Here is a 56,754-nt window from a genome sequence, read left to right on the forward strand (position 1 = left end):
CACCCCCGGATGAATCCCTCCACTCAGCCTGCCGATGGGGCCGGCACGTCAAAAGCGGTACTCGAGCTAACGCTCATCGTGTTGAGTGGTGGTCCTAAACCTTGGCACTCACCTCACTCCGATTAACCAACCCCTCCAGCGCCGCACTCAAACTCTGCGCCCGATCCCCCACCAGCAAGTGCCACACGCCATCTTCCAATGCGCTCACGCCCAGGCAGCCCAGTTCTTTCAATCGGCTTTCCGACAGCGCTTTGCCATCGGCCAGTTGCAGGCGAATCCGGCTCATGGCGATGCAATCAAGTTGTAGCACATTGTCGCTGCCGCCCAGGGCAGTCAGCCATTGCTGTGCCAGCGGTGCAGCGACTGCAACCGGTTCACTGGTTTCGATGACGGCGACAGGTGCAACCACGACGGCACGTCCCAATGCGGGCATCGCCAGGCGAATCTCATCGGCAATGCTGTCGGCCATCGGCCCTACAACCACCTGCAAACTCCCGCCCTTGCCCGGACGCACAACGGCCATCGCGCCCAGCGCTTTCAAATCCGCATCCGAAGCTTTGTTGCGATCGACCATTTCCAGTCGCAGCCGCGTGGTGCACGCGCCAACCGTGACCAGATTCTCTGCACCACCGAGTGCCTTGATATAAGCCCCGGCGCGTTCGTTTTCGGTCAGAACCGCTTTGTCGGCGGTGGCGACGTCTTCACGCCCCGGCGTCTTCAGGTTGAAGCGACGGATACAGAAATCGAACACCGCGTAATAGATGACCGCATAAGCGAGGCCCACCGGGATCACCAGCCAGCCATTGGTGGACTTGCCCCAGCCGAGCACCATGTCGATGAAGCCACCGGAGAAGGTGAAACCCAGATGAATGTTCAGCGCATTGGTGATCGCCATCGACAGCCCGGTCAGCAGCGCATGCACCAGGTACAGCAGCGGTGCGAGGAACATGAAGGCGAATTCGATCGGTTCGGTTACCCCGGTCAAGAACGAGGTCAGGGCCATCGACAGGAAGATCCCGCCCATCACTTTGCGTCGTTCCGGCAGGGCGTTGCGGTACATCGCCAGGCACGCCGCGGGCAGGCCGAAGATCATCATCGGGAACATGCCGGTCATGAACTGGCCGCCCTTCGGATCGCCAGCGAAGTAACGCGACAGGTCGCCGGTGACCAGGGCGCCGGTGGTCGGGTCGGTGAAGTTGCCGAACACGAACCACGCCATGTTGTTGAGGATGTGGTGCAGGCCGGTGACGATCAGCAGGCGGTTGAATACACCGAAGACGAAGGCGCCGAAGCTGCCGCTTTCCATCATCAGGCTGCCGAAGCTGTTGATGCCGTGCTGGATCGGCGGCCAGATGTAGCCGAACACCACGCCCAATCCCACCGCCGCAAAACCGGTCACGATCGGTACGAAACGCCGGCCGCCGAAGAACGCCAGATACTCTGGCAACTTGATGTCCTTGAAGCGGTTGTACAGCGCGCCGGCCATCAGGCCGCTGACGATCCCGGCGAGCATGCCCATGTTGATACTGGCGTCGAGCACCTTCAGCGTGGAGATCATCACCAGGTAACCGATCACCCCGGCGAGGCCGGCGGTGCCGTTGTTGTCCTTGGCGAAACCGACCGCGATGCCGATGGCGAAGATCATCGCCAGGTTGGCGAAGATCACCTGGCCGGCGTCGTGGATGATCGCGATGTTCAGGAGGTCGGTGTCGCCCAGGCGCAGCAGCAGGCCGGCGATCGGCAGGATCGCGATCGGCAGCATCAGCGCTCGGCCGAGGCGTTGGAGGCCTTCGATGAAGAGTTGGTACATGGCGTTTGTCCTTGTTGTTTTTGTTAGCGCAGAGGCCAATGTTGATGACAGGCATGACGCACCGCGGCGGCGCTGCTCAGCTTGAGCAAGTCCCGGGCGAGGCGTTGGCATTCGGCTTCGTGCACCTGGCGCACGCGATCCTTGATTTCGCCGATCTGTACCGGGCTCACCGACAGTTCGGTCACGCCCAGGCCGATCAACACCGGCGTCGCCAGCGGATCGGAAGCCAGGGCACCGCACACGCCGACCCAGCGTTTATGCACCGCCGCGCCTTCGCAGGTCATGGCGATCAAGCGCAGCAGTGCCGGGTGCAAGGCATCGACCCGTGCGGCGAGGCCGGCGTGGTCGCGGTCCATGGCCAGGGTGTATTGCGACAGGTCGTTGGTGCCGATGGACAGGAAGTCGGCGTGTTCGGCCAGTTGTTCGGCCTGCAAGGCGGCGGCCGGGACTTCGATCATCACGCCGATTTCCGGACGTAGGCTGATGCCCAGTTCCAGGCACAGCGCATCGACCCGTTGGCGGATGTGCAGCAGTTCGTCGACTTCGGTGACCATCGGCAGCAGGATCCGGCAGCGCTGCAACGGGCTGACTTGCAGCAGGGCGCGCAGTTGCTGATCGAGGATTTCCGGGCGGGCCTGAGCCAGACGAATACCGCGCAGACCCAAAACCGGGTTGGCTTCCACTGGCAGCGGCAGGTAATCGAGTTGTTTGTCGCCGCCGACGTCGATGGTGCGGATGATCACCGACTTGTCGCCCATGGCATCGATCACCGCTTGGTAGGCGGTGCGCTGTTCTTCGACGTCCGGCGCGGTGTGGCGATCGACGAACAGGAACTCGGTGCGCAACAGGCCGACGCCATCGGCGCCATTGGCAAACGCGTCCGCTGCTTCATGGCTGGAGGCGACGTTGGCGACCACTTCGATGGCCACGCCGTTGCGGGTTTCCGCCGGCAGATGGGCTTGGGCTTGCTGGGCTTCGCGACGTTGTTGGCGGTCGATCTGGGCTTGCCGGACTTCGGCCAGTCTTTCGCCATTTGGCGTCAGTTCGAGGCGCCCGCCGTCGGCGTCGAGGACCACAGATTGACCTTGCGCTTGATCCAGTAGCGCCGAGCCCAGTGCGACCATGCACGGCAGGCCTTTGCCCCGGGCCAGAATGGCCACGTGGGATGTCGCGCCACCTTCGGCCATGCACAACCCGGCGACACCTTGCGCGCTCAGTTGCAGCAAGTCCGAAGGCGTCAGTTCGTGGGCGGCGACAATGGCGCCGGCCGGCACGTCGTAATGCCAGGCTTCGCCGAGCAGGGCACGCAGCACCCGTTGTTTCAAGTCGCGCAGATCGTTGGCACGCTCGGCCAATAGCGCGCTGCCGGTGTTCTGCAGCACCTCGCATTGCACATCGATCGACTGACTCCAGGCGTGAGTCGCCGCAGTACCGGTTTCGATCGATTGCTGCGCGGCATCTAGTAGTGCTGGGTCTTCCAGCAATGCCAGATGCGCGGCGAAGATCGCTTCTTCGTCGGCATTACGCTGTTTTTTCGCCTGGGCGAGGGTGCCGTTGATTTCGCTGCGAACCTGATTCAGTGCCGCGTCGAGGATCTGCAATTGGTGTTCGGGCTGATGATTGCCAGCGTCCGCCGGCAGGCTGATCGCGTTCAAGCGAAACAGCGGCCCGCCGACCAGACCCGGTGCGGCGCACACACCGTGCAACACGCCGGCCTCGGCCGGGCGATTGCGTGGTGCAGAAACAACCGGTGCTGTGGCGTGATGATCGTCGGGCAGAGCGGTGGCCAAGGCCGTGAGCAAGGCTTGCAGTGCAGCTTGCGCATCGGAACCCTGGCAGCTGACTTGCACTTCGTCCTGCTCGCCAATCGCCAGGCCCATCAAGCCGATAAGACTGTTGCACGGCGCCGACTTGCCGGCGAAATGCAGCTGCGACTGGCTCTTGAAACCTTGCGCGGTCTGGCGGATCAACGCGGCCGGGCGTGCATGCAGGCCACCGCGATGGGCGACCCGCACGTGACCGTGAACTTCAGGGCCGCCGGTTTCTTCTGCATTCGCCGCCGTGCTGTGACGAGCAACTATGTGCAGCAGCGGTTCGCCAACCTTCACCGTTTTCAGGGTGATGGGACGCGCCTGAAAGTCCTGGCTGTTGGTCAGGATCAGCAGGCTGACCAGGCTTTTGCACTGGCGGCCGACCTTGTCCAGGTCATAGCGCAGCAACGGCTGGCCACTGCTGACCCGAGTGCCTTCCTTGACCAGCATCGAGAAACCTTCGCCCTGCAACTCGACCGTGTCGAGTCCCAGGTGCAGGAGGATTTCCGCGCCGTTGTCGGCACGCACGGTCAGCGCGTGGCTGGTGCGGGCAACGTGGATCACCACCCCGGCGCAGGGCGAATACAAGGTGTCGTTCAGCGGATCGATGGCAATGCCGTCGCCCATCGCGCCGCTGGCGAACACCGCGTCCGGAACTTTGGCGAGCGTGAGCACCGGGCCGCTGAGCGGGGCGCTTAAAGTCAGCTCTTTATTGTTGTTGTGCATGGCTCGGTCTCATCAGGAAAACGTTCGGTTCGGACTCAGTGCGTACGAGTGACTTTGCTCAGGTGTCGCGGCTGATCCGGGTCCATGCCACGGGCCACGGCCAGACCGGCCGCCATCACGTAGAAACTCTGGATCGCCAGGATCGGGTCGAGCGCCGGATGCTCCGCGCGGCTCAACGTCAGGTCGCGTTCGCTCACGTCATCCGGTGCGGCCAGCAGCACGCGGGCGCCGCGCTGGCGCATTTCGGCCGCCAGGCTCAGCAGACCGGCCTGTTCGGCACCGCGCGGGGCGAACACCAGCAGCGGATAGTGTTCGTCGATCAGGGCCATCGGGCCGTGACGGACTTCGGCGCTGCTGAAGGCTTCGGCCTGGATCGCCGAGGTTTCCTTGAATTTCAGTGCGGCTTCCTGGGCGATGGCGAAACCGGCGCCACGGCCGATCACCATCAGGCGTTCGCAATCACGCAGGGCGTCGATGGCCAGGCTCCAGTCCTGTTGCGCGGCGTCGCGCAAGCCTTCGGGCAAGGCGTTGTGCGCTTCCAGCAATTCGCTGTCCTCTTTCCAGTGCGCGATCAGACGGGCGCTGGCACTGAGGGTGGCAATGAAGCTCTTGGTCGCGGCGACGCTGCTTTCGGTGCCGGCCAGCAGCGGCAGGCTGAATTCACACGCGGCCTCCAGCGGCGAGTCGGCGGCGTTGACCATCGACACGCTCAGTGCGCCGCGCTTGCGCAGCAGACGCAGGCTGTTGACCAGATCCGGGCTCTGTCCCGACTGGGAAAACGCGAACGCAACCTGACCGCTGACTTTCAACGGCGCCTGTTGCATGGTCACCACCGACATCGGCAGCGACGCCACCGGAATGCCCAGTTGCTGCATGGTCAGGTAGGCGAAGTAGCTCGCCGCATGATCGGAACTGCCACGGGCGACGGTCATCGCCACTTGCGGCGGCTGACGGCGCAGGCGCCCGGCGATCTCGATCATCGAGCCATCGAGCTGTTGCAGTTGGGCTTGCACGGCCTCGAACGAGGACAGCGCCTCCTCAAGCATTTTTGAAGTCAATGTCTTCTCCTTCGACCATGACGGCGGTCAGTGTGAGTGAGCGATCCAGCCGCACGCAGTCGGCCCAGGCGCCCGGTTGCAGGCGCCCGCGTTCGGTGATGCCGAGGTAGTCGGCGGGGAATTGCGAAAGACGTTGCGAGGCCTCGGCGATCGGCAGACCGATCTTCACCAGATTGCGCAAAGCCTGATCCATGGTCAGGGTGCTGCCGGCCAGCGTGCCGTCCGGCAGGCGCACGCCGCCCAGGCATTTGGTGACGGTGTGGCTGCCGAGCTTGTACTCGCCGTCGGGCATGCCGGCGGCGGCGGTCGAATCGGTGACGCAATACAGGCAAGGAATCGAGCGCAGGGCCACGCGGATCGCACCGGGGTGCACGTGCAGCAAGTCCGGGATCAACTCGGCGAATTTGGCGTGGGCGAGGGCGGCGCCGACGATGCCCGGTTCGCGGTGATGCAGCGGGCTCATGGCGTTGTACAAGTGCGTGAAACTGGTGGCGCCGGCTTCGAGGGCGGCGACACCTTCCTCGTAACTGCCGAGGGTGTGGCCGATCTGCATGCGGATGCCACGGCGGCTCAGTTCACGAATCAAGCCGTCGTGGCCGGCGATTTCCGGGGCGATGGTGATCACCCGGATCGGCGCGAGTGCCAGATACTCTTCGACTTCGGCCATCAGCGCGGTGTGGGCAAAATTCGGTTGCGCGCCGAGTTTGCCGGGATTGATATACGGACCTTCGAGGTGAACGCCGAGGACCCGGGCGGCGCCTTTCGGACGCTGCTCGCAGAATTCGCCGACATCCCTGAGCACGCTGGAGATCTCGGCACTCGGCGCGGTCATCGTGGTGGCCAGCAGCGAGGTGGTGCCGAAACGCACGTGGGTCTTGGTGATGGTCTCGAAGGCGCTGGTGCCTTCCATGATGTCCTTGCCGCCACCGCCGTGGACGTGCAGATCGATGAAGCCCGGCAGCAGATAAGGCAGGTCGTTGCCCGCCGGATCGCAAGGCACGCCTTCGATGGACACGACTCTGCCGTGTTCGTGGATCAGCCGGCCGCGAATCCAGCCGTCAGCGGTAAGGATGTTGTCTTCGGACATTTCGCTTCTCTCGTTTGGCCTGGCTGCTGATCAGCGGCGAAGCTCTGCAACAAAGTCGTAGTAGTCGTTGCGGCAATAGGTGTCGGTGACTTCGATCGGCGTGTTGTCTTCCAGATAGCCGACCCGGGTCATCAGCAGCATCGCGGTGCCGGGGGCGATGCCGACCAGCGCGGCGAACTCGTCCGAGGCGTTGATCGCCTGGATGTGCTGCAAGGCGCGCACGATCGGTTTGCCGATGCTGTCGAGGTGTTCGTAGAGCGAATCGCCCACCACTTGCGGCTTGGGCATGATCGAGGCGGGCAGGGTGCTCATCTCGATGGCCATCACCGTGTCGTCGGCTTTGCGCAGGCGTTTCATGCGCGCGACCTTGTCGTTCGGCGACAGGCCGAGGCGGATCAGTTCTTCGTGGGTTGGCAGGGTGATTTCCCGCTCGAGCCATTGCGAGCTGGGCACGAAGCCCTTGAGACGGAGCATTTCGCTGAAACCCGACAGGCGCGACAGCGGTTGTTCAAGGCGTGGGGTGATGAAGGTGCCGGAACCTTGCAGGCGGCGGATCAATCCTTGATCGAGCAAGACTTCCAGCGCCTTGCGGGCGGTAACCCGAGAAATCCCCAGCATTTCGCTGAGATTGCGCTCCGACGGCATCGCCTGTTCGGCTTTCCACTGGCCGGCATGGATCGCGGCTTCCAGGTTGCGCGCCAGTTGCAGGTACAGCGGCGTCGGCTGGGAGTCGTCAGGGCGCAGGGCGTGTAGATCATTCATACAGGCATTTCCGGAGCTGATATTGGATTGTTGTCGCTCGCTGTTTCGGCGAAAACTAATACCACTTGCATACCATGTCAACGCGGCGGAAAGGCCTGTAGTCCTTTGGAATCGGGTGTTTCAGGGTGGGTGGTTTCAAGTGGTATTAGAGGTGGGCTCTGGAATGCAAAAGATCGCAGTCTGCGGCAGTTCTGGCGGGTGAAAGTGGTATCACCGTTCAGACGTTGCCGCAGGCTGCGATCTTTTGAATTTATTTTTTGCGGGCGACCAATGGTCAGAGGGAAGGGCCGCTTCGCGGCCCGGAGAGAGCAGGCGCCCTGGTGACAGAATCAGGGGCGGATTTCGATCATCGTGCCGTCTGGCACCAGGTTCCAGACTTCGCGCATGTCGACGTTGCGCATGGCGATGCAGCCGTCGGTCCAGTCCAGGGTGTGGAACAGGTTTTCCGGGTTGTCTTCGGAATCCGGCGTGCCGTGGATCATGATCATGCCGCCAGGCTCGACGCCTTCGCGCCGGGCGCGGGCGGAGTCGCTGATGTTCGGGTAGGAGATGTGCATCGACAGGTTGAATTTGTCGCTGGTCTTGCGCCAGTCGATCCAATAGAAACCTTCAGGTGTGCGTTTGTCGCCTTCAATCAGTTTCGGGCCTTTTTTCGCGCCCTTGCCCAGGGAAATGCGATAGCTCTTGAGCGGCTTGCCATCGGCGATCAACTGCAGTTGATGAGCCGATTTGAGCACCAGTATTTTTTCGATGAGCGGGGTGTTCGAAGGCGTCACGGTGGTCACGAACGACGCTTGGGAGACGGTGACGAACGACAGGCAAAACAGGGCAAGCAACCAGCGCATTGAAACGATTCCCCAGAAGGTGATGCAGATAATTTATTTATAGATCTTATGCAGGCGCTGTCGCGGGCTGCGCACGCGGGTTATCGGCCGGCTGGCGCTGAAATCAAGTGATGGCCGGTTGAGCGAGCGGCGGGATCGATTCCGAGCGCACCGGGTAAGTCTCGGCGCGGCGGTCAGCGAAGAAGCATTCTAAGGTACGGCCCACTGTGCGGAAAGCCAGCTCGTCCCATGGAATCTGCGCTTCGTCGAACAATTGCACTTCGAGGCTCTCGGGGCCGGCGGAAAAATCCAGGTCCGCCAGCTCTGCGCGAAAGAACACATGCACCTGACTGATGTGCGGCACGTCGATCAGGGTGTAGATGCTCAGGTTACGCACCCGGGCGCAGGCTTCCTCGGCGGTTTCGCGGATGGCGGCCTGCTCGATGGTCTCGCCGTTCTCCATGAAGCCGGCGGGCAGCGTCCAGTAACCGAGGCGCGGCTCGATGGCACGGCGGCAGAGCAGGACTTTGCTGCCCCAGGTCGCCACGCATCCGGCCACGATATTGGGGTTCTGGTAGTGAATGGTCTGACAGCTGTCGCAGACAAATCGCAGCCGCGAGTCGCCTTCGGGAATGCGCTGGGTCACCGGGTTGCCGCACTGGCTGCAAAATTTCATGCTGGGGTTCCTGAATGCTGCGCCTATCTTGGCGTGCAGCGGTGTCAGTCGGCAAGTTGTCGTTTCGCGACATGACCCTTGTTCGGGGCTTGGGCGGTCGCATTGATTGGTGCATGATGCAGGGCAAGGCACAGATCGAGAACACTTATGCTGGACGAGCTACTGCACCGGGTAAGCAATCACACGCCGCGCACGCTGGAGACCGACACGCGTTTCCCCGAGGCCGCCGTCCTGGTGCCGATTACTCGCAGTGACGAACCCGAGCTTGTCCTGACCTTGCGCGCCAGCGGGCTCTCGACCCACGGTGGCGAAGTCGCTTTTCCCGGCGGTCGACGGGATCCGGAGGATCCGGACCTGATCTTTACCGCGCTGCGTGAAGCCGAAGAAGAAATCGGCCTGCCGCCCGGCCTGGTCGAAGTGATCGGCCCGCTCAGCCCATTGATCTCCCTGCATGGCATCAAGGTCACACCGTATGTCGGGGTGATTCCCGATTTCGTCGAATACCAGGCCAATGATGCCGAGATCGCTGCGGTGTTCAGTGTGCCGCTGGAATTCTTCCGCAAGGATCCGCGCGAACACACCCATCGCATCGACTATCAGGGTCGCAGTTGGTACGTGCCGAGCTATCGTTATGGCGAATACAAGATCTGGGGGCTGACGGCGATCATGATCGTCGAGTTGATCAACCTGCTCTATGACGCCAAAATCAGCCTGCATCAGCCGCCCAAAAGCTTTATCAACACCTGAAGCCATCGTTCGAATGGCCAGCCATCGTGAGCCCTGAGGAAAACAAGATGAAATACCGCCTGGGCGACGCCCGTGTCGAGACCCATCCGCAGAGCTGGGTCGCCCCCAATGCCGTGCTGGTGGGCAAGGTCAGACTGGAAGAGGGCGCCAACGTCTGGTTCAACGCCGTGTTGCGCGGCGACAACGAACTGATCCTGATCGGCAAGAACAGCAACGTGCAGGACGGCACCGTGATGCACACCGACATGGGCTACCCGCTGACCATCGGCACCGGCGTGACCATCGGCCACAACGCCATGCTCCACGGCTGCACGGTCGGCGACTACAGCCTGATCGGCATCAACGCGGTCATTCTCAACGGCGCGAAAATCGGTAAAAACTGCATCATCGGCGCCAATTCGCTGATTGGCGAAGGCAAGGAAATTCCCGACGGTTCGCTGGTGATGGGCTCGCCGGGCAAAGTGGTGCGTGAGTTGACCGAACAACAGAAGAAGATGCTCGAAGCCAGCGCCGCCCACTATGTACATAACTCGCAGCGCTATGCGCGCGATCTGGTCGAGCAGGAAGAATGAATACGGTTGAGCGGCCGGTGGCCTCGCCCTGCGTGAATATTTGCGCGTTGGATGACGATGACATTTGCACCGGTTGCCAGCGAACGGTCGAGGAAATCACCCGCTGGAGCCGGATGACCAACGACGAGCGGCGGGCGGTGCTGGGGTTGTGTCATGAGCGGGCGAAGTCTAGTGGGCTGGTCTGGATGATCGGCAAAACGCCTGGGCAATAGCCGATTTGATTGGCGTCGTCGAAGGGCTGAAGTAACCTGTGCGCCAAATTGACAGGTCACGCCCATGATTTTCCTCATCGCTTACATCAGCAGTGTCGTGCTGATCAATTTCGCCTTCTCCACCGCGCCGCACCTGGACATCATCTGGTCAGCCTGGGGCGGGCTGGTGTTCGTGTTGCGCGACATGGTGCAGATCCGGTTCGGCCACGGTGCGATTGCGGCGATGCTGGCGGCGCTGGTGCTGTCCTATGTCACCTCCGATCCATCGATTGCGCTGGCCAGCGCCACGGCGTTCGCGGTGTCCGAGTGCATCGACTGGCTGGTGTTCACCGTCACCAAGCGGCCGTTGCGTGACCGCCTGTGGATCAGTTCGGCGCTGAGCATTCCCCTCGATACCTTCATCTTTTTCGGCATGATCGACCTGCTGACGCCACCGGTGATCATCACTGCCCTGGCCTCGAAGTTCGCCGGTGTCACCGCCGTCTGGCTGATCATGGCCTGGCGCGAGCGTAAACAGGCTGTCGCCGGCTGAAGCCAAACCCTCAGGTTCATGTAAAATGCCGCGCTTTCTCCCCATGGAAAGCGCGTCTGGCGTTGCTTTCCTCGATGATCCGCTTCTTTGAGGACCTGAGATGACCCGTATCGGAACTCCATTGTCGCCGACCGCGACCCGCGTATTGCTGTGTGGCTGTGGTGAGTTGGGCAAGGAAGTGGTGATCGAGCTGCAACGCCTGGGCGTTGAAGTGATCGCCGTTGACCGTTACGCCAATGCGCCGGCCATGCAGGTTGCTCATCGCAGCCACGTGATCAACATGCTCGATGGCGCAGCCCTGCGTGCGGTGATCGAAGCCGAGAAGCCGCACTTCATCGTGCCGGAAATCGAAGCCATCGCCACCGCTACCCTGGTCGAGCTGGAAGCTGAAGGTTTCACCGTGATCCCGACTGCTCGCGCCGCTCAACTGACCATGAACCGCGAAGGCATCCGTCGTCTGGCCGCCGAAGAGCTGGATCTGCCGACTTCGCCGTACCACTTCGCCGACACCTTCGAGGACTACAGCAAAGCCGTTGAGGACCTCGGCTTCCCGTGCGTCGTCAAACCGGTGATGAGTTCGTCGGGCAAGGGCCAGAGCCTGCTGCGCAGCGTCGCTGACGTGCAGAAAGCCTGGGATTACGCGCAAGAGGGCGGTCGCGCTGGCAAAGGTCGGGTGATCATCGAAGGTTTCATCGATTTCGACTACGAAATCACCCTGCTGACCGTTCGTCATATCGGTGGCACCACGTTCTGTGCGCCGGTCGGCCACCGTCAGGAGAAAGGCGACTACCAGGAATCCTGGCAGCCACAGGCCATGAGCCCGATTGCACTGGCTGAATCCGAGCGCGTTGCCAAAGCGGTAACTGAAGCCTTGGGTGGTCGTGGCCTGTTTGGCGTCGAATTGTTCATCAAGGGCGATCAGGTGTGGTTCAGCGAAGTGTCGCCGCGCCCGCACGACACCGGTCTGGTGACCCTGATTTCCCAGGACCTGTCGCAGTTCGCCCTGCACGCCCGGGCGATCCTCGGCCTGCCTGTACCGCTGATCCGTCAGTTCGGCCCATCGGCTTCGGCGGTGATTCTGGTGGAAGGTCAGTCGACCCAGACCGCATTCGCCAACCTCGGCGCTGCACTGAGCGAGCCGGATACCGCGCTGCGTCTGTTCGGCAAGCCTGAGGTCAATGGCCAGCGTCGCATGGGCGTGGCCCTGGCGCGTGACGAGTCGATCGAGGCCGCTCGTGCCAAGGCGACCCGTGCTTCTCAGGCAGTCGTTGTAGAGCTGTAATCTCGCTATCTGATCGCGACCGCCTGTGCGGGAGCGATCATTGCGCTTACGACACCTGATTCAGGTCGTTATGGCGCGTCTCCTTCAGGCACAGCACAGCGATCAAGCTGAGCACCGCGGCCGCAGACACATACCCGCCGACATAACTCAAACCACCCATCGCCACCAGTTTCTGCGCGAAGAACGGTGCCGCCGAGGCCCCGACAATCCCGCCGAGGTTGTAGGCCGCCGATGCGCCGGTATAGCGGACGTGCGTCGGAAACAGTTCCGGCAGCAGCGCGCCCATCGGGGCGAACGTCACCCCCATCAGGAACAGCTCGATGCACAGGAACAGCGCCACGCCCCAGGTCGAGCCCTGAGTCAGCAACGGCTCCATCAGAAACCCGGAAAGAACTGCCAGCACCCCACCGACGATCAGCACCGGTTTGCGCCCGTAACGATCGCTTGCCCAGGCAGACAACGGCGTGGCGGCCGCCATGAACAGCACTGCGAAGCACAGCAGCCCGAGGAATGTCTCGCGGCTGTAGCCCAGCGTCGACACGCCGTAGCTCAGGGAAAACACCGTCGAGATGTAGAACAGCGCGTAGCACACCACCATGGCGGCAGCGCCCAGCAACGTCGGTGCCCAGTATTGGCTGAACAGCTCGACCAGCGGCACTTTCACCCGCTCCTGACGGGCAATGGCGTTGGCGAACACTGGCGTTTCGTGAAGTTTGAGGCGCACATACAGCCCGACCATCACCAGCACCGCGCTGAGCAGGAACGGAATCCGCCAGCCCCAACTGCGGAACTGTTCGTCATTGAGCGTCATGGCCAGGGTCAGGAACAGGCCGTTGGCCGCCAGAAAACCGATCGAAGGGCCCAACTGCGGGAACATGCCGAACCACGCGCGTTTGCCTTTCGGTGCGTTTTCGGTCGCCAGCAGCGCCGCCCCGCCCCATTCACCACCCAATCCCAGGCCCTGGCCGAAGCGCAGCACACACAACAGGATCGGCGCCCACGCCCCGATACTGTCGTAACCCGGCAGCACGCCGATCAGCGTGGTGCAGACACCCATCAGCAGCAGGGAAGCCACCAGTGTTGATTTGCGTCCGATACGGTCGCCGAAGTGACCAAACAATGCCGAACCCAGCGGGCGGGCGAGGAAAGCGATACCGAAAGTGAGGAATGCCGAGAGCATCTGCGCCGTGCCGGATGTCTGCGGAAAGAATACCGGCCCGATCACCAGCGCAGCAGCAGTGGCGTAGACGTAAAAATCGTAGAACTCGATGGCCGTGCCGATGAAACTTGCCGTGGCCACGCGGGTGGCGGAGTTGGTCGGTTGGGCAGGCGCGGTGTCGCTGTAAGCGGTACTGGTCGTCATGCGGTGATCCCTGACAGTCATGAGCTCCGTTGGAGCGAATTATTATGGTCGAACACCCAGGGATATGGGATTGGGCACGAGCGCTGTTTCGAGTAGGAACAGTCGTCGGTGTGATGCGGAAAGCGGCGATGAACCGGCCGGAACCAGTCGGGTGCGGGGTAAGCACGCGGTTCGGCGGGGCTTGGGTAAGCGCCCCGATTATAGGAAGGTGGCTAACGATTGAACAAGGGGCGAGCTAGCGGACGGGTGTGAGTGCCGGTGCCGAGCTGGTGTGCCAGATGAGCACTTTGCTTACGCGGTTCTCCTCGGTTTCGAGGATCTCCAGGCGATAGCGCCCGATCTTCAGGCAGACCGCGCTTTCCGGGATGGTTTCCAGAGCTTCTGTCACCAGACCGTTGAGAGTCCGGGGGCCGTCGCTGGGCAGGTGCCAGCCCAGGCATTTGTTCAGCTCGCGGATCGAGGCGGCGCCGTCGATCACCATGCGACCATCGGCCTGCGGATGAATATGCGGGTTGTCGAGGCTGTGCTCGCTTTCGAATTCGCCAACGATTTCTTCGAGAATGTCTTCCAGGGTGACGATCCCCAACACTTCGCCGTACTCGTCCACCACCATGCCCAGGCGCCGCTGCTGCTTGTGGAAGTTCAGCAGCTGCAGTTGCAGTGGCGTGCTTTCCGGGACGAAATACGGCTCGTAGCTGGCGGCGAGGAGCGCTTCGCGGGTCAGGGCGTGATTGTCCAGCAAGTGGCGGATCTGCCGGGTGTTGAGGACGGCCTCGACCTGGTTGATGTCGCTGTGGAAAACCGGCAGGCGCGTGCGCTTGTTGTGGCGCAATTGCTCGATGATCTCTTCGATCGGGTCATCAAGATTGATGCCGTCGACGTCACTGCGAGGCACCAGGATGTCGTTGACCGTGATGTTGTCCAGCGCATGGATGCCGGAAACCGGGTGCGGGCGAGACGAGTGCTCCGGGTCGTCATGGCGATCAGCGGGGACGTCGTCTTCGCTCTGCTGCACGACCTGAGGCTTGCGCACCAGCGGACGCAACAGCAAACCACTGATGCTGCTCAGCAGCCATGCGAGCGGATAGATCACTTTCAGCGGAACAGCCAGCAACGAATTGCCGAATGACAGCACGGCGTCCGGATAACGTTGGGCGAGGGTGCGCGGGAAATAGTCGGCAAATACCAGCAATACGGCGCTGGCGCCCAGGCAGGCTGCCCAGGGACCGTTCTCTTCACAGAGGAAAATCGCCAGTAGCGTGGCAAGCACCACGGCGAGAGCGCGGCACAGGGTGTTGCACAGGATCAGGCTGTCGAGCGGGAAGCTGAGTTTTGCCAGTGGTTTGTCACTGGCGCGCGACGCGGTGCGTTGCGCCAGCAGATGCTGTTGCGCCACTTCGATGGCGGTAAACAATCCCGACCAGAGAATCAGCAGGACAAATACCGCGAGCATCGGCCCTATGGGCAAACCGTCCATTTATGCCGCCCGTCAGATGTGCAGGATGTATTCACGGACCAGTTTGCTGCCGAAATACGCCAACATCAGCAGGCAGAAACCGGCGAGGGTCCAGCGGATCGCTTTGTGGCCGCGCCAGCCCAGGCGGTTGCGGCCCCACAACAGCACGCTGAACACGACCCAGGCCAGGCAGGCCAGCAGGGTCTTGTGCACCAGGTGCTGGGCAAACAGGTTCTCGACGAACAGCCAGCCGGAAATCAGCGACAGCGACAGCAGCGTCCAGCCGGCCCAGAGGAAGCCGAACAGCAGGCTTTCCATGGTTTGCAGCGGCGGGAAGTTCTTGATCAGCCCGGACGGGTGCTTGTTCTTGAGCTGGTGATCCTGCACCAGCAGCAACAACGCCTGGAACACGGCGATGGTGAACATGCCGTAGGCGAGGATCGACAGCAGGATATGCGCGAGGATGCCCGGCTCTTCGTCGATGATCTGCACGGTGCCGGTGGGTGCGAACTGCGCCAGCAACACGGTGATCGCACCCAGCGGGAACAACAGGACCAGCAGGTTTTCCACCGGGATCCGCGAACAGGCCAGCAGGGTCAGGGCAATGACTGCCGCGGCAATCAGGCTCGAAGCGCTGAAGAAGTCCAGGCCCAGACCGATCGGCGTCAGCAGGTGAGTCAGCAGGCTGGCACTGTGGGCCAGCACGGCGAGCACGCCGAGCGTGACCAGCAGGCGCTTGTTGGCCTTGGCGCCAGTGGCCAGGCGGGTGCCCTGATAGAGGGTCGCAGCGGCATATAGAAGGGCGGCGGCGAGGGTGGTCAGCAAACTCGGTGACAAGGGGAGCATAAATCCTGTTAGGCAAGCCCGAAAGGCGCTGAGTTTGGCATAGAACCGCCATGGCACGAAAGACTCAGCAAGCTGACAGCGAGGTGTCCGCCAGACGCAGTCTTCGCTATAATCCGCGACCTGCCCACGCCGCAGGCTCGCCGAGCACATGTTGATTCCGGTCTGGGCCGCCATTATCCCGGTCTACACAGGGCCTGAAAGGATCGCGCAATGTTTGAAAACTTAACCGACCGTCTCTCGCAGACGCTGCGCCATGTCACTGGCAAGGCGAAGCTGACCGAAGACAACATCAAAGACACCCTGCGCGAAGTGCGCATGGCGTTGCTCGAAGCCGACGTCGCCCTGCCGGTGGTCAAGGACTTCGTCAATTCGGTCAAGGAGCGCGCTGTCGGCACCGAGGTGTCGCGCAGCCTGACGCCGGGCCAGGCGTTCGTGAAAATCGTCCAGGCCGAGCTCGAAAGCCTGATGGGCGCGGCCAACGAAGATTTGAACCTGAGTGCCGTGCCGCCAGCCGTCGTATTGATGGCCGGTCTGCAGGGTGCCGGTAAAACCACTACCGCCGGCAAGCTGGCGCGCTTCCTTAAAGAGCGCAAGAAGAAGTCGGTCATGGTCGTGTCGGCGGACGTCTATCGTCCTGCGGCGATCAAACAGCTGGAAACCCTGGCCAACGACATCGGCGTGACGTTCTTCCCGTCCGACCTGAGCCAGAAGCCGGTCGACATCGCCAACGCGGCTATTAAAGAAGCAAAACTGAAATTCATCGACGTGGTCATCGTCGATACCGCCGGTCGTCTGCACATCGACGAAGAGATGATGGGCGAGATCAAGGCGCTGCACGCCGCGATCAACCCGGTCGAAACCCTGTTCGTGGTCGACGCCATGACCGGTCAGGACGCCGCCAATACGGCCAAGGCCTTCGGCGATGCACTGCCGCTGACCGGTGTGATTCTGACCAAGGTCGACGGTGACGCCCGTGGCGGTGCCGCGCTGTCCGTTCGTGCCATCACCGGCAAGCCGATCAAGTTCATCGGTATGGGCGAGAAGACCGAAGCCCTCGAGCCGTTCCACCCGGAGCGTATCGCTTCGCGGATCCTCGGCATGGGCGACGTGCTCAGCCTGATCGAACAGGCTGAAGCGACCCTCGACAAGGACAAGGCCGACAAACTGGCCAAGAAACTGAAGAAGGGCAAGGGCTTCGACCTCGAAGACTTCCGCGATCAGCTGCAACAGATGAAGAACATGGGCGGTCTCGGCGGCCTCATGGACAAACTGCCGAGCATCGGTGGTGTGAACCTGTCGCAGATGGGCAATGCCCAGAACGCCGCAGAGAAGCAATTCAAACAGATGGAAGCCATCATCAATTCCATGACCCCGGCCGAGCGCCGCGACCCTGAGCTGATCAGCGGTTCGCGCAAGCGCCGGATCGCCATGGGTTCCGGCACTCAGGTGCAGGACATCGGTCGCTTGATCAAGCAGCACAAGCAGATGCAGAAGATGATGAAGAAATTCTCCGCCAAGGGCGGAATGGCGAAAATGATGCGCGGCATGGGCGGAATGTTGCCCGGCGGCGGCATGCCAAAGATGTAAAGACTTCGCCGGTCGTCGCACCGGCGCAGACCCTGCAAGGACGCAGGATCAACAGCAAACCCGCACTCGGCGGGAGCTGACCGGCCGTTTTAAAAGACGGCCCTATATGCAAATCTGCACGGCCTGCCATAGGCGCCGGAAAAAGTCATTTGCAAAAGTCCGGATATTCCTTAGAATATGCGGCCTTTCGGGCACCCATGCCCGCTGTGCATTTAGATTTGCAGCACCGACTACAGGAACGATGTTCACATGCTAACAATCCGTCTTGCCCTTGGCGGCTCCAAAAAGCGCCCGTTTTACCACCTGACCGTAACCGACTCCCGCAACCCGCGTGACGGTTCCCACAAAGAACAGGTTGGTTTCTTCAACCCTGTTGCCCGTGGTCAGGAAATCCGTCTGTCCGTGAACCAAGAGCGCGTTGCCTACTGGCTGAGCGTTGGTGCACAACCTTCTGAGCGCGTTGCTCAGTTGTTGAAGGAATCGGCTAAGGCTGCGGCCTGAGCAATATGAACGCGACGCCTGCTATTGCTGATGATTTGATCGTTATTGGCAAAATTTATTCTGTTCACGGCGTTCGCGGCGAAGTGAAGGTTTATTCCTTTACTGATCCGACTGAAAACCTGTTGCAGTACAAAACCTGGACGCTCAAGCGCGAAGGCAATGTCAAACAGGTCGAGCTGGTCAGTGGACGCGGGAGCGACAAGTTCCTGGTCGCAAAGCTCAAGGGTCTTGATGATCGTGAAGAAGCTCGTCTTCTGGCCGGTTATGAGATCTGCGTGCCGCGCAACCTGTTCGCTGAATTGACCGAAGGCGAGTACTACTGGTACCAGCTGGAAGGTCTGAAGGTCATCGATCAACTGGGGCAATTGCTCGGGAAAATCGATCATCTTCTGGAAACCGGCGCCAATGATGTAATGGTAGTCAAGCCTTGCGCTGGCAGCCTGGATGATCGCGAACGCCTGTTGCCCTATACGGAGCAATGCGTGTTGGCCGTCGACCTCGCAGCGGGCGAGATGAAGGTGGATTGGGACGCGGACTTCTAAGCGTGGCTAACTTGCGCGTAGAAGTGATCAGTTTGTTTCCCGAGATGTTTTCCGCCATTGGCGACTACGGCATCACCAGTCGTGCGGTCAAACAGGGGCTCTTGCAGCTGACCTGTTGGAATCCGCGGGATTACACGACGGATCGGCATCACACTGTGGACGATCGCCCGTTTGGCGGTGGTCCGGGCATGGTGATGAAGATCAAGCCCCTGGAAGATGCTCTGGTTCAGGCCAAGGCAGCAGCCGGGGAGGCGGCGAAGGTGATTTACCTGTCCCCCCAAGGCCGTCAACTGACTCAGTCGGCGGTACGCGAACTGGCGAAATCGGATGCACTGATCCTGATTGCCGGTCGCTATGAAGGCATTGACGAGCGTTTTATTGAAGCTCATGTCGATGAAGAGTGGTCGATTGGCGACTATGTACTGTCTGGCGGCGAGCTGCCGGCCATGGTCCTGATCGATGCGGTTACACGACTGCTGCCTGGAGCTTTAGGGCATGCGGACTCCGCCGAGGAAGATTCCTTTACGGATGGTCTGCTGGATTGCCCGCACTACACCCGACCTGAGGTGTATGCGGATCAGCGTGTACCCGACGTGTTGCTGAGTGGCAACCACGCGCACATCCGGCGTTGGCGTTTACAGCAGTCCCTTGGTCGGACCTATGAACGACGCGCCGATCTTCTGGAAAGCCGCTCGCTTTCTGGAGAAGAGAAGAAGCTGCTCGAGGAATACATCCGCGAGCGGGACGATAGTTAACAACGTATCGATGGTAAATCCGACGATTTACCTTAGGAGCACAGCATGACCAACAAAATCATCCTTGCACTCGAAGCAGAGCAGATGACCAAAGAAATCCCTACCTTTGCCCCGGGCGACACCATTGTCGTTCAGGTGAAAGTGAAGGAAGGCGATCGTTCCCGTCTGCAAGCGTTCGAAGGCGTTGTAATCGCCAAGCGTAACCGCGGCGTGAACAGTGCGTTCACCGTTCGTAAAATCTCCAACGGTGTTGGCGTAGAACGTACTTTCCAGACCTACTCCCCGCAGATCGACAGCATGGCTGTTAAACGTCGCGGTGACGTACGTAAAGCCAAGCTGTACTACCTGCGCGACCTGTCGGGTAAAGCAGCTCGCATCAAGGAAAAACTGGCTTAAGTCCAGCTTCCGATGCAGAAAAAAGCAGCCTACGGGCTGCTTTTTTGTTGTCCGCAATTTATCCACAGCACTATTGCTTCAGGCCGTATCCATGACATCTCGTGACCAAGAAATCGAACGCCGCACCGAACTCTCGGTGACCCGCGTGACCAAGGCGGTTTTCCCGCCGACCACCAACCATCACAACACCCTGTTCGGCGGCACGGCGCTGGCCTGGATGGACGAAGTGTCCTTCATCACCGCTACGCGTTTCTGCCGCTTGCCACTGGTGACCGTGTCGACCGACCGTATCGATTTCAACCACGCGATCCCGGCAGGTTCCATCGTCGAACTGGTCGGGCGGGTGATCAAGGTCGGCAACACCAGCCTCAAGGTCGAGGTGGAAGTGTTCGTTGAAAGCATGAGCTGCGACGGGCGCGAAAAGGCGATTCACGGGCAGTTCAGCTTCGTCGCGATTGACGACGACAAGCGTCCGGTACCGGTTCTGCCTGGTTTTGCCGCCTGAAGGTTCCGTGTACGGGCGGGCTATGAAAGACTGTCCGCCATCTCTGCCTTGCCTGAGCTTTTATGCCCGCCATCGACCACCCGCTGATTGATCAGTTTCTCGACGCCCTATGGTTGGAAAAAGGTCTTTCCGACAACACCCGCGACGCCTATCGCAGTGATCTCGCACTGTTCAACGGCTGGTTACAGGAGAAAAATCTCGAGCTGATCAACGCCGGTCGTGAATTGATCCTTGATCACTTGGCCTGGCGCCTGGAACAGAACTACAAACCCCGTTCTACCGCGCGATTCCTCTCGGGTGTACGTGGCTTTTATCGCTACCTGTTGCGGGAAAAACTGATCTCGGTCGATCCGACCTTGCGCGTCGACATGCCGCAACTCGGTCGGCCGTTGCCCAAATCCCTGTCAGAAGCCGACGTTGAAGCGTTGCTGAGGGCGCCAGACTTGAGCGAAGCCATCGGCCAGCGTGACCGCGCCATGCTTGAAGTCCTTTACGCCTGCGGCTTGCGGGTAACCGAGCTGATCAGTCTGACCCTGGAGCAGGTCAACCTGCGTCAGGGCGTATTGAGGGTAATGGGCAAGGGCAGTAAAGAGCGCCTTGTACCGATGGGCGAGGAAGCGATTGTCTGGGTCGAGCGTTACCTGCGCGATGGTCGCGGCGAGTTGCTGGGCGGACGCCCCAGCGATGTGCTGTTTCCCAGCCAGCGCGGCGAGCAGATGACTCGCCAGACCTTCTGGCACCGCATCAAGCATCAGGCCAAGGTCGCCGGCATCGGCAAATCGCTGTCGCCCCACACGCTGCGTCACGCTTTCGCCACGCACTTGCTCAACCATGGCGCCGACTTGCGGGTGGTGCAGATGTTGTTGGGCCACAGCGACCTGTCGACCACGCAGATCTACACTCACGTCGCCCGGGCGCGGTTGCAGGATCTGCATGCCAAGCATCACCCTCGAGGCTGAGCGCTGGCTGTCTTGCGACAGGCGCATTCGGTCACGCGAACCTTATGTGGTAGGCTTTGCCGGTTTGCACGATGGACGGTTATGACCCGGTGTTCCGGCACGGGCGTTCTGAACGTTCCATTTGTCCGCCTTCAGGAGTTCTCATGCGTCTGACCCAGATTTTCGCCGCCGCAGCCATTGCGTTGGTCAGCACCTTTGCCGTCGCCGATGATGCGGCCGACAAAGCCATCCGCCAGAGCCTGGAAAACCTCCAGCTCGACGTGCCGGTGGACACCATCACCGCCAGCCCGCTGCCGGGCCTGTACGAAGTCAAGCTCAAGGGCAGCCGCGTGCTCTACGCCAGCGCCGACGGCCAGTACATCGTTCAGGGCTACATGTTCCAGCTCAAGGACGGCAAACCGGTCAACCTGACCGAGAAGACCGAGCGCCTGGGCATTTCCAAACTGATCAATGCGATCCCGGTGGCCGAGACCGTGGTTTACCCGGCCGTGGGCGAAACCAAGTCGCACATCACCGTTTTCACCGACACCACTTGCCCGTACTGCCACAAGCTGCACGCCGAAGTGCCGGAGCTGAACAAGCGCGGCATCGAAGTGCGTTACGTGGCATTCCCGCGCCAGGGCCTGGGTTCGCCGGGTGACGAGCAACTGCAAGCCGTGTGGTGCTCGAAAGACAAGAAAGCGGCCATGGACAAGATGGTCGATGGCAAGGAAATCAAGGCTGCCAAGTGCGAGAACCCGGTTTCCAAGCAGTTCGCCCTCGGTCAGTCGATCGGCGTGAACGGCACACCGGCCATCGTATTGGCTGACGGACAAGTCATTCCGGGCTACCAGCCTGCGCCACAAGTCGCCAAACTGGCGCTGGGCGCGAAGTAATTCGCATCGTCACGCTCAGGCGCTGACGAGCGTGGTCCGGCGGCAACATGGCCGGGCCATCAATAGAGAGCCGCGATTGCGCGGTTGTTTTCACGGCCGGCCTCGCGTCGGCCGTTTTATGGGGAGTTCACAGTGAAACCGGTCAAAGTAGGCATCTGTGGGTTAGGGACCGTCGGTGGCGGTACCTTCAACGTACTTCAGCGCAACGCCGAGGAAATTGCTCGTCGTGCCGGGCGTGGAATCGAAGTGGCACAAATTGCCATGCGCACGCCAAAGCCTCAGTTCCAGACGACCGGTATTGCGATTACCAACGATGTCTTCGAAGTGGCCACGAACCCTGAGATCGACATCGTCATAGAGCTGATGGGCGGCTACACCGTTGCCCGCGAGCTGGTACTCAAGGCCATCGAGAATGGCAAGCATGTGGTCACCGCGAACAAGGCTCTGATTGCTGTTCACGGTAATGAAATTTTCGCCAAGGCACGCGAGAAAGGCGTGATCGTGGCATTTGAAGCGGCGGTAGCCGGTGGCATTCCGGTGATCAAGGCGATCCGTGAAGGCCTGTCCGCCAACCGTATCAACTGGGTCGCCGGGATCATCAACGGCACCGGCAACTTCATCCTCACCGAAATGCGCGAGAAGGGTCGCACCTTCGAAGACGTGCTGGCCGAGGCGCAAGCGCTGGGCTACGCCGAAGCCGATCCGACGTTCGACGTCGAAGGCATCGACGCGGCGCACAAGCTGACGATCTTGGCTTCGATCGCGTTCGGTATTCCGTTGCAGTTCGACAAGGCTTACACCGAAGGCATCACCAAGCTGACCACCGCCGACGTGAACTACGCCGAAGCGCTGGGCTACCGCATCAAGCACCTGGGCGTGGCACGCAGCACCGCCGCGGGTATCGAGTTGCGCGTACACCCGACGCTGATCCCGGCCGATCGCCTGATCGCCAACGTCAACGGCGTGATGAACGCGGTGATGGTCAACGGTGACGCTGCCGGTTCGACCCTGTTCTACGGCGCTGGCGCCGGCATGGAGCCGACCGCTTCGTCGGTGATCGCGGATCTGGTGGACGTGGTTCGCGCCATGACCTCCGACCCGGAAAACCGCGTGCCGCACCTGGCCTTCCAGCCGGACTCGCTGTCGGCCCACCCGATCCTGCCGATCGAAGCCTGCGAAAGCGCCTACTACCTGCGCATTCAGGCCAAGGACCATCCGGGCGTACTCGCTCAGGTGGCGAGCATCCTGTCGGAGCGCGGCATCAACATCGAGTCGATCATGCAGAAGGAAGTCGAGGAACACGACGGCCTGGTGCCGATGATCCTGCTGACCCACCGCGTGCTGGAACAGCACATCAACGATGCGATCGCCGCCCTCGAAGCCCTGGCGGGCGTGGTCGGTCCGGTTGTGCGGATCCGCGTCGAGCACTTGAACTAAGTTGATCTCCTTCACAGGGCCCGCCTGCGGGCCCTGTGTTGCGAACACTGTCCATTGGAGTCAGTCATGCGTTACATCAGTACCCGCGGCCAGGCACCGGCCCTGAATTTCGAAGACGTCCTGCTGGCCGGTCTCGCCACCGACGGCGGTCTGTACGTCCCGGAAAACCTGCCACGTTTCACCCAGGAAGAAATCGCTTCCTGGGCCGGCCTGCCGTATCACGAGCTGGCCTTCCGGGTGATGCGCCCGTTCGTGACCGGCAGCATTCCGGACGCCGATTTCAAAAAGATCCTCGAAGAAACCTACGGTGTGTTCTCGCACAACGCCGTGGCGCCGCTGCGTCAGTTGAACGGCAACGAATGGGTGTTGGAGCTGTTCCACGGCCCGACCCTGGCGTTCAAGGACTTCGCCCTGCAACTGCTCGGTCGTTTGCTCGACTACGTGCTGGAAAAGCGCGGCGAGCGCGTTGTGATCGTCGGCGCCACCTCCGGTGACACCGGTTCGGCCGCCATCGAAGGCTGCAAGCACTGTGAAAACGTCGACATCTTCATCCTGCACCCGCACAACCGTGTGTCCGAAGTGCAGCGTCGGCAGATGACCACCATCCTCGGTGAGAACATCCACAACATCGCCATCGAAGGCAACTTCGACGACTGCCAGGAAATGGTCAAGGCCAGCTTCGCTGACCAGAGCTTCCTCAAGGGCACACGTCTGGTGGCGGTGAACTCGATCAACTGGGCGCGGATCATGGCCCAGATCGTTTACTACTTCCACGCAGCGCTGCAATTGGGCGGCCCGGCACGTTCGGTGTCGTTCTCGGTGCCGACCGGCAACTTCGGCGACATCTTCGCCGGTTACCTGGCGCGCAACATGGGTCTGCCGATCAACCAGTTGATCGTCGCCACCAACCGCAACGACATCCTGCACCGCTTCATGAGCGGCAACCAGTACGTCAAGGAAACCCTGCACGCCACCCTGTCGCCGTCGATGGACATCATGGTCTCGTCGAACTTCGAACGCCTGCTGTTCGACCTGCACGGTCGCAACGGCGCGGCGATTGCCGGACTGATGGATTCGTTCAAGCAGGGCGGTGGTTTCAGCGTTGAACAGGAACGCTGGACCGAGGCGCGCAAACTGTTCGACTCGCTGGCCGTGGACGATGCGCAAACCTGCGAAACCATTGCCGAAGTCTTCGAACAGACCGGTGAGGTGCTCGATCCGCACACGGCCATCGGTGTGAAAGCCGCACGCGAATGCCGTCGCAGCCTGGATATCCCGATGGTGATCCTGGGCACGGCGCATCCGGTCAAGTTCCCGGATGCCGTGGAAAAAGCCGGTGTAGGAAAAGCTCTCGAGCTACCTGCACATCTTTCTGATTTGTTTGAGAGAGAAGAGCGCTGCACAGTTTTGGCAAACGAGCTGAAAGCCGTGCAGTCCTTTGTCAGCCAGCATGGCAATCGCGGCAAGCCGCTTTAAGCCCTGAAAGCTGTCACATTTTGAAGCCCGTCTCCTGACGGGCTTTCTTGTTTTTGCATGCCACACTGCTCGGGTTTCGCCCACGAAGGACGGGCGAGTCGATGACGAAGGATGTGGCAATGCGGTTTTATTCAGGATTGAGGCCAGCGCTGAGCTGGTTGTTTTTGTTGGGGCTGTCGGGGTTTCTGCAATTGACCGAGGCAGCTCATCTGACGATGCATTCAGAAGGGATGGAGTTGAATATCCAGCCCATCGAGCTGGACGCGCAAGAGCGACAGTGGATTCGTGAAAACCCCAGGGTGACAGTCGCCTCGGTGCAATATCCGTTGTATCTGTTTCAGGACGAACACGGTCAGTGGAGTGGCTTGAACAACGATGTGCTCAAGCACATCAGCGCCATGACCGGTTTGCAGTTCGTGCATCAGGAATCGTTCTCCACCAACCACATGCTGGAACGCCTGGAAAGCGGCGTCGCCGACATGAGTACGACACTGGCCATGAACGAGGAGCGCAGGCAGTTCCTCGATTTCAGCCATGCCTTCGGAGGAGCGGGGTGGGTGTTCGTCGGGCGGGCAGGTTTGCCGGCGGTGCAGTCGCTTGAAGAGCTGGAGAAACGGGTCCTGGTGTTGCCGGCCAGGCATGCGCTGGAGGACAGTATCCGACGCGACCACCCGTTGATCGAGATTCGCTCGGTCAAGACCTACGCCGAGGCCCGGGCGCTGGTGGAGAGTGGCGAGGCTTATGCCACGATTGAAAACGAGATCGGTGCACAGCTGTTTCCATCAGGCTTGCTCAAGGTCGGTGGTCTGGTCGAGGGCAAGTGGGAGGCGGATCATCTGGCGGTGCGCAAAGGCCTGCCTGAGTTGCTGAGCATTCTCAACAAGGCCCTCGGTGCTTTCTCGGCCGCCGAGTTGCGGGCGATGCGCCTGAAGTGGCTGGACGGTATTTCACCTGCACCGGCACCGTCCTTCGGAGCGCGGCTGATCAAGTGGGGATGCTGGGCGATGGGGGCGCTCGGGGTATTGGGCCTGCTTTCGCTGTTTTGGAATCGTCGGCTTGCTACCGAGATAAAACAGCGCCGGGAAGCCGAAAAGGGCTTGGGCGATCAACTGGCCTTTCAGCATGCACTGATCGATGCGATGCCCGACCCCGTGTTCGTGCGTGATCTGCAGGGACGGTTGATCATGTGCAACCGCAGCTATGAAGAAGCACTCGGCGTCCGTTTCGAGCAAGTGCAAGGACGAATGCTGTATGAATTCGATGCGCTTCCGCCCGCCACCTCACTGATGCTGCATGACGAGTTCATGGTGCAATTGCGCACACGCAAGACGCGCTTCAGCAAACGACAGTTATTGTTCAGGAATGGCTCCCGGCACATCTATCAATGGACGGTGCCCTTTTACGGTGTCGATGGGAAGTTGCGTGGCCTGCTGGGTGGCTGGACGGATATCACCCAGTGCCGGACCGAGAGCGGGTGTCGTTGTCCGCAGTGAAGTTGGGAAATGTCCTATAAAGCGTGGCTACTTTTCTGATGGGAGGCTTAGGACGACTGCCCTAGAGTGACAAACCACTGCGGCGAGAAACCGCGATTGTCGTTCCAGAGGTCGTCCAATGCGCTTGCTCAAAATCCTGCTTCTCGAACCCAACCCGTTCCAGTTGATGGCGTTGCACCAGATGCTCAACGCCATCGGTATCTATGACGTGTTGACCGCGCCTTCGCTGAGCGCGGCAAAGCGTTCGCTGGTACGCCGTGGGACTGTCGATATCGCCATCTGCAATCCGCAACTCAAGGGCGGCGAGGGGGTGGCGCTGATCAGGCATCTGGTGGCCCGGCAAGAGGCGCGGGCGCTGATTCTGTTGGGGGTGGTGGCGCCCAGCGTACAGGCCGACCTGGAACCTTTGCTCGGCGATGAAGGGATGAAGCTCCTGGGACGCCTGCACACACCGGTTTCGGCCGTGCTGATGCGCAATCTGCTCGACAGCTATCTGTCGTCGCCCCGACGTCCGGTCATTGTCTGAAGTCATTGGTTATTTTTCTGTCATCTTCACCCTGCATGCTCCGTCAGGCAGGTGACGCTCCGGGAGAGGCCGCCGACATGCAGAACTTTCTTCTCGGGCCGGTGGTCATTTACTGTGGACACGCCCCAGGCACTGTGTTTTCGGACTATTGAGTGGAGATCGAGATGGAAAGTATCAGTCTATTGCTCGGTGAGGCTCTGAGCCCGTATCAGGTGACGCTGACCCCTCGCGGTCTGCAGGGTGAATGCCTGGTGACACTGAAGAACGGCAGTGGTGCCATCATGGTGGAACGCGAATTCAATCGGGCGCAGCTGAGCGACAAGCGCCAACTGACGGATGTGGTCGATGGCTTGCATCGCGACATCCTGATCGCCGAAGGTCGGCTGGAGCCCTGTGTGATTGCAGCGTTGCGCAACGCTGCCCGCGACAAGCACCCGGGTCTCTGAAACTGATTTGTCTTTTGTGGGAACCTTCCTGCACCCGGGTCAGTCAGACCCCATAGCAGCAGGATCAAGCATTGTGCTCCGGTGCTTGTCGCTTGCTGCTACGGGTCTTTGATAAAGACCACGTTTAACCCCGAGTCGTCTCCCCACTTCTCGGGGTTTCTTTTGTCCGGGATTTACTGCGTGGCCTGCTGCTGGAAGAAGATCCGCGCCTGCTCCAGATAGTCCTGACGCCTTTCAGGGTCCAGCCAGTCGGCGTAGAGCTGGTCGAGATGTTCGTGGGGCAGGGTACGCAACAGTTGATCGATTTCACTGATCGCCTGCCGGCCCTGAGTGGTGTCGGTGCAGCCGACGTGCCCCGAAATGTACTTGCCCGACCCGCGAATGGGGAAAAACTCCAGCTCATCTTCAGCGATCTGTGCCTGACGGGCCTGATAACGGATTTCCGGCCAGTAACCCAGCACCACCTGCAATCGCCCGAGCCGTTGCATCGACAGCAGACTGCTTAACGCGTCATTCCCGTAATGCGGTGTCAGCGCGCCGCCCGGGGCCTGTCGGAGCAGGCCGTCGATGTATTCGCCATAACTGCGCTCGGCCACCACGCCGACTTTCTTGTCGCTGTTGGCCAGGAATGCGGACAGATCGACTTCACCGTCGGAAATGAACGGCGCCAGCACTTCGCGATCTTTCTGACGCACCACCAGGCCATTGCTGACCGCTCGAAATGCCGGGATGGAGAACGCGATCCATTGCGCGCGCTCCTTGTTCCAGATCAGCGAAGGATCACAGGCGAACGGGTGTTCATGGAGCATCTGGATGCCGCGGGCGCGGTTGACCCGCATCAAGGTGTGTTCGTATTGCGGCATGCCGGCAATCAGCATCGGCATCAGTTGATCGATGACGCCCTGGCCCCTTTTCGGGCCTTCGAAAATGGTCAGCGGCGGCAGGTCGCGCAGCAGCCAGATCAGCGTCGGCTTCGCCTGCGCCCAGGCCGGAAGCATCAGCAGAAAAAGCAGGCCGAACAGCCGCCACGTCCACCAGTGGTGGGCGCGGTTGGAGGCTGAGGCCGGTCGGCGCTTCAGCTCAGATGGCTCCGTCTTCGCGCAGCCGGGCGATCTGCTTCTCGTCGTAGCCAAGATCGTGGAGTACCTGCGCATTGTGTTCACCGAGCTGCGGTCCGACCCATTCGGACGTGCCGGGTGTATCAGAGAGTTTCGGCACGATGCCCGGCATCTTGAAGGGTTTGCCGTCCGGCAGTTTGGCCTGCAGGAACATTTCCCGGGCCAGGTACTGCGGATCGTTGAACATGTCTTCGGCGCTGAAGATCCGGCTGGCCGGGACTTCGGCCTGGTTCAGCAGGTCCAGCACGGTTTGCAGCGGCAGCGAATTGACCCAGCGATCGATCACCCCGTACAACTCGTCACGGCGAGTGTCGCGCCCGTCATTGCTGGCCAGCGCCGGGTCATTGGCCAGATCTTCACGGCCGATGATCAGCATGAAGCGCTTGAAGATCGCATCGCCATTGGCGCCGATCTGCACATGTTTGCCGTCGGCGCTGGTGTGGATCGACGACGGCGTGATGCCCGGCATGATGTTACCGGTGCGTTCACGAATGAACCCGAACACATCGAACTCCGGCACCATGCTTTCCATCATGGCGAAGATCGCTTCGTAGAGCGCCACATCAACGACCTGGCCAAGCCCGCCGTTGACCTCGCGATGACGCAGGGCCATCAACGCGCCGATCACACCCCACAGGGCGGCAATCGAATCGCCGATGGAAATTCCGGTACGCACCGGCGGGCGGTCTTCGAAACCGGTGATGTAGCGCAGGCCGCCCATGGATTCGCCGACTGCGCCGAAACCAGGCTGATCCTTCATCGGCCCTGTCTGGCCGAAGCCTGAAAGACGCACCATCACCAGTTTCGGGTTCAGCGCGTGCAGGGTTTCCCAGCTCAGGCCGAGTTTTTCCAGGACGCCGGGGCGGAAGTTCTCGATCAGGATATCGGCTTCACCCAGCAGTTTTTTCAGGATCGCCAGACCGTCGGGGTGTTTCAGGTTCAGCGTCAGAGACTTTTTGTTGCGTGCCTGGACGAACCACCACAACGAAGTACCTTCATACAGCTTGCGCCACTTGCGCAGCGGATCACCGCCGTCCGGCGATTCGATCTTGATCACTTCAGCACCGAACTCGCCGCAAATACGCGAGGCAAACGGCCCGGCAATCAATGTACCCAATTCGATGACTTTCAGACCGCTGAGCGGCTTGTTGGCGAACGGCATGCGAGATCCTGTAGGACAAGGCTGAACGGATACAGCGTTTTAACATAGCCGGCTGTCAGTCGCGCAAGGTTGATCGCCATCAATTCGTGGATTGCCTACAGCATCGGTTAGACTTGCCGACTTTCCTCGTATCAAGAAGCCCGTTCATGGCCCAGCCGTCCACCACCTATAAATTCGAACTGAACCTTACCGATCTCGACCGCAGCGTCTACGAGAACGTGAAGCAGACCATCGCCCGCCACCCTTCGGAAACCGAAGAACGCATGACCGTGCGCCTGCTGGCCTACGCGCTCTGGTACAACGAGCACCTGTCGTTCGGTCGTGGTCTGTCGGACGTGGACGAACCTGCGCTGTGGGAAAAGAGCCTGGATGACCGTGTCCTGCACTGGATTGAAGTCGGCCAGCCGGATGCGGATCGCCTGACCTGGTGCTCCCGTCGCACCGAGCGCACCAGCCTGCTGGCCTACGGCAGCCTGCGCGTCTGGGAAGGCAAGGTGATCCCGGCGATCAAGAACCTGAAGAACGTCAACATCGCTGCTGTCCCGCAGGAAGTGCTGGAAACCCTGGCCAAGGACATGCCCCGCGTCATCAAGTGGGACGTGATGATCAGCGAAGGCACGATCTTCGTCACCGACGACCGTGGTCAGCACGAAGTTCAGCTCAGCTGGCTGCAAGGCGAGCGCGGCTAAGTCCGCAGCGCTCCCGAAAAATCCCACGTACCCAAGAGAAGCTCCTGTCACCCCATGCGTATCGATCCTCGCCCGTTGCCCGCCACTCTGCCGTTTCTCGGTGATCTGCCACCGTTGCTGACCCGCCTGTACGCGGCGCGGGGCGTGCAGTCCGAGGCGGAGCTGGACAAAAGCCTGGCGCGGCTGATTCCGTTCCAGCAACTCAAAGGGATCGATGCGGCGGTGGATCTGCTGGTGACGGCGCTGGAGCAGCGTCAGCGGATCCTGATCGTCGGCGACTTCGACGCCGACGGCGCGACGGCCAGCACCGTGGGCGTGCTTGGCCTGCGCCTGCTGGGCGCGGCACATGTCGATTATCTGGTGCCGAACCGCTTCGAATACGGCTACGGCCTGACCCCGGAAATCGTCGAAGTCGCGATGACCCGCGAGCCGCAACTGTTGATCACCGTCGACAACGGTATTTCCAGCGTCGAAGGTGTGGCGGCCGCGAAGCGTCACGGTTTGAAGGTCTTGATCACCGACCACCACTTGCCCGGCGATGAACTGCCGCAAGCCGATGCGCTGGTCAATCCGAACCAGCCTGGTTGCGAGTTTCCGAGCAAGGCGCTGGCCGGGGTCGGGGTGATTTTCTACGTGTTGATGGCCTTGCGTGCACGCCTGCGCAGCCTCGGCTGGTACGAGAGCAAGCCACAACCGAACATCGGCGAACTGCTGGATCTGGTGGCGCTGGGCAGCGTCGCCGACGTGGTGCCGCTGGATGCCAACAACCGGATTCTGGTGCACCAGGGCCTGGAACGAATTCGCGCCGGACGTGCGCGGCCGGGGATCAAGGCGATCCTTGAAGTAGCCAAGCGTGAAGCCTCGCGCATCACGTCGACCGACCTCGGGTTCATTGTCGGCCCGCGCCTGAACGCGGCGGGGCGTCTGGATGACATGAGCCTCGGGATTGAGTGCCTGCTGACCCAGAATGCAGAACTGGCTCGGGAAATGGCCGCACAACTGGACGGTATGAACCAGGATCGCAAATCCATCGAGCAAGGCATGCAGCGTGAAGCGCTGGCACAGCTCAAGGACTTGCCGGTCGAGTCGATGCCGTTCGGCCTTTGCCTGTTCGACCCGGAATGGCACCAGGGTGTCATCGGTATCCTCGCCTCGCGGATGAAAGAGCGTTATTTCCGCCCGACCATCGCCTTCGCCGATGCCGGCGACGGCCTGCTCAAAGGCTCGGGGCGTTCGGTTCAGGGTTTCCATATTCGCGATGCGTTGAGCGTGGTGGCGGCGCAGCATCCAGACCTGATCAGCAAGTACGGCGGTCATGCGATGGCGGCTGGCCTGACCTTGCCGCAGGAGAATTTTCCGTTGTTCGCCGAGGCATTCGACGCCGAAGTGCGCAGGCAGCTTCGCGAAGAAGATCTGACCGGGCGCCTGCTGTCGGACGGCACCCTGGCTGTTGAAGAGTTTCATCTGGAACTGGCTCGTGCCCTGCGTCATGCCGGGCCTTGGGGCCAGCATTTCCCGGAGCCGCTGTTTCATGGCGTGTTTCAGTTGGTCGAGCAGCGGGTGGTCGGCGAGCGGCACCTGAAAGTGGTGCTGAAGAGCGAATGCGGTTCGGTGAAACTCGATGGCATCGCGTTTGGCATTGACCGCGATATCTGGCCGAACCCGACAATCAAATGGGTCGAGCTGGCCTACAAGCTCGATCTCAACGAGTTTCGCGGCAATGAAACCGTGCAACTGATGATTGCTCACATCGAACCGCGCTAAGGGCTTTGCGCCCCTTTCTGAAGGGGCGCAGGTGTTTTCAATTGTGCTGTTTCATTTCTGAACCCTCCCTCATCCCCGGATGTCGACTAGGCTCTAAGCACTGCTTGATTGGCCTTGTGACGTCTTGTCGAATTTTTTGCCCGCGGGGGCGGGTGCTGCACCTTTTTCCTGTCACTCGTCGACTTTTCAAACAGAACCCTGGAGCCTGCCCACTGATTTGAGAGGTGCCCCATGAGTCTGCTGCTTGAACCCTTTACCCTTCGCCAACTGACCCTGCCCAACCGCATCGCCGTATCGCCAATGTGCCAGTACTCAAGTGTCGATGGCCTGGCCAACGACTGGCATTTGGTGCATCTCGGTAGCCGTGCAGTGGGGGGCGCGGGCCTGGTATTTACCGAAGCCACGGCGATCACGGCCGACGGGCGGATCACCGCCGAAGACCTGGGCCTGTGGAAAGACGAACAGATCGCACCGCTGCAACGCATCACCCGTTTCATCAACGCGCAGGGGGCAGTGGCCGGCATTCAACTGGCCCACGCCGGACGCAAGGCCAGCACCCATAGGCCGTGGATCGGCAAGCACGGCAGCGTCAAACCGGATGACGGCGGCTGGACGCCGGTCGGGCCTTCACCGATTGCCTTTGACCCGCAACATACCCAACCCAAACAGCTTGATGAAGGGCAGATCGCCCAGGTCATCCAGGATTTCGTGGCCGCGGCCAAGCGTGCGCTGGCAGCCGGTTTCAGCGTGGTCGAGGTGCATGCGGCGCATGGTTATCTGTTGCACCAGTTTCTCTCTCCGCTGAGCAATCAGCGCCGCGACCAGTACGGCGGTTCATTCGAAAACCGCATCCGTCTGGTGTTGCAAGTAACCGAGGCGGTACGTGCCGTCTGGCCGGAAGAACTGCCGGTGTTCGTTCGTCTGTCGGCCACCGATTGGGTGGAAGATGGCTGGAACCCCGATGAAACCGTGGAGCTGGCGCGACGCCTGAAAACTCTCGGCGCGGATCTTATCGACGTATCGTCGGGTGGTACTGCAGCGAACGCGGAGATTCCGGTGGGACCGGGTTATCAGACCCGCTTCGCGGAAAGGGTGCGCAAGGAATCAGGCATCGCTACCGGCACCGTGGGCATGATTACCGAGCCTGCGCAAGCCGAGCACATTCTGCGGACCTGTCAGGCCGACATCATCTTCCTTGCCCGTGAGCTGCTGCGTGATCCGTACTGGCCGCTGCATGCCGACGATGACCTGGGCGGACGCAAAGCGGTGTGGCCGGCGCAGTATCAACGTGCGACTCATCGGGATCAGCCGATTCACGAGTCTGATCTGCGGGATTGATTCCGACCTGTCGCAAAGCCTATAAAACCCGCCATTGAACCGGCGGGTTTTTTCTTGCCTGTCGCTTGGAATTGCAAAGGAATGGACCGCAATGTTGATCGAACGAGCGTTGACCGAACTCGACTTGCCGCTGCTGGCGCAGATCGACCGCAGTGAACGGGTCGAAGCATGTTATCGCGTGGAAAACGGTGGGCTGATTCTGTATCCGGCGCATTTCGATATGCGCGGATGGCCCGAAGGCGAAGCGGAGGAGAATGCGCGGGTATTGGAGAAGTGCTGGCGCAGCGGCGGGTGGCTACACGGGATTTTTGATGGCGAGACACTGGTGGCGGCAGTGGTTGTGGATAACCGGGTTATTCACAATCAGGGCCTGAAGATGCGGCAGTTGAAGTTCCTGCACATCAGCCGCGCCTGGCGTGGGCAGGGGCTGGGCGGGCGATTGTTTGCCCTGGCCTGCGCCCATGGCCGGGAGATCGGCGCCGAGGCGTTGTACGTCTCGGCGACCGAGTCGCGTAATACCGTGGAGTTCTACCAGCGCCAGGGTTGCCGGTTGCTGGAACAACCGGATCCCGAACTGTTTGATCTGGAACCCCACGATATCCACTTGTACTGCCTGTTGGCCTGACGGCTCAAGCCATCAAGGGTACTTGCGCTTGTCCGGCGCCGGCGGGAAGTACTGGTACAACCAGGTCTCGCTCAGCGTGCGGTCGTTGGTGCGGATGAACAGACGCAGTTCCACCGGCTCAACGCTGTCATTGGTCGGGTACCAGTCGAACAGGATCCGGTAACCCTTGATGTCATCCAGCACCAGCACGCTGAAGTCCTGCACCTTGCCGTTGGAGCAGGTGACCACCGGTTCGATCCCGGTGCCCTGCGGCAGGCGATCCAGACCGCCACCGGTGAAGTCCACGGCGAAACGACGGGCCCAGACTGGCGGGTAATGCTCGCCTGGTGCCCAGCCTTCGACGAATCCACCCATGCCCGAACGGGTCGCATGCACCCGCGCCAGCGGTGTGCCGACTGGAGGCAAGGCGCTCCAGTAGAGCTTGTAGCCGTAGTTCAGCGAATCGCCGGCGGCTACCGGTTTCTTCGGTGTCCAGAACGCAACGATGTTGTCGAGGGTTTCACCGGTCGTAGGGATTTCCAGCAGATCGATAGAGCCTTCGCCCCATGCAGTTGTAGGCTCTACCCACAGGCTCGGGCGCTTGCTGTACCAGTCGACGGTGTCCTGGTAGTTGGCGAATTCGTGGTCGGTCTGTACCAGGCCGAAACCTTTCGGATCGGTGTCGGCGAAGGCGTTGAATTGCAGGGTCGCCGGGTTGTTCAACGGACGGCAGATCCACTCGCCGTTGCCACGCCACATGGCCAGACGATCCGAGTCATGGATTTGCGGGTGGATGGTGTCGCACATCCGGCGCTCGTGGGTGCCGCAGCTGAACATGCTGGTCATCGGCGCGATGCCCAGTTGTTCGATGGCGGTGCGGGCGTTGACGTGGGCGTCGACTTCCATCACTACGCGTTCGGCCTGGCAGTCGATGTCGAAGCGATAGGCACCGGTCGCGCTCGGCGAGTCGAGCAAGGCGTAGACCACGAAGCGGGTCGCGTTCTGATCCGGGGTCTCGAACCAGAACTTGGTGAAGTCAGGGAATTCTTCGCGCTTCTTGGCGTAGGTGTCGATGGCCAGGCCACGGGCGGAGAGGCCATATTGGCCAGTGGCATCCACCGCGCGGAAGTAGCTGGCGCCGAGAAACGACACCACGTCATGCCGATCCAGCTCCGGCGCCTTGAACAGCTTGAAGCCGGCAAAACCCAGATCGCCCTTGAGCTGCTGGGTGTCGACCGAGGTGTTTTCATAGTTGAACAGCTGAGGGCGGAAATGCACCTCGCGGGCCGTGCGGGTCTTGGGATCGACGCTGTACATGCGCACCGGCTGGCGGAAACCCATGCCGACGTGGAAAAACTGCACATCGAGCTGACCCTTGTTCTCCTTCCACAGCGAATGCTCGCCGTCGTAGCGGATCGCGTTGAAGTTCTGCGGGGTCATGGTCGCCAGGGTCGGCGGCAACACTTGTTTAGTGTCCTGATAGGCGTTGCCGGCCAGTTGCTTGGCCTGGCGCTTCAGCGTTTCAAAGTCGAAGGCCTGGGCTTCACCGTCGGCGGCACCGCCAGAGGCGGCCCAGGCGCGTGCGGCAAGGAGGCCGGAGGCGGAAAGGCCGGTGTAAGCCGCAATGGCCATGGACGCTTTGAGCAAATTCCTGCGGTGCATAGATACAACCTGTCGTGGACAATCCCGCGCCGTTCCTGGCACGTACTGGATCAGAAATTACGGTTCGGACAAGCCTTCGGCCAAACGCTACGGACTAGTAACAGATGCCCGCTAGCTTAATCCGTTCGCTGATTTTGCAAAATTCATTGATAGCACGGCGACAGCCTCTCAATGAAACAAGACGTTACGGTTACTTATCCCACAGCCTTTTCTGATTTACAGGGCATAACTGCTTATTTCGACTAATTACTCTAAAAACAGCTTTTCAGCGCCGATTTAATTTCTATTCTATGGGTATGGCCGGTCTCGACCCATCCGACCGGCAGGGCTCAAATCGCTGCTTGCAGGAGCAGGGCGAGGCGGTTTCAAAAAAATGCTGAAGTAATGGAAAAGGACATCGTCCATGGCAAAGGTGCAATGCATTACCGAAATGTTGGGAATCTTTCCGTGCCTGGGAGGCAGACGCAGGAAGCGGCTCAACTCTGAAGAGCGCAAATTGGTCGAGCGCTACCGAGAACTGTCGGAAAGTGACCGGATTGCGATGCGCTATCTGGTGGATGCGATGCACAGCGTTTCACGGTTTTGAGGGTGTAATGCATAAGGGGCAGGCGTTGAGTCTGCCCCTTTTTTGTGTGTTTTTCGGTCAGGTGAGCATTGCCCCGGCGGGTAAGCCCGGTAATTTTCACATGCGGAAATGTATTGCTGGTGGACGCTCCGTTTGGCTCGCCAGCAGAATATCAAGAGTGAACTCCCGAATTGATTCAACCCCCCATGTAAAAACTCGAAAACAAATCTACTTCCCAAGGCCTTCGCGCGCCGACTTTGCGGCCCGATGACCCAAATCTGCCATCAGTTGATATTCATCCAGTTACTATTGCGCGGGCGCATCAATCAGCGAGTATCAAATGATCTGGTTTCTAGAAGGGCAATCGAGTCAGCGTGACGTCATCATCGGCGCGCGCGAGGCACTTCCGGCGGATGTAAAAATCTTCGCCTCTCATCGTCAGGATCGCCCTGAAATCACGTCGCTTGCCGACGTCAGTTTTACGGAGCCAAGTGACAATGAAGAGCGTATCGACTGGGTCATCGCCACTGCAGTAGCGCACAACATCAAACTGATTCTGGCTGGACGCGTCGGTAATGTTTTCGAGATCGAACGGGCGCGCTTTGAACAGGCGGGTCTTGAATTGGTGACTGGCGGTACGTCGATGGCGACCTTCGACATGGTCGACGACAAGAGCAGATTCACCGCCGAAGCAGAGCGTGTCGGCCTGGCTTGTGTCCCGGCGATCACAGCATTGAATGCCGAAGAAATGTTCGCTGCTTACAAAACCCTCTCCGCCAGTGGCGAAGTGTGCGTCAAACCTGCGGTCGGTATTTATGGCCAGGGTTTCTGGCGATTCAAGGCGGATACCGATCCGTTCCGCTGTTTTGCCAACCCGGATGCGCGTGAAGCCAATTTTGAAACTTATATGCGTGCTTACTGTGAAGCCGAAGCTCCGGCACCGATGCTGATGATGCCGTACATGGCCGGCAGCGAATGTTCGGTGGACATGGTCTGCGAAGCTGGCCGTCCGGTTGCGTTCGTCAGTCGTCGAAAGGCTGGTGTACATCAGACCTTCGAGCGTGAGGGCCCGGCTGTCGAGTTGGCACTCAAGGCTGCCGAGCATTTCGGTTGTGACGGAATCGTCAATGTGCAGACCCGCGACGACGCTGATGGCCAGCCGCATTTGCTGGAAATCAACCCGCGATACTCGGGCGGCATCGGTTACACCCGGGCGACCGGGACCAACCTGCCGGGCATTTTCGCGGCTCGACGGTTGGGCTTGCCGGAGCCTGCGACCGTCTGGAGGGCGAACGTCCGGGTCAAGGGCGTGACCGTGGCGGCTGTGGCATCCTGATATTAAAGCGACATCTATTTTTGCTACAATTTGCCGCGCTGCATGTGAAGCAGCTGGTCGTTAGCAGTCAAGGAGAGATCAGGGAATGATGGTGCTGGCGCCTGGCGCAAATGCCGTAATATCGAGCGCACAGAGTGAATGGACTCTTGAATGCGGTAAGTCCTCGGCTTTCGGGGACTATGCAGCAGTCGCTATATTGCCGGTTGACGAGAAACGCCGCCCGACAGGTGATCCCGCCCTGTTCCAGACCTCCCATGGCTGGATGGAGTGGAAAGGTGATCAGGAAAAGGTCGGCTGTGCGATGAACCTGGCAGAACTGCCGTCAGGCAGCGATCGTGTGCTGATCATCGTCTATACCTTCTCTGCTGCTGGTCCGGTCAGTGATCTGAAGACCCTGCGTTTTCAGGTTGATGGCCAGCTCGATTACAGTCTCGATCTGCGTGATAACGGCGAATCGGCGATCATCATCGGCGAGTTTTACACGCGCAATCAGCAATGGAGGTTCCGGGCTCTGGCTGAAGGTTCAGCTTATGGCCTGGCGGCTTTTGGCCGGCGAATCGGCCTCGATATCAACGATGCCCATCCCAAGGGACGCTCAAGTCCTTCCGAATCCGGACGCGGCAGTGCGACCGGCACCGGTTTTGCCGTTTCGAGAAATCACGTCCTGACCTGTGCTCATGTCATCGAGGACATGCAGGAAATTCATATCTCCTCCTTCGAAGGACGTTACCGTGTCGAACCCGTTGTGGTCGATCGGCGCAACGACATCGTTTTGTTGCGAGTGCTGGATTGCCCACCGCTGAAACCGGTGGCGTTCAAGGAAGGTTTTGGCTGCGACCTCGGCGACAACGTTGTGGCGTTGGGATTCCCGCTTGCGGGGTTCGCTGGCGGCGGCGTGCAAGTGACGCAGGGTGGTGTGTCGGGTCTGTTTGGCCTGCACAATGATTCGAGCCTACTGCAGTTCACTGCCCCGATTCAGCCCGGTTCCAGTGGCAGCCCTCTCTTTGACTCCTCGGGTGCGGTGGTCGGTCTGGTGACCTCAACTCTGCCGGATGCGCAAAACATGAATTTTGCGGTCAAGGCGCCATTGCTCCTCTCATTCCTTGACGCTTGTCGCGTCGAGGCCAGCAAGATCCCTGTCGGTAAATCTTTCACAACAGCGGAACTGGCGCGTGAAGCCCAGGCTTCAATGTGGCGTGTCGAAGCGCGAAATTTCTGACTTCTCTTGATTTGAAACATTTGGTACCGGCGCGCGGTTAATCCCCCAGCGCCATTTAGGAATTTTTGCTCATGGAAAGTAACGCAGCTACACAAACGCTCAGTGCGCAACTGATGCGCGGGCGACTCGATGTCAAAGTAGATGATTCACTCATCGCTCCGAACGCTTTGTTCGGCTTTGCCGAGCGCCGTAACCCCAAGCGTGCGTTCCTGTTCGTGTCCAAAGTGCTTGGCCGCCATATCCCGGTACGCCCCTCGGCAATGAATACCAGTTTCGCAAGCCTCGCAGCGCAGATCCCTGCGGATCTGCCCGGCCCGGTGCTGGTGATCGGCATGGCCGAGACCGCCGTTGGCCTCGGTGCTGGCGTGCATCGCGCGTTCAGCGCGACCCGGCCTGACACGGTGTACATGGTCAGCACACGGCACCCGACCGGCACCGAACTGTTCACTCGTTTCGAAGAAGAACACAGCCACGCCAGCGCCCATTTGATCCACTTGCCGGTCGATCCCGACGTCCGCGAAATGATGTTGAATGCGCGCTCGCTGGTGCTGGTAGACGATGAAGCCTCCACCGGCAAGACCTTCATCAATTTGCACCGCGCCTTGGTCGACTCGGGTCTGACCCAGGTCGAACGTGTCGTGACCTGCGTGCTGACCGACTGGTCGAGCAACGCGGTGCGCAACACCATTGGCGAGTCCGCGCATCAAGTCTCGTTACTGCAAGGCTCCTACGATTTCCATCAAGACCTCGAAGCGCCGCTGCCGGAGATGCCGGCCGTCGGCACCGTTGCCGCCGGTGAGTGGCCGTTGTCGGCACACAACGACTGGGGCCGGCTCGGTGTGCGCAAGGTCGAAGACACCTTGGCCCCCGATCTGCAAATCAAGGCTGGCGAGCGAGTGCTGGTGGTCGGCACCAGCGAGTTTGTCTGGCGTCCGTTCCTGCTCGCCGAACGTCTTGAGCGTGCCGGTGCCGACGTGCACTTCAGCTCGACCAGCCGTTCGCCGATCGCGCTGGGCCATGCCATCGGTCACGCGTTGTCGTTCTCGGACAACTACGGTCTGGGCATTCCGAACTTTCTCTACAACGTGCGCCCGGGGGAGTTTGATCGCGTGCTGATCTGCTCGGAAACGCCGACGCAGGCGGTATCTGCCGAACTGGTTGCCGCCCTGAACGCCGAGGTGATTGTCGATGCTCAGTAATCGTCCGCTGGCCTTGGTTGACCTTGATGACACGCTGTTCCAGACCGCGCGCAAAATGCCTGAAGGCACGCCACGCCATCCTGCGACCTTTGACATTGAAGGCCAACCGAACGGGTACATGAACCCGGTGCAGAAAACTCTGGTGGAATGGCTGTTGTCCTCGACCGACGTCGTGCCTGTGACTGCGCGTAGTGTCGAAGCTTTCAGTCGAGTCAAACTGCCTTTCGACAAGGGCGCCGTGTGCTCGCACGGCGGGGTGATTCTCGGCGCCGACGGCAGGCTCGATGAGCAATGGCAGGCGCACATGACTGTCGTCCTGGCAGACTTTCAACACCGGCTCCCCGATCTGAGCGCCGCGACCCTGGCCATTGGCAAGGCGCTGGGCATTTCGCTGCGCGGCTGGGTAGTTGAAGAAGAAAACCTGCGCCACTACGTGGTGACCAAGCACAACGAATCCAACGATGAAGTCCTGCAAACCGTGCTGGCTGAAGTCCAGGCGCGCGGCTTGCTGGAGGGAATGCACGTCCACGGCAACAGCAACAATCTGGCCTTTTTGCCCGCCGGTCTGTCGAAGCGCGTGGCCGTTGAGGAACTGTTGCGCCGTGACCGTGAAGTCAACGGTGAACGACCCGTGCTGGGCTTCGGCGACAGCATTACCGACCTCGGTTTCATGGATGCCTGCCACCTGTGGGCAACCCCGTCCGGCAGCCAGCTGGCGAGGTTTGTGGGGCATGCGCTCAATGACTGAGTCCATCGCTGACCTCAAGACTGTTGGTAGCGGCAGCTATTTGCAGGACGACGTGCACTTCCTGCTCCAGCCGGTGCAGATGGAGGTGACCGACGTCGTAGAGAAAGAGCGGCTGATTCAGACGCAGCAGAAGCACTACTCGGAGATGATCAGCTTCGAGAGCGCGCCGACACCTGTGCACAAAGCGCTGTACGAGAGAGCGCTCGCGCAGAATGGCGTGCGCATGGCCAGCGACGTTCAGGCACTGGCGCTGGCGTTGAATGGCGCTTGCACAGGCCCATCGATTGTTCTGGTGTCGTTTGTCCGCGCCGGGTTGCCGCTGGGTGTGCTGCTGCGTCGGGCGCTGATCGACATGGGCCGCGAGACACATCATTACGGCATCAGCATCGTGCGGGATCGCGGCATAGACCTCATCGGTCTTGAGGCGATCATTCAGGCCCACGGCGCGCAAAACATCGTGTTCGTCGACGGCTGGACTGGCAAAGGTGCGATCTCCGGTGAAATTCAGCGCAGCCTCAAAGGCGATGCTCGATTCCCTGAGGAGCCGCGTCTGGTGGTGCTGGCCGACCCTTGCGGGCGAGCCTGGCTGGCGGCCTCGGCGGAAGACTGGGTGATTCCGTCGGGCATCCTTGGCGCGACCGTCTCGGGTCTGGTATCGCGTTCGATCTGGCCGGCTGATGGCGGGCTGCATGGCTGCGTGGTCTACGACCACCTGACTGAACACGATGTGACGCGCGAGTTCATCGAGCACATCGAGCAGCAGCGCAAAACCCTGGGCCCGGTGCCTGCTGCGGTGCCGTGGACGGCCAACAAGCGTGCCAAGCTGCAAGCCGCCGCCACGCAAGTCGTGGAGTCGCTGGCTGCACGTTTCGATATCAGCAATCTAAACCGGGTCAAACCGGGCATCGCCGAGGCCACTCGCGCGGTGCTACGCCGGGTGCCGGATCATGTGCTGGTGCGAGATCGCAACGACAGTGACGTGCAATTACTGATGCACCTCACCGAAGGCGCTGGCGTTTGCGTCGAAGAAGTCGGCGCCGCACTCGGCCCGTACCGAGCCGTGACCATCATTCGGAGCGTGAGCTGATGAAGAAGCTTTCTCCTTACGCCTTGGGTGCCACGCTGTACATGCCGGCCACGCGCGCCGATCTGCTGGATGTGGTGTTCGCCACCAAGCTGCCGGAACTGCGTTCGCTGGTGGTATGCCTCGAAGACGCAGTTGCCGAGATCGATGTCAGCACCGCGTTGAGCAACTTGCATTGCCTGTTGTCGGCAATAGATGAGCGCGGCGGGCGGCCTGCCGAGGGGCCGGTGCTGTTCGTGCGTCCGCGTGATTCGGCGATGGCGGCGGTACTCAATGACTGGCCGTTGATGAAGCACGTCGACGGCTTCGTTGTGCCGAAACTGACGCTGCGCAACCTCGACGCCTGGGAGCGGGCGGTGACCAGTCCTGAGCTGTTCCTGATGCCGACTCTGGAAACTGCCGAGGTGTTCAGTCCGGTGGCGATGCTCGAGTTGGGTCAGGCGCTCAAGGCCAATCTGAATCACCGGATCATCGCCCTGCGTATTGGCGGTAATGATCTGATGGGCAGCCTCGGCTTGCGGCGTAACCCGGCGACCACGCTGTACAACACGCCGATGGGTTACGTGATTCCGATGTTGGCCGGGGTGATGGGGTCGCAAGGTTTTGCACTGACCGCGCCTGTGTTCGAACAACTCGCCACGCCGAATCTGCTGTGTGAAGAGCTGGAACTGGACATCGCCCACGGTCTGGTGGGCAAGACCGCGATTCACCCGAGCCAGATCAGCATCATTCAGGATGCGCTGCGAGTCAGCCTCGAAGACCTGAACAGTGCGAAGTTGATCGTCAGCGACGTGGCCCCGGCCGTGTTCAAGCACAACGATGTGATGTGTGAACCGGCGACCCATTACCAATGGGCGATGAAGATTCTTGAGCGCGCCGAATGGCATGGCGTGCGCCAAACCGATGCCGCCCACGGTGAAGCACCCATTCGACTAGCCGAGGCCATTCGATGATTCAGGCAAATACCGGCCCTGACCAGCCGGGGAAAAAGGTGCTCTGCGTCTTTGACTTCGACGGCACACTGACCCGCCATGACAGTTTTGTACCGTTCTTGAAGTTTGCTTTCGGCAAACGTGAGTTCGTCCGGCGTGTGCTGACACTCGCGCTGCCGAGCATTCGATTCCTCGCCCGACGCATGAGCCGTGACGAACTCAAGGCGCAGTTGATCAGCCGCTTTCTCAGCGGCGTGGACGCGGAGTGGGTGAGCCAGCAGGCAGCGAAGTACTGCGCAGCTTTCTGGACCAGGCTGATGCGCCCGACAGGCTTGATGGCGATTGCCAGCGAGATCTCCGCCGGTTCGCAGGTGACCCTGTGCTCGGCGTCGCCTGCGCTGGTGCTGCAACCCTTCGCGGATCGCTTGGGTATCAAGCTGATCGGCACCGAACTTGAAGTGATCGACGGCAAATTGACCGGACGTATATCCGGCAACAACTGCCGCTGCGAGAACAAGGTGCTGCGGCTGGAGGCGGTCTATGGGCCGCTGACTGAATACCGCCTCAAAGCCTGGGGCGATACCCGTGGCGATCACGAATTGCTCGCTGCGGCGCAAGACGCGCACTGGCGACACTTTCATCCGGCATGGCGTCGTGGACGTCTGCGGACAGCAAAAAGCGCGATCAGACCTGATCGCGACGTGAACACTGACGATCAACAAGGAGCGTAACGATGGCACTTACCCTGAGCAAACAGCAAAGCATTTCTCTGGAAAAAACGGCCGGCAGCGCGTTGACCCGCATCAGCCTTGGCCTGGGTTGGGACCCGGTGAAAGCAGGTTTTCTCGGCAAGCTGATGGGCAGCGGCGGAGAGATCGATCTGGACGCTTCGTGCATCCTGCTCGACGAAAGTCTGCAAGTGATCGACCTGGTCTGGTTCCGTCAGTTGAAGTCGCAGGACGGTTCGATTCAGCACTCTGGCGACAACCGTACCGGTGAAGGCGATGGTGATGACGAAACTATCCACGTTGATCTGTCGCGTCTGCCGGCCGCCGTCAAGCATCTGATCTTCACCGTGAACAGCTTCACCGGGCAGAACTTCGACAAAGTCGAAAAAGCCTACTGCCGCATCGTCAATGCCAGCAACAAATCGGAACTGGCGCGTTTCAACCTGTCCGAGAAGGGCGGTCATACCGGCATCGTGATGGCGAGCCTGTCGCGCAAAGGTTCCGATTGGGAATTCAAGGCCATCGGCGAAACCACTCGTGGGCGAACCGCTGACGACCTGGTCAATCTGGCCGTGCAGGCGCTGAGCTGATGGCCGCTCTCGTACCTGGTGGTAATGCGCCGGTTGCCTGCGGCCAGCTTCGCGTGGATATCAACTACACGCCAATTCCGGGCGTCGACATTGATGTGTCGGCTTTCGTCCTGAACGCTTCGGGTAAAGTCCGTGGCGATGGCGACATGTGCTTCTATGGCCAGAGCAGTGTGCTCGGCGGCGTGTTGCAGATGACCGAGGCGACAGCCGGGCGTGCGGTATTCACTGTCGATCTGAGTCGTCTTGAAACGGCGGTCGAGAAAGTCGCGCTGTCGGCGACGATCCATGAGAACAAGGCCAGTTTCGAGCGCGTCTCGCACTTGTCCGTGGCAGTCTCGGGCGGCATCGAGGCTCAGTTGCCAACTGCCGGGATGAAGGAAACTGCGTTGATCCTTGGCGAGTTTTATCGTCGCCAGGGTGAGTGGAAATTCCGCTGTGTCGCGCAAGGTTTCAACGGCGGTCTGGAGCCCCTGGCCAAGCATTTTGGTGTTGAAATCGCGGCTCCGTCCGCTGCACCGACGCCTGCGCCCGTTCCGCCTGCACCAGCCCCGGCACCGGTGCCTGCGCCCGCGAAATCGACGATCAGTCTGAGCAAGATCACGCTCGACAAGACTCGCTCGTCGATCAGCCTGGAGAAAACCGCCAGCGGTTTCGGCGAAATCAAGGTCAACCTGAACTGGAACAAGGGCAGCGGCGGTGGCTTCTTCAGCCGCAACAAATCCGTCGACCTTGATGTTGGCTGCCTGTACGAACTGCAGGACGGCGAAAAGGGCGTGGTGCAGGCCTTGGGCAACTGCTTCGGCAGCCTGAGTGGCGCGCCGTACATCCAGCTCAAGGGCGATGACCGCACCGGCTCGGTTGCCGGTGGCGAGTGGATGCACATCAACGGCGCGAAGTGGGGCGAGGTCAAACGCATTCTGATCTTCGCCTTCATCTACGAAGGCGCGCCGAACTGGAAAGAGACTGACGGCATCGTGACCATCTACATCCCCGGCCAGCCGGACATCGAGGTTCGCCTCAATGAAGAAGGTGGCCGCGAAGGCATGTGTGCGATTGCCATGCTCGAGAACGTTGACGGGGCGGTGAAGGTTTCGCGCCGCGTCGACTTCCATCGTGGTCATTCGGCAGTCGACAAGGCTTATGGCTGGGGCATGAGCTGGCGCGCCGGCTCGAAATAATACGGATGGCGGGGCCTCCCGGTCCCGCCCCTTAAGGAGATTTGACATGCTCGCATGGCTTAAAGAAAACGCGACGGCGGCTCGCGACAAACTGACAACTGAAGTCGGTAAATTCAAGAACCAGAAGTTCATGGAAGCGATGACGGCCAGCTGCGCCATCGTCTCCGCAGCGGATGGCGATATCTCTTCGGCGGAAAAGCAGAAGATGATCGGCTTCATCAATATCTCGCCTGAATTGAAAGTGTTCAACACGGCAGACGTGATCAAGTCCTTCTCGGCGCATTGCGAGAAGTTCGAGTTCGACTTCCAGATCGGTCAGGCGGAAGCACTGAAAGTCATCGGCAAGATCAAGAGCGACCCGGGTGCTGCTCGCCTGTTGGTGCGTGTTGCCTGTTCCATCGGCGCATCGGACGGCACGTTCGATGAAAAGGAAAAAGCGGCGTGCCGTTTGATCTGCGCCGAGCTGGGTCTGAACCCGGCTGATTTTGATCTTTAAGGAGCGGTACCTGTGGAAACGCAAATCGGATTTCCCCCGCTGACCATGGCGGTGTTTGTAGGGCTGGCGCTTGGCGCCCTGCTGCTGGACATGGTCACGCACCGTGGAGGCAAGCCTATTTCGCTGATGAAGGCCTCGATCTGGTCGATATTCTGGATCGCGATTTCGCTGGCGTTCGCAGGTTTCCTGTACGTGCAGCACGGCCCTGAAGTGGCCAGCCTGTTCGTCACCGGTTATGCGCTGGAAAAAGTCCTGAGTGTCGACAACCTGTTTGTCTTCATGGCGATCTTCGCCTGGTTCAAGGTGCCGGATGGCCTGCGTCACCGCGTTCTGTACTGGGGCATCATCGGTGCCATCGTGTTCCGTGGCGTGTTCGTCGCGATCGGCACTGGCCTGCTGGCTTTCGGGCCGTGGGTGGAAATTGTCTTCGCGGTGATCGTTGCGTGGACGGCCGTGATGATGTTGCGTGCCGGCGGGGACGATGACGAGGAAGAAGACTACTCCAAGCACATGGCGTATCGCTTCGCACAGAAGCTGTTCCCGGTGTGGCCAAAACTGTACGGCCACAATTTCTTCGTGACCCGCAAGGTGCTCGAAGGTGAGCTGCAGAAACCGGAAAACCAGGGCATGACCCTGGCCGCCAAAGGCACGCTGTTCGCCACGCCGCTATTCCTGTGCCTGGTGGTCGCGGAAGTGTCCGATATCCTCTTCGCGTTCGACTCGGTACCGGCAGTGATCGCTGTCAGCCGTGAACCGCTGATCGTCTACTCGGCGATGCTGTTCGCGATTCTTGGCCTGCGAACCATGTACTTCGTGCTCGAAGCGCTGAAACGCTACCTGGTCCATCTGGAAAAATCGGTGATTGCACTGTTGTTCTTCATCGCAGTGAAACTTGGCCTGAACGCCACCGACCACATGTTCCACCACGGCTACACCATTGACGCGAATACCAGCTTGTTGATTGTCATGGTGGTCCTGGCAATCGGCGTAGTGGCGAGCCTGATCTTGCCGGGTCAGGAAGAAACCCAAACCGAAAACAATTGAGTAGCAGCATCAACCACAAGGAGATGTACCGATGGCTTTGACACTTCAAAAAGGTGGCAACCTGTCCCTTACCAAAACCGACCCGAGCCTGACCAGGATTCTGGTTGGCCTGGGCTGGGACCCGCGCGCTACCGACGGCGCGGAATTTGACCTGGACGCCAGCGCGTTTCTGGTAGGCGCCAGCGGCAAGGTTCGCAGCGACGCAGACTTCATTTTCTACAACCAGTTGAAGAGTGCGGACGGTTCGGTTGAGCACACGGGTGACAACCGTACCGGCGCTGGCGACGGCGACGACGAAGTGCTGAAAGTTGACCTGAGCCGTGTTCCGGCCGACGTCGAAAAAGTCGTGTTTGTCGTAACCATCCATGACGCCGAAGCCCGCAAACAAAGCTTTGGCCAGGTCGGTGGATCGTTCATTCGTGTGGTCAACGAAGTATCCAGCGCCGAAGTCGTTCGCTATGACCTGGCTGAAGACGCTTCCACCGAAACCGCGATGATTTTCGCTGAGCTGTATCGCAACGGTGGCGAGTGGAAATTCCGCGCTGTTGGCCAGGGTTACGCTGGCGGCCTGAAGGCTGTTGCCAACTCTTTCGGTCTGAACTTCTAAGGTTCGGCATCTTGCCAATCGATTTGCAAGGCCCTGAATTCAGGGCCTGACTCACCACAACCAAGAGGAATTTGAACATGGCGGTATCACTGAGCAAGGGTGGCAATGTCAGCCTGTCCAAAGAAGCTCCAGGCCTGTCTGAAGTTATCGTTGGCCTGGGCTGGGACCCACGCGTCACCGACGGCACCGAATTCGACCTCGACGCTTCGATATTCATCGTTGGCGAATCCGGCAAAGTGCTCGACGACAACAGCTTCATTTTCTACAACAACAAAAAGTCTGCTGATGGCTCGGTCGAGCACATGGGCGACAACAAGTCGGGTGCAGGCGATGGCGATGACGAACAAGTCACCGTCAAACTGACCGGCCTGGCGCAAACAGTGAAGAAGCTGGTATTCGCTGTAACCATCCACGATTCGGACGCGCGCAAGCAGAGCTTCGGCCAAGTGCAAAACGCCTACATCCGCGTCGTCAACAAGGCTGACGGTAAAGAGCTGGCACGCTTCGACCTGAGCGAAGACGCTTCGACCGAAACCGCGATGATCTTCGGCGAGCTGTATCGCAACGGCGAAGAGTTCAAGTTCAAGGCCATCGGCCAGGGCTTCGCTGGCGGCCTGGCGCCGTTGGCTAAAGAGCACGGCGTGAACATCGGCTAACCCGAAAGGGTTGCGAGAGCCCCCGGCGTTTGCCGGGGGCTTTTTCTTGTCTGCAGAATTTCCACGAACCGGCAATTCGCTGGTTATTCAACTTATGTACAACCATTTCGCCAAGCGCGACTGCCTCGGATCAAACGGGCAGTTCAGCAGGATGAGGCACTGATAAGGATTTTTTCAATGGGACTGCTTCGCGGGGTCATGGCAGTTGGTGTATTGGCAGCCTTGTCAGGCTGTGGCGCTTACGACGACTTCAAAGCCAATAATGCTGTTCAGGAATACCGGCAGAATTGCTTCGGCAACTACACCAACGAATGCGAAAGCAAGTTGGTCGACACCAACATCATCATGCTCGAACTGGCTCGCAGAAACGTGGCGCGCGAGAAGGATACGTTGATCAAAGCCGTTGGCCAGAATGGCTATGAACGCTTTGCCAAAGCGGCCAACGAAGTGATCGACGATCTGGTCGATCGCCAGGAAAAGAAACGTCCGGGAATCTTCGCTCGCTGGGTACTGGGCGATGCACAGCCGTTCGGCGATACGCGAAACCAGCTCTTTCTCGAATCGGACATGCTGGCACTCAAGGCTGCCGTACTGAAGAAGATCAGCGATTCCAATCCGGTCGCGCAACGCCAGGCAATCACCGAACAACCTGTCGCTGCAGCTCCTGTAGAAACTCCGCCGGCAGCGCCTGATGTTGCCGCTGTCACCGCGTTGCTCGAAGCTGCGATTGACCGTGAAATCGCCAGCGAAATCGCACAGGACGGCGGTGAAGAGTACAAGGACGCCCGACAAATCATTTTGACCGATCTGAACGGTGACGGAACCAACGACGCGGTGGTGCTTTACACCCTTGAAGGGCAGGGGGGTGGCAATGGCTACTTCCAGTCGCTGGCGACGTTTTACGCGACTCCTCAGGGCTGGATTCACCGCGCAAAACTGGTCGTGGGATCAGGTGTGCAAAGCGTTGAAGTCATCGCGCCGCAAACCCTCGTAGTGAAAATGCTCAGCGTCGGTCCGGACGATGCCAACTGCTGCCCAAGTGTCGAAAGCACGCAAAAATTCACATGGAACGGCACCACCTTCCTGCAATCACCTGGTACTTGAGGCGAGCGCATTCTCCCCCCGACTCAGGCGTCGTTCAGAGACCCTTGGTCGGGCAGTACAAACAACAAGAAAGGACTCGATCATGTCTCGCTCAAGCATAAGCACCGGTATTGCTCTGGTGCTCGCATTTATTTCATTGCACTCCCATGCCACCAGTTTCGACTGCGCCAAAGCGGTGAGCTTCGCGGAAAAATCCATTTGTGCCGATACTGCACTGAGTCTTCTCGATGAACAGCTGAACTCGCAATACGTGCGTGCGCTGGATTCTGCGGCTAACCGTAATCAGGTTCGTATCGAGCAACGTGAATGGCTGCGCTTGCGCGATAACTGCGTAACCGAAAGTTGCCTGAGCACATCAATGTCGCAGCGACTCAATCAACTCTCCGGCGCGATACCGCAGTCCGCCAGAACGGCACCCACCAGCGATATCAAACGTGCTGAACCGCGTGTACCTGCTGCGACTGCTCAAGTACCAGCGGTGGCAAGTCCTGTCCCGGCAAACAGTAACGCGCAGGATAATCATCAGGCCGTTCTGTATCTGAAGATCGCCCTGTTCTGCATGGCGGTGTTGTTGCTGATCTGCATCTGGCTACACCGACGTGGCTCGATGACGATCTATCAGGACTACACCGATGCGCTTTTCACCAGCATCACGCCGATTCTGGGTATCGGGTCTTATTTTGTATTTAGCGTCTGGCTGGAGATTCCGAAGAATTACGCGCTGATCGCCGCTTGCGTGCTGGCAGGCCTGATGTCGCTGCAAGTGATCATTCAAACCTACCGCAGCAATGGCGTGTCACTGTTTTTCCTGCTCTCGCTGTTTGCCAAAATCGCCTTGCTGACCTTTTATTTCCTGATGATGGCGTTGCTGCTGTGTGGCGGCGCACGTACCCGGCAAGACGCACGTCGCCGCCGGGGATGGGCGGTATTTGCAACGACGGCGTTCGTTTTCCTTTCTGGCTGGATGTGTCGTAACCGGCAGTTCTCTTCGATCGACGACTACATCGCCGGCCGAACCTGAACTGCAGAGCGCTGGCCGGGATAGATGTCCCGGCCTTTCAGGATCAAGGAGCTGTTCATGGGGTTTCGTTTCTCCAAACGCATCACGATCATTCCCGGCGTTCGCCTCAACATCAGCGGTTCGGGCGTCAGCACCTCGATTGGCCCGCGCGGCTTGAGTCTCACCATGGCGCGCAACGGCACTTTCTTGAATGCCGGTTTACCCGGTACCGGCTTGTCCTGTCGCGAGCGCATTGATCGGCCGTCGCGTGCCGCTGATCCCCAGGCTACTGGCAACGCCGGCGATTACGCTGGCCAGTTGAAGGTCAAGGTCAGCGACCAGGGTTTGCTGCTGATTACCGACATGGATGACAACGAGTTGTCCCCCGCAATCATCAAGCGTGTGAAGTCGGAGCGTGCGGACTCAATTCAGGCGTTACTGGAGAAAGCCGCGGAAAAAATCAATCGCGATCTTGAAGACTGCCTCGGTGTGCACCTGGGTACGCCGCGCCCTGGGTCGATGCCGCTGATCCCCGCGCCGTTTGCCATCGAGGCGCCGCAGCAACCAGCGCAGAAAGCCCCAGGCCTGATGGACCGAATGTTGCTGCGCAGTGGCAAGATGGCGCGTGATGCGGACGCAGCGCAGCGGCAATATGTTGAGGATCTGAATCGTTGGCAGGCGACTCGGGATGCCCACGAATTTGAGCGCGGCGAGATTGAAAAAACCTTTCGGCTCGCCGCGCGCGGCTTTAGTGCCCAGATGGAGAAGGCATTGAATTACGTGTTGAGCGGAATTGCCTGGCCGAAGGAAACTCAGGTCACTTACGCGTTCTCGCAGGACGTCACCGGCGTCGCACTTGATGTGGATCTACCGGATGAGGGGGACGTGCCACGGCGCGTTGCGGAGGCGCGGGGCAATGGCAAGCTGACATTCAAGAACCGCACAGATGCACAGGTGCGGCGTGACTTTGTTGCGCTGTGCCATGGCTCGCTGTTTCGGGTAATTGGCGAAGTGTTTGCTTTGCTACCGGGGATCGACAAGGTATTGGCGTCTGGCTACATCCAGCGTAATAACGCCGCGAACGGTGTAAGCGAAGAACATTATGTGATCTCCGCATTGGTAACACGATCGCAGTGGGACTCACTGGACTTCGATCAGTTGGAAGCAATTGACCCGGCGGCGACGCTCAACGCGTACGGCGCGCGGGTCAAGCTTGATCGTTCAGCTCGTTTTACGCCGGTGTTGCCAATGGAGCTCTCGGTGCTGGACTGAGTGTGATGCCCGCGGAGCAAAGTTGCAGCGCGGGCAGTCAGAGTGGCTGGCTCAAACGTAGCGTTTCGAACCGCTGTTTTGCAGTGGCTCGCCCTTGAACACTTCGGGGCCATCCATTGTGAGCTTGAGTTTTTCGCCGTTGCGGGTCAGCCACGGCGTGGCTTCGCTGCAAGACTCGGAGGTGGCGCCGGACGGGCTGAGCACGATGTGCTCTTGGTCGATTTCGATCAGACCGATCACATAGGTGTAGATCATGTCGCTGTAGTCCTCATCCTCATCATCATGATCTTCGGGGAATTCGAAAGCGCACTCGACGACCTGGTTGCCGTATTCCATGCGCATTTTCGGTTTCAGCGAGGCCACCGACACCGCACCATTGTCGACCGCTGAGTACACGCTGCACACCAGCGCCACTTTACCGCCCATGAGCTGCGAGATCGCCGGGTTGATGTCGACGGTCTCCACCGCCGGTTCGCCGGCGCTCGCGCTCATTACATCGCCGGTGTGGAACACGTAAGGATCGAGATCGAACTCGCCACGTTTGTCCGGTGCCTGGATGATCGACATCCGCCCATCAGGGCGCAGGATGCCGATGCGCAGATCGAGGTCGTCGTTGTCGCAGTCGTCACCGTTATCCACCCAAGTGGCACTGACGCGAATGAATTTTGGTGCGGACGGGCCTTTTTCCAGCGAAACCTTGTGGCTGCTGCCGACCTTGTCGAGGGTAATCAGCGACTTTTGCATGCTGACGGCTTTGGCTGGTGGCGGAGGTGGTGCTTCTTCTTCGACTTCAACACCATACAAACCACACAGCCCCGCCAACCCCGAAGCGAAACCCTGCCATACCGAACGCGCCTTGAACTGGCCATTGCGCACGTACAAATCGAGGACGATGATCCCGGTTTCTTTGGCGAAAGGCTCGGGAGCCAATTCCAGCACTTGAGCACCGGCAATCACCGTGGCTCGCAGGTCCTTGACCGCTTCAAACCCACCGGCACTGCCGTCTTGCGTCAGGGTGATGGCAACTTTCGTGATGTTGGCCGGCAGGCGCGCCAGATCGAAACTGATGCTGTGACTGATCACACTTCCCTGAACCATCGGCGCTGCAAACGTAGCTGCGCCGGACGGATGTTCAGGAACGTTGAAGAACACCATGCCGCTGTCATCCAGCACCTTGCCGGTGTCGCCAAGCAGAAACGCGGTCAGATTGACGTCCAGATTGGCGCCTGCCGCGTGCGTAACCACGACCCGCCCTTGGGCGAGGCTGAGATTGGTGTTTTCACCGGGCTTGAGTGACTGATTCAATTGAGATCCCTATTCCTTGGATAACGTGCAGTACACCGCGCTTGCGATGTGCCTGAGGTGTTGAGCGTTTCGTCGGTCAACGAATGATGTTTTTGGCTTTGGCTTCCTTGAGCCAAGAGGGGAATTCAGCCATCAACTTGTCGTACAGCTGTTCTTCGCTGATGTCGTGCAAGTCATCCAGTGCGAAGAAGCCGCAGTTGTCGACCACACGTCCACTCAGGGTGTCGAGCTTTTCCAGGACACCGTAGTTGGAGCCGCCGATGCCGACGAACTGCCAGAAAATCCCCTGCTTGGCAGCGTCTACCATCAGTTTGGTAATTTCGCGGTTTTTCGACACGCCGCCGTCACTGATGAAAATCACGAACATTGGCGTCTGCTCATCGGACTGCTGAAACGATGCCAATACTTTTTCGATGACTCGCGGTTCATCGTTGAAGCGACCGCCGACATTCCATTTCTTCCAGCCTTGGCTGTCGGTGTCGATGAAACGCTCATAGTTGCTGAGCGTGACGGGGGAGAGTTGCAGTGGTTTCTCGGCGAATGCCCAGCATTCCAGTTCGCCGTCTTCATCGAACGATACGGCCAGCGGGATGACCCGGTTGAGCACTTCCTGCACCCGGCCACGGGAATACTGGCCGTTCATCGAGCCGGTTGCGTCGAGCACCAACACCACGCGGGCTTTGGTTTCAGTGAGGTTGGCTTTCTCCAGGCTGACTTGCGCTTTCTTGGCCAGGCTGACCAATTGCGGGGCAGCATCGCCGACGCGTTTCTCCAGAGAGACCTTCGCTGATATCGGCGCCGGTGGTGCTTCTTCAGCAATTTCACCACCAAAATGTCGAACCAGCGCATCCAGACCTTCGGCATAACCTTGCAGGTTGGCCGCGATGCGCCACTCACCGTCCTTACGATACAGATCGGCGACCATGATCGCCTTCTCGCCAGTGAAATCGGCCCCCGAGAACGGGCAAGTTGCAAGCGTCTCGCCGACCGGGCTGAGCACTTCGAAGCTACTGGCGAGAATGTCCTTCATCGCGCCAGCGCCGTCGATTGAGGCTGTGAACACCAGACGCTCGATCGATGCTGGGAGCGAATCGAGGTTGATGGCGAAGCGGCCGCCATCGGTGATCCTGATGCTGGCGCAGGGCGTACTCGGCTGATTGAAAAAGACCATGTAGCGGTCATCCGAAAGCTTGCCTTGCGCATCGACGCCGAAGCAGACGAAGTCGATCACTTGCGCGGCGTCGATCCTGATCGAGAGCGTCAGTGCGCGTCCCTGAAGAATCTTTGATAACGGCAACCGTTGCCCTTGGCTGATCTGCATGTGTGACTTCCTTGAAATTTTGAATTCGGTGCCTTTCGACGCGACGGGTAATCTCGCCGAAAAGCACTGCGAAATCAAATTGACCAGGCGTCTCCCGCCGGCGCTTTGCCGTGGTCATACGGCTTGCCAATCCACATGTAAACCAGCCCCAGACCAATCACGATCGCCGTGCTCAGCACCATCGCGTAATTGATGTACCACACCGCATCCGGCGTGCGTGGCCAGGCCATGTTGATGATTGCGCCGACGCCGTACACCAGCGCGCCGATGTTCACCGGCCAGCCCCAGGCGCCGAGGGTGAATTTGCCGCTCGGTTTCCAGCCTTTGCTGCGGGCGTACAGGGCGGCGAGGACGATCATCTGGAACGCGAGGTAGATGCCGATGGCGGCGAAGCTGACGATGGTGGCCACGGCGTCTTGCAGGAAGAATCCGAGGGCGATGATCAGGCCGGGCAGGACGCCGGACACGAACAGCGCAGCAACCGGCACCTGGGTCGTAGGAGAAATCTTTTTCAGCAGTCGGCTACCGATGACCATTTCATCGCGAGCGTAGGAGTACAGCAGACGACTCGCCGCCGCTTGCAGGCTGATGACGCAGGAGATGAAGGAAATCATCACCACGCCCATCACCACTTTCGAACCGATCGGGCCGAAGGCGTTGTTGAGGATGGTGGTGACCGGGTCCTTGTCGGTGCCGTTGATCACCGCTTGCATGTCCGGCACGGCGAGGATCAGCGCCAGGCAAGCGAACATCGCCGCGATGCCGCCGATGTAGATGGTCATGCGCATGGCCACCGGGATTTTCTTGCTCGGGTTCGGGGTTTCTTCGGCCACGTCGCCGCAGGCCTCGAAGCCGTAGTAGAGGAACATCCCCGCCAGCGACGCGGTGAGAAACGCCGGAAGATAGGAGCCATCGACACTGATGTCGAAAGTGTTGAACAGCACGCTGATCGGTTGGTGGCGCTCGAAAATCAGCAGGTACACGCCGACGATCACCGCACCCACCAGTTCACAGAGGAAGCCGAACATGGCGATCCGCGCCAGCACCTTGGTGCCGCTGAGGTTCACCAGCGTGGCGAACAGCGTCAGCACCAGGGCGATGACGATGTTGGTGTTGTTGCTCGGCTCAAACCCCAGCATGGCCGCGAGGTACGGGCCGGCGCCGACCGCAACGGCGGCGATGGTCACGCACAGGGCGATGGAGTAGATCCAGCCGACCATCCATGCCCATTTCTTGCCCACCAGGCGACGTGCCCAAGGATAAACGCCGCCGGAAATCGGGAACTGCGACACCACTTCGCCGAAGATCAGGCACACCAGCAGTTGCCCGCAGCCGACCAGCAAGTAAGCCCAGAACATCGGCGGCCCGCCAGCGGCCAGGCACAGGCCGAACAGGGTATAAACCCCTACGACCGGTGACAGATAAGTGAAGCCCAGCGCGAAGTTTTCCCACAGGCTCATGCTGCGGTTGAAGTTGGAGGTGTAGCCCAGTTGGCGCAGTTGTTCGGCATCGCTGTCGGCAACGGCGGCTGAGAGATCGGGTGATGCACTCATGTGTGTTTGCTCCGTGAAATCGGCAGATTTCGGATGGCCGAAACCGTGGCGGGGCCTGTTGAGCGCCGCCCGGATCGGTAGTTATTGTTTTGAATGCCTGGTGATGCAGATGACCGGTTTCTGCCTTGAAGCCGGGGGAATGCTTTTAGTGTTTGAACATCACATGCCGAACCGTGGTGTAGTCCTCCAGCCCGTACATGGACATGTCCTTGCCGTAGCCGGACAGTTTCTGACCGCCATGAGGCATTTCGCTGACAAGCATGAAGTGCGTATTCACCCAGGTGCAGCCGTACTGCAAACGGGCGGACAGGCGATGGGCGCGCCCTACATCCGCCGTCCACACAGAGGAAGCGAGGCCGTAGTCCGAATCGTTGGCCCACTCCAGCGCCTGGGCTTCATCGGTGAACTTGGTCACCGACACCACCGGGCCGAACACTTCGCGGCGGACGATTTCGTCGTCCTGCTGCGCATCGGCCAGCACGGTCGGCTCGAAGAAGAAACCGTTGCCGTCCACAGCCTTGCCACCGGTGATCAAGCGAATGTGCGGTTGCGCCACGGCGCGTTCGACAAACCCGGCCACGCGGTCGCGATGCTGGGCGGTGATCAGCGGCCCGAGTTCGGTCGACGGATCATCCTGCAAGCCGTACTTGATGCTGCTGACCGCTGCGCCGAGCTTCTCGACGAATTTGTCGTAGATGCCTTGCTGGGCGTAGATCCGGCACGCAGCGGTGCAGTCCTGACCGGCGTTGTAGAAGCCGAACGTGCGAATGCCTTCGACTGCGGCGTCGATGTCGGCGTCGTCGAAGATGATTACCGGGGCCTTGCCGCCCAGTTCCATGTGCATGCGTTTGACGCTGTCGGCGGTGCTGGAAATGATGTTCGAACCGGTGGCTATCGAGCCGGTCAGCGACACCATGCGCACTTTCGGATGGGTCACCAGCGGACTGCCCACGCTCGGCCCACGACCGAACACCAGATTGAGCACACCGGCCGGGAAAATATCCGACGCCAGTTCGGCCAGACGCAACGCGGTCAGCGGGGTTTGTTCCGACGGCTTGAGCACCACGGTATTACCGGCGGCGAGGGCCGGGGCGATTTTCCAGGCGACCATCATCAGCGGGTAGTTCCACGGCGCGATGGAGGCGATCACGCCCACCGGGTCGCGGCGGATCATCGAGGTGTGGCCGGGCAGGTATTCGCCGCCGGCCGAACCGCTCA

General features: G+C 60.1%; 56 protein-coding genes (1 of these 56 only partly in view). 39 read left to right on the forward strand and 17 right to left on the reverse strand.

The genetic code is table 11. The features are described 5' to 3' along the window. Positions 1–94 precede the first annotated feature (94 nt). From nagE to AC1RME_RS28935, 7 genes are all read right to left on the reverse strand, one after another. Entirely contained in the window at positions 95–1,810 is a 1,716-nt protein-coding gene (nagE, locus tag AC1RME_RS28905) for an N-acetylglucosamine-specific PTS transporter subunit IIBC (protein ID WP_493092081.1), read from the reverse strand. A 23-nt stretch (positions 1,811–1,833) separates the two neighbouring features. After that, the gene (ptsP, locus tag AC1RME_RS28910) at positions 1,834–4,347 is read right to left on the reverse strand and encodes a phosphoenolpyruvate--protein phosphotransferase (protein ID WP_493092083.1); all 2,514 of its coding nucleotides are present in this window, start codon (positions 4,345–4,347) and stop codon (positions 1,834–1,836) included. A gap of 35 nt (positions 4,348–4,382) precedes the next feature. Next, positions 4,383–5,405 (reverse strand): SIS domain-containing protein, encoded by a 1,023-nt coding sequence (locus AC1RME_RS28915; RefSeq protein WP_096819227.1) that lies wholly within the window; start codon positions 5,403–5,405, stop codon positions 4,383–4,385. Further along, positions 5,386–6,492: an N-acetylglucosamine-6-phosphate deacetylase gene (gene nagA / locus AC1RME_RS28920; protein ID WP_096819229.1), complete on the reverse strand. Its 1,107-nt coding sequence runs from the start codon at positions 6,490–6,492 to the stop codon at positions 5,386–5,388. The genes AC1RME_RS28915 and nagA overlap by 20 nt, the downstream gene beginning before the upstream one ends. 30 nt (positions 6,493–6,522) lie before the next feature. Next, positions 6,523–7,254, reverse strand: a complete 732-nt coding sequence (locus tag AC1RME_RS28925; RefSeq protein ID WP_007954613.1) for a GntR family transcriptional regulator — start codon at positions 7,252–7,254, stop codon at positions 6,523–6,525. Positions 7,255–7,583: 329 nt separating this feature from the next. Further along, on the reverse strand, positions 7,584–8,099 hold the full coding sequence (locus AC1RME_RS28930; protein WP_096819231.1) for a L,D-transpeptidase family protein: 516 nt from the start codon (positions 8,097–8,099) through the stop codon (positions 7,584–7,586). A gap of 103 nt (positions 8,100–8,202) precedes the next feature. Further along, the gene (locus AC1RME_RS28935) at positions 8,203–8,754 is read right to left on the reverse strand and encodes an NUDIX hydrolase (protein ID WP_096819233.1); all 552 of its coding nucleotides are present in this window, start codon (positions 8,752–8,754) and stop codon (positions 8,203–8,205) included. Between the two features lie 147 nt (positions 8,755–8,901). Here AC1RME_RS28935 and AC1RME_RS28940 point away from each other — a divergent pair, with 147 nt between their 5' ends. The 5 genes from AC1RME_RS28940 (at position 8,902) to purT (ending at position 12,099) form a co-directional block, all read left to right on the forward strand. Then, positions 8,902–9,501 carry a CoA pyrophosphatase gene (locus AC1RME_RS28940; RefSeq protein ID WP_085608172.1) on the forward strand — a complete coding sequence of 200 codons (600 nt, stop codon included), beginning with the start codon at positions 8,902–8,904 and terminating at the stop codon, positions 9,499–9,501. 47 nt (positions 9,502–9,548) lie between these two features. Continuing rightward, on the forward strand, positions 9,549–10,073 hold the full coding sequence (locus AC1RME_RS28945) for a gamma carbonic anhydrase family protein (RefSeq protein WP_011332606.1): 525 nt from the start codon (positions 9,549–9,551) through the stop codon (positions 10,071–10,073). Beyond that, on the forward strand, positions 10,070–10,285 hold the full coding sequence (locus tag AC1RME_RS28950; RefSeq protein ID WP_096819234.1) for a DUF1289 domain-containing protein: 216 nt from the start codon (positions 10,070–10,072) through the stop codon (positions 10,283–10,285). Before AC1RME_RS28945 ends, AC1RME_RS28950 begins: the two co-directional genes overlap by 4 nt. A gap of 64 nt (positions 10,286–10,349) precedes the next feature. Continuing rightward, on the forward strand, positions 10,350–10,817 hold the full coding sequence (locus AC1RME_RS28955) for a preQ0 transporter (RefSeq protein ID WP_096819236.1): 468 nt from the start codon (positions 10,350–10,352) through the stop codon (positions 10,815–10,817). Positions 10,818–10,917: 100 nt separating this feature from the next. After that, the gene (purT, locus tag AC1RME_RS28960; protein ID WP_096819237.1) at positions 10,918–12,099 is read left to right on the forward strand and encodes a formate-dependent phosphoribosylglycinamide formyltransferase; all 1,182 of its coding nucleotides are present in this window, start codon (positions 10,918–10,920) and stop codon (positions 12,097–12,099) included. Positions 12,100–12,145: 46 nt separating this feature from the next. Here the strand turns inward: purT and AC1RME_RS28965 are convergent, their stop codons facing one another. The 3 genes from AC1RME_RS28965 to AC1RME_RS28975 all read right to left on the reverse strand — a co-directional run bounded on the left by AC1RME_RS28965 (position 12,146) and on the right by AC1RME_RS28975 (position 15,764). After that, on the reverse strand, positions 12,146–13,462 hold the full coding sequence (locus AC1RME_RS28965) for an MFS transporter (RefSeq protein WP_096819238.1): 1,317 nt from the start codon (positions 13,460–13,462) through the stop codon (positions 12,146–12,148). 235 nt (positions 13,463–13,697) lie between these two features. After that, positions 13,698–14,939 (reverse strand): transporter associated domain-containing protein, encoded by a 1,242-nt coding sequence (locus AC1RME_RS28970; RefSeq protein ID WP_096819242.1) that lies wholly within the window; start codon positions 14,937–14,939, stop codon positions 13,698–13,700. A 12-nt stretch (positions 14,940–14,951) separates the two neighbouring features. After that, positions 14,952–15,764 carry a cytochrome C assembly family protein gene (locus AC1RME_RS28975; RefSeq protein ID WP_096819244.1) on the reverse strand — a complete coding sequence of 271 codons (813 nt, stop codon included), beginning with the start codon at positions 15,762–15,764 and terminating at the stop codon, positions 14,952–14,954. 210 nt (positions 15,765–15,974) lie between these two features. Between AC1RME_RS28975 and ffh the strand changes: the two genes are divergently transcribed. The 13 genes from ffh (at position 15,975) to AC1RME_RS29040 (ending at position 27,262) form a co-directional block, all read left to right on the forward strand. Next, a complete protein-coding gene (ffh, locus tag AC1RME_RS28980) occupies positions 15,975–17,351 on the forward strand; it encodes a signal recognition particle protein (RefSeq protein WP_096819246.1) in 1,377 nt (458 codons plus the stop codon). 249 nt (positions 17,352–17,600) lie between these two features. Further along, positions 17,601–17,852, forward strand: coding sequence for a 30S ribosomal protein S16 (gene rpsP, locus AC1RME_RS28985; protein ID WP_003185073.1), 252 nt, complete (start codon positions 17,601–17,603; stop codon positions 17,850–17,852). Positions 17,853–17,857: 5 nt separating this feature from the next. Next, on the forward strand, positions 17,858–18,394 hold the full coding sequence (rimM, locus tag AC1RME_RS28990; protein WP_096819247.1) for a ribosome maturation factor RimM: 537 nt from the start codon (positions 17,858–17,860) through the stop codon (positions 18,392–18,394). 2 nt (positions 18,395–18,396) lie between these two features. Then, positions 18,397–19,149 carry a tRNA (guanosine(37)-N1)-methyltransferase TrmD gene (gene trmD, locus AC1RME_RS28995; protein WP_096819250.1) on the forward strand — a complete coding sequence of 251 codons (753 nt, stop codon included), beginning with the start codon at positions 18,397–18,399 and terminating at the stop codon, positions 19,147–19,149. Between the two features lie 45 nt (positions 19,150–19,194). After that, entirely contained in the window at positions 19,195–19,545 is a 351-nt protein-coding gene (rplS, locus tag AC1RME_RS29000) for a 50S ribosomal protein L19 (RefSeq protein ID WP_003175895.1), read from the forward strand. 91 nt (positions 19,546–19,636) lie between these two features. Continuing rightward, positions 19,637–20,050, forward strand: a complete 414-nt coding sequence (locus tag AC1RME_RS29005; protein WP_096819252.1) for an acyl-CoA thioesterase — start codon at positions 19,637–19,639, stop codon at positions 20,048–20,050. A 62-nt stretch (positions 20,051–20,112) separates the two neighbouring features. Beyond that, the gene (gene xerD / locus AC1RME_RS29010) at positions 20,113–21,009 is read left to right on the forward strand and encodes a site-specific tyrosine recombinase XerD (protein WP_096819254.1); all 897 of its coding nucleotides are present in this window, start codon (positions 20,113–20,115) and stop codon (positions 21,007–21,009) included. A 143-nt stretch (positions 21,010–21,152) separates the two neighbouring features. Next, positions 21,153–21,884: a bifunctional protein-disulfide isomerase/oxidoreductase DsbC gene (dsbC, locus tag AC1RME_RS29015; protein WP_007954633.1), complete on the forward strand. Its 732-nt coding sequence runs from the start codon at positions 21,153–21,155 to the stop codon at positions 21,882–21,884. A gap of 132 nt (positions 21,885–22,016) precedes the next feature. Beyond that, positions 22,017–23,321: a homoserine dehydrogenase gene (locus AC1RME_RS29020; protein ID WP_018926703.1), complete on the forward strand. Its 1,305-nt coding sequence runs from the start codon at positions 22,017–22,019 to the stop codon at positions 23,319–23,321. Positions 23,322–23,387: 66 nt separating this feature from the next. Then, positions 23,388–24,797: a threonine synthase gene (gene thrC, locus AC1RME_RS29025; RefSeq protein WP_493092086.1), complete on the forward strand. Its 1,410-nt coding sequence runs from the start codon at positions 23,388–23,390 to the stop codon at positions 24,795–24,797. Positions 24,798–24,916: 119 nt separating this feature from the next. Further along, positions 24,917–26,290 (forward strand): transporter substrate-binding domain-containing protein, encoded by a 1,374-nt coding sequence (locus AC1RME_RS29030; protein ID WP_096819258.1) that lies wholly within the window; start codon positions 24,917–24,919, stop codon positions 26,288–26,290. Positions 26,291–26,408: 118 nt separating this feature from the next. After that, positions 26,409–26,816, forward strand: a complete 408-nt coding sequence (locus AC1RME_RS29035; RefSeq protein WP_096819260.1) for a response regulator — start codon at positions 26,409–26,411, stop codon at positions 26,814–26,816. A gap of 164 nt (positions 26,817–26,980) precedes the next feature. Further along, positions 26,981–27,262, forward strand: coding sequence for a DUF3509 domain-containing protein (locus AC1RME_RS29040; RefSeq protein WP_085729753.1), 282 nt, complete (start codon positions 26,981–26,983; stop codon positions 27,260–27,262). A 173-nt stretch (positions 27,263–27,435) separates the two neighbouring features. Here AC1RME_RS29040 and AC1RME_RS29045 read toward each other — a convergent pair whose 3' ends face one another. Next, the gene (locus tag AC1RME_RS29045) at positions 27,436–28,416 is read right to left on the reverse strand and encodes a TIGR02285 family protein (protein WP_176504819.1); all 981 of its coding nucleotides are present in this window, start codon (positions 28,414–28,416) and stop codon (positions 27,436–27,438) included. Then, positions 28,343–29,542 (reverse strand): CaiB/BaiF CoA transferase family protein, encoded by a 1,200-nt coding sequence (locus tag AC1RME_RS29050; protein ID WP_096819264.1) that lies wholly within the window; start codon positions 29,540–29,542, stop codon positions 28,343–28,345. The genes AC1RME_RS29045 and AC1RME_RS29050 overlap by 74 nt, the downstream gene beginning before the upstream one ends. A gap of 146 nt (positions 29,543–29,688) precedes the next feature. Here AC1RME_RS29050 and AC1RME_RS29055 point away from each other — a divergent pair, with 146 nt between their 5' ends. The 4 genes from AC1RME_RS29055 (at position 29,689) to AC1RME_RS29070 (ending at position 33,958) form a co-directional block, all read left to right on the forward strand. Beyond that, positions 29,689–30,231 (forward strand): YaeQ family protein, encoded by a 543-nt coding sequence (locus tag AC1RME_RS29055; RefSeq protein ID WP_096819266.1) that lies wholly within the window; start codon positions 29,689–29,691, stop codon positions 30,229–30,231. A 54-nt stretch (positions 30,232–30,285) separates the two neighbouring features. Next, positions 30,286–31,995 carry a single-stranded-DNA-specific exonuclease RecJ gene (recJ, locus tag AC1RME_RS29060; RefSeq protein ID WP_273540214.1) on the forward strand — a complete coding sequence of 570 codons (1,710 nt, stop codon included), beginning with the start codon at positions 30,286–30,288 and terminating at the stop codon, positions 31,993–31,995. Between the two features lie 231 nt (positions 31,996–32,226). Continuing rightward, positions 32,227–33,333 (forward strand): NADH:flavin oxidoreductase/NADH oxidase, encoded by a 1,107-nt coding sequence (locus AC1RME_RS29065; RefSeq protein ID WP_096819269.1) that lies wholly within the window; start codon positions 32,227–32,229, stop codon positions 33,331–33,333. Between the two features lie 91 nt (positions 33,334–33,424). After that, a complete protein-coding gene (locus AC1RME_RS29070) occupies positions 33,425–33,958 on the forward strand; it encodes a GNAT family N-acetyltransferase (protein WP_096819272.1) in 534 nt (177 codons plus the stop codon). A 12-nt stretch (positions 33,959–33,970) separates the two neighbouring features. Here AC1RME_RS29070 and AC1RME_RS29075 read toward each other — a convergent pair whose 3' ends face one another. Further along, positions 33,971–35,599 carry a glucan biosynthesis protein D gene (locus AC1RME_RS29075; protein WP_096819273.1) on the reverse strand — a complete coding sequence of 543 codons (1,629 nt, stop codon included), beginning with the start codon at positions 35,597–35,599 and terminating at the stop codon, positions 33,971–33,973. 403 nt (positions 35,600–36,002) lie between these two features. On the opposite strand from AC1RME_RS29075, the gene AC1RME_RS29080 reads away from it, so the two are divergent. From AC1RME_RS29080 to AC1RME_RS29160, 17 genes are all read left to right on the forward strand, one after another. Continuing rightward, on the forward strand, positions 36,003–36,185 hold the full coding sequence (locus AC1RME_RS29080; RefSeq protein WP_096819275.1) for a hypothetical protein: 183 nt from the start codon (positions 36,003–36,005) through the stop codon (positions 36,183–36,185). Between the two features lie 319 nt (positions 36,186–36,504). Further along, positions 36,505–37,500 carry an ATP-grasp domain-containing protein gene (locus AC1RME_RS29085; RefSeq protein ID WP_096819276.1) on the forward strand — a complete coding sequence of 332 codons (996 nt, stop codon included), beginning with the start codon at positions 36,505–36,507 and terminating at the stop codon, positions 37,498–37,500. An 85-nt stretch (positions 37,501–37,585) separates the two neighbouring features. Then, complete coding sequence (locus AC1RME_RS29090; RefSeq protein ID WP_493092089.1) at positions 37,586–38,719, forward strand: trypsin-like peptidase domain-containing protein; 1,134 nt, start codon at positions 37,586–37,588, stop codon at positions 38,717–38,719. 71 nt (positions 38,720–38,790) lie between these two features. Further along, positions 38,791–39,918, forward strand: coding sequence for a phosphoribosyltransferase domain-containing protein (locus AC1RME_RS29095; RefSeq protein WP_096819280.1), 1,128 nt, complete (start codon positions 38,791–38,793; stop codon positions 39,916–39,918). Beyond that, the gene (locus AC1RME_RS29100) at positions 39,908–40,666 is read left to right on the forward strand and encodes an HAD family hydrolase (RefSeq protein WP_096819281.1); all 759 of its coding nucleotides are present in this window, start codon (positions 39,908–39,910) and stop codon (positions 40,664–40,666) included. Before AC1RME_RS29095 ends, AC1RME_RS29100 begins: the two co-directional genes overlap by 11 nt. Then, entirely contained in the window at positions 40,659–41,753 is a 1,095-nt protein-coding gene (locus AC1RME_RS29105) for a cysteine protease StiP family protein (RefSeq protein WP_096819283.1), read from the forward strand. Before AC1RME_RS29100 ends, AC1RME_RS29105 begins: the two co-directional genes overlap by 8 nt. Then, entirely contained in the window at positions 41,753–42,703 is a 951-nt protein-coding gene (locus AC1RME_RS29110; RefSeq protein WP_096819285.1) for an HpcH/HpaI aldolase/citrate lyase family protein, read from the forward strand. The genes AC1RME_RS29105 and AC1RME_RS29110 overlap by 1 nt, the downstream gene beginning before the upstream one ends. Then, entirely contained in the window at positions 42,700–43,413 is a 714-nt protein-coding gene (locus AC1RME_RS29115; protein ID WP_096819286.1) for an HAD family hydrolase, read from the forward strand. The genes AC1RME_RS29110 and AC1RME_RS29115 overlap by 4 nt, the downstream gene beginning before the upstream one ends. Before the next feature lie 2 nt (positions 43,414–43,415). Next, a complete protein-coding gene (locus tag AC1RME_RS29120) occupies positions 43,416–44,000 on the forward strand; it encodes a TerD family protein (protein ID WP_096819288.1) in 585 nt (194 codons plus the stop codon). Then, positions 44,000–45,178 (forward strand): TerD family protein, encoded by a 1,179-nt coding sequence (locus tag AC1RME_RS29125; protein ID WP_096819290.1) that lies wholly within the window; start codon positions 44,000–44,002, stop codon positions 45,176–45,178. The genes AC1RME_RS29120 and AC1RME_RS29125 overlap by 1 nt, the downstream gene beginning before the upstream one ends. A gap of 46 nt (positions 45,179–45,224) precedes the next feature. Then, positions 45,225–45,674 (forward strand): tellurite resistance TerB family protein, encoded by a 450-nt coding sequence (locus AC1RME_RS29130; RefSeq protein ID WP_096819292.1) that lies wholly within the window; start codon positions 45,225–45,227, stop codon positions 45,672–45,674. A gap of 45 nt (positions 45,675–45,719) precedes the next feature. Then, a complete protein-coding gene (locus AC1RME_RS29135) occupies positions 45,720–46,718 on the forward strand; it encodes a TerC/Alx family metal homeostasis membrane protein (RefSeq protein ID WP_096819328.1) in 999 nt (332 codons plus the stop codon). 31 nt (positions 46,719–46,749) lie between these two features. Next, the gene (locus AC1RME_RS29140; RefSeq protein ID WP_096819294.1) at positions 46,750–47,325 is read left to right on the forward strand and encodes a TerD family protein; all 576 of its coding nucleotides are present in this window, start codon (positions 46,750–46,752) and stop codon (positions 47,323–47,325) included. 77 nt (positions 47,326–47,402) lie between these two features. Further along, positions 47,403–47,981: a TerD family protein gene (locus AC1RME_RS29145; RefSeq protein ID WP_096819296.1), complete on the forward strand. Its 579-nt coding sequence runs from the start codon at positions 47,403–47,405 to the stop codon at positions 47,979–47,981. Between the two features lie 177 nt (positions 47,982–48,158). Beyond that, positions 48,159–49,085: a hypothetical protein gene (locus AC1RME_RS29150; protein WP_493092092.1), complete on the forward strand. Its 927-nt coding sequence runs from the start codon at positions 48,159–48,161 to the stop codon at positions 49,083–49,085. A gap of 82 nt (positions 49,086–49,167) precedes the next feature. Next, positions 49,168–50,106 (forward strand): lysozyme inhibitor LprI family protein, encoded by a 939-nt coding sequence (locus AC1RME_RS29155; RefSeq protein WP_493092094.1) that lies wholly within the window; start codon positions 49,168–49,170, stop codon positions 50,104–50,106. A gap of 57 nt (positions 50,107–50,163) precedes the next feature. Beyond that, a complete protein-coding gene (locus tag AC1RME_RS29160) occupies positions 50,164–51,357 on the forward strand; it encodes a DUF4236 domain-containing protein (protein ID WP_493092096.1) in 1,194 nt (397 codons plus the stop codon). 51 nt (positions 51,358–51,408) lie between these two features. Here AC1RME_RS29160 and AC1RME_RS29165 read toward each other — a convergent pair whose 3' ends face one another. The 4 genes from AC1RME_RS29165 to AC1RME_RS29180 form a co-directional block, all read right to left on the reverse strand. Further along, the gene (locus AC1RME_RS29165; RefSeq protein WP_493092097.1) at positions 51,409–52,662 is read right to left on the reverse strand and encodes a TerD family protein; all 1,254 of its coding nucleotides are present in this window, start codon (positions 52,660–52,662) and stop codon (positions 51,409–51,411) included. 76 nt (positions 52,663–52,738) lie between these two features. Continuing rightward, the gene (locus tag AC1RME_RS29170; RefSeq protein WP_096819305.1) at positions 52,739–53,983 is read right to left on the reverse strand and encodes a VWA domain-containing protein; all 1,245 of its coding nucleotides are present in this window, start codon (positions 53,981–53,983) and stop codon (positions 52,739–52,741) included. A 74-nt stretch (positions 53,984–54,057) separates the two neighbouring features. Next, entirely contained in the window at positions 54,058–55,536 is a 1,479-nt protein-coding gene (locus tag AC1RME_RS29175) for an APC family permease (protein ID WP_096819308.1), read from the reverse strand. 145 nt (positions 55,537–55,681) lie between these two features. Next, positions 55,682–56,754, reverse strand: partial view of a gamma-aminobutyraldehyde dehydrogenase gene (locus AC1RME_RS29180; protein ID WP_096819310.1) — the 3' portion only. Its footprint extends 352 nt past the window's final position; only the last 1,073 of its 1,425 coding nucleotides appear in the window; its start codon lies off the right edge, out of view — the gene reads right to left on this strand; its stop codon occupies positions 55,682–55,684.

This window comes from Pseudomonas sp. GW822-FHT03F08, assembly GCF_058801265.1.

Bases quoted from the DNA above. Each gene is read 5' to 3' on its own strand.
- nagE (WP_493092081.1), bottom strand. From the start codon at position 1,810: ATGTACCAACTCTTCATCGAAGGCCTCCAACGCCTCGGCCGAGCGCTG.
- ptsP (WP_493092083.1), bottom strand. From the start codon at position 4,347: ATGCACAACAACAATAAAGAGCTGACTTTAAGCGCCCCGCTCAGCGGC.
- nagA (WP_096819229.1), bottom strand. From the start codon at position 6,492: ATGTCCGAAGACAACATCCTTACCGCTGACGGCTGGATTCGCGGCCGG.
- AC1RME_RS28925 (WP_007954613.1), bottom strand. From the start codon at position 7,254: ATGAATGATCTACACGCCCTGCGCCCTGACGACTCCCAGCCGACGCCG.
- AC1RME_RS28930 (WP_096819231.1), bottom strand. From the start codon at position 8,099: ATGCGCTGGTTGCTTGCCCTGTTTTGCCTGTCGTTCGTCACCGTCTCC.
- AC1RME_RS28935 (WP_096819233.1), bottom strand. From the start codon at position 8,754: ATGAAATTTTGCAGCCAGTGCGGCAACCCGGTGACCCAGCGCATTCCC.
- AC1RME_RS28940 (WP_085608172.1), top strand. From the start codon at position 8,902: ATGCTGGACGAGCTACTGCACCGGGTAAGCAATCACACGCCGCGCACG.
- AC1RME_RS28945 (WP_011332606.1), top strand. From the start codon at position 9,549: ATGAAATACCGCCTGGGCGACGCCCGTGTCGAGACCCATCCGCAGAGC.
- AC1RME_RS28950 (WP_096819234.1), top strand. From the start codon at position 10,070: ATGAATACGGTTGAGCGGCCGGTGGCCTCGCCCTGCGTGAATATTTGC.
- AC1RME_RS28955 (WP_096819236.1), top strand. From the start codon at position 10,350: ATGATTTTCCTCATCGCTTACATCAGCAGTGTCGTGCTGATCAATTTC.
- purT (WP_096819237.1), top strand. From the start codon at position 10,918: ATGACCCGTATCGGAACTCCATTGTCGCCGACCGCGACCCGCGTATTG.
- AC1RME_RS28965 (WP_096819238.1), bottom strand. From the start codon at position 13,462: ATGACGACCAGTACCGCTTACAGCGACACCGCGCCTGCCCAACCGACC.
- AC1RME_RS28970 (WP_096819242.1), bottom strand. From the start codon at position 14,939: ATGGACGGTTTGCCCATAGGGCCGATGCTCGCGGTATTTGTCCTGCTG.
- AC1RME_RS28975 (WP_096819244.1), bottom strand. From the start codon at position 15,764: ATGCTCCCCTTGTCACCGAGTTTGCTGACCACCCTCGCCGCCGCCCTT.
- ffh (WP_096819246.1), top strand. From the start codon at position 15,975: ATGTTTGAAAACTTAACCGACCGTCTCTCGCAGACGCTGCGCCATGTC.
- rpsP (WP_003185073.1), top strand. From the start codon at position 17,601: ATGCTAACAATCCGTCTTGCCCTTGGCGGCTCCAAAAAGCGCCCGTTT.
- rimM (WP_096819247.1), top strand. From the start codon at position 17,858: ATGAACGCGACGCCTGCTATTGCTGATGATTTGATCGTTATTGGCAAA.
- rplS (WP_003175895.1), top strand. From the start codon at position 19,195: ATGACCAACAAAATCATCCTTGCACTCGAAGCAGAGCAGATGACCAAA.
- AC1RME_RS29005 (WP_096819252.1), top strand. From the start codon at position 19,637: ATGACATCTCGTGACCAAGAAATCGAACGCCGCACCGAACTCTCGGTG.
- xerD (WP_096819254.1), top strand. From the start codon at position 20,113: ATGCCCGCCATCGACCACCCGCTGATTGATCAGTTTCTCGACGCCCTA.
- dsbC (WP_007954633.1), top strand. From the start codon at position 21,153: ATGCGTCTGACCCAGATTTTCGCCGCCGCAGCCATTGCGTTGGTCAGC.
- thrC (WP_493092086.1), top strand. From the start codon at position 23,388: ATGCGTTACATCAGTACCCGCGGCCAGGCACCGGCCCTGAATTTCGAA.
- AC1RME_RS29030 (WP_096819258.1), top strand. From the start codon at position 24,917: ATGCGGTTTTATTCAGGATTGAGGCCAGCGCTGAGCTGGTTGTTTTTG.
- AC1RME_RS29035 (WP_096819260.1), top strand. From the start codon at position 26,409: ATGCGCTTGCTCAAAATCCTGCTTCTCGAACCCAACCCGTTCCAGTTG.
- AC1RME_RS29040 (WP_085729753.1), top strand. From the start codon at position 26,981: ATGGAAAGTATCAGTCTATTGCTCGGTGAGGCTCTGAGCCCGTATCAG.
- AC1RME_RS29045 (WP_176504819.1), bottom strand. From the start codon at position 28,416: ATGCGCAGGTACTCCACGATCTTGGCTACGACGAGAAGCAGATCGCCC.
- AC1RME_RS29050 (WP_096819264.1), bottom strand. From the start codon at position 29,542: ATGCCGTTCGCCAACAAGCCGCTCAGCGGTCTGAAAGTCATCGAATTG.
- AC1RME_RS29055 (WP_096819266.1), top strand. From the start codon at position 29,689: ATGGCCCAGCCGTCCACCACCTATAAATTCGAACTGAACCTTACCGAT.
- recJ (WP_273540214.1), top strand. From the start codon at position 30,286: ATGCGTATCGATCCTCGCCCGTTGCCCGCCACTCTGCCGTTTCTCGGT.
- AC1RME_RS29065 (WP_096819269.1), top strand. From the start codon at position 32,227: ATGAGTCTGCTGCTTGAACCCTTTACCCTTCGCCAACTGACCCTGCCC.
- AC1RME_RS29070 (WP_096819272.1), top strand. From the start codon at position 33,425: ATGTTGATCGAACGAGCGTTGACCGAACTCGACTTGCCGCTGCTGGCG.
- AC1RME_RS29075 (WP_096819273.1), bottom strand. From the start codon at position 35,599: ATGCACCGCAGGAATTTGCTCAAAGCGTCCATGGCCATTGCGGCTTAC.
- AC1RME_RS29080 (WP_096819275.1), top strand. From the start codon at position 36,003: ATGGCAAAGGTGCAATGCATTACCGAAATGTTGGGAATCTTTCCGTGC.
- AC1RME_RS29085 (WP_096819276.1), top strand. From the start codon at position 36,505: ATGATCTGGTTTCTAGAAGGGCAATCGAGTCAGCGTGACGTCATCATC.
- AC1RME_RS29090 (WP_493092089.1), top strand. From the start codon at position 37,586: ATGATGGTGCTGGCGCCTGGCGCAAATGCCGTAATATCGAGCGCACAG.
- AC1RME_RS29095 (WP_096819280.1), top strand. From the start codon at position 38,791: ATGGAAAGTAACGCAGCTACACAAACGCTCAGTGCGCAACTGATGCGC.
- AC1RME_RS29100 (WP_096819281.1), top strand. From the start codon at position 39,908: ATGCTCAGTAATCGTCCGCTGGCCTTGGTTGACCTTGATGACACGCTG.
- AC1RME_RS29105 (WP_096819283.1), top strand. From the start codon at position 40,659: ATGACTGAGTCCATCGCTGACCTCAAGACTGTTGGTAGCGGCAGCTAT.
- AC1RME_RS29110 (WP_096819285.1), top strand. From the start codon at position 41,753: ATGAAGAAGCTTTCTCCTTACGCCTTGGGTGCCACGCTGTACATGCCG.
- AC1RME_RS29115 (WP_096819286.1), top strand. From the start codon at position 42,700: ATGATTCAGGCAAATACCGGCCCTGACCAGCCGGGGAAAAAGGTGCTC.
- AC1RME_RS29120 (WP_096819288.1), top strand. From the start codon at position 43,416: ATGGCACTTACCCTGAGCAAACAGCAAAGCATTTCTCTGGAAAAAACG.
- AC1RME_RS29125 (WP_096819290.1), top strand. From the start codon at position 44,000: ATGGCCGCTCTCGTACCTGGTGGTAATGCGCCGGTTGCCTGCGGCCAG.
- AC1RME_RS29130 (WP_096819292.1), top strand. From the start codon at position 45,225: ATGCTCGCATGGCTTAAAGAAAACGCGACGGCGGCTCGCGACAAACTG.
- AC1RME_RS29135 (WP_096819328.1), top strand. From the start codon at position 45,720: ATGGCGGTGTTTGTAGGGCTGGCGCTTGGCGCCCTGCTGCTGGACATG.
- AC1RME_RS29140 (WP_096819294.1), top strand. From the start codon at position 46,750: ATGGCTTTGACACTTCAAAAAGGTGGCAACCTGTCCCTTACCAAAACC.
- AC1RME_RS29145 (WP_096819296.1), top strand. From the start codon at position 47,403: ATGGCGGTATCACTGAGCAAGGGTGGCAATGTCAGCCTGTCCAAAGAA.
- AC1RME_RS29150 (WP_493092092.1), top strand. From the start codon at position 48,159: ATGGGACTGCTTCGCGGGGTCATGGCAGTTGGTGTATTGGCAGCCTTG.
- AC1RME_RS29155 (WP_493092094.1), top strand. From the start codon at position 49,168: ATGTCTCGCTCAAGCATAAGCACCGGTATTGCTCTGGTGCTCGCATTT.
- AC1RME_RS29160 (WP_493092096.1), top strand. From the start codon at position 50,164: ATGGGGTTTCGTTTCTCCAAACGCATCACGATCATTCCCGGCGTTCGC.
- AC1RME_RS29170 (WP_096819305.1), bottom strand. From the start codon at position 53,983: ATGCAGATCAGCCAAGGGCAACGGTTGCCGTTATCAAAGATTCTTCAG.
- AC1RME_RS29175 (WP_096819308.1), bottom strand. From the start codon at position 55,536: ATGAGTGCATCACCCGATCTCTCAGCCGCCGTTGCCGACAGCGATGCC.